This is a genomic window from Cupriavidus sp. 01L45 (assembly GCF_056399885.1).
Window position 1 is genome coordinate 1 of sequence record NZ_JBFTSG010000024.1, and the last position, 56,401, is coordinate 56,401.

Consider the following 56,401-nt stretch of genomic DNA (forward strand, 5'->3'; position numbering starts at 1 on the left):
ACCCATGGCAAGTTGCCTTTATCGCGGACTACACGCTTTCCAAGCGGACTGATGTCTACCTGACCACGGCATATTCAAAGAATGCGGGTCTGGGACTGGATTCCCCGATGATTGGCTTTGCTAACAGCCTTTCCCTTGGCAATAGCTACGCGCTTGCCAGCGGCCAAAGCAACATGCTCGGTGTCGCCGTAGGTATTCGCCACAAGTTCTGACGATAGTTCAACGGTATGTGACAAGGCCATATTTGCGCAGTGGCGCGGGCAGTCCCGCAGGGAAGCTCGCGTGCATCCAGCCCCACCCATGCTCTTTGTGCCGCTTCGGCGGCATTTTTTTTGGGTTCGGAGGTTCCTCGAAGTGCGCGATGGGGACCAGGGAAGAACCGGGCGAATAGCGATAGCCAGTGACAGCTCAGATCAAATCAGACGCCAAAGGCACGCATATCGCGATACCAACGGGAGCCACACCAGGATCATCGAGAGGACGGTTAGGCAGCGCAAGGGATGCGCTCCGATCAAAGACGGATGTCGCGTTACGCGAACACTTTCAGGCCCCTCAGCACGGCAGGCCTACGCGCAACCTCCCGATACCAGCGAGCAAGTTCTGGATGCTCGCTCCATTCGATGGCGTCGTGAAATGCGCGTGCAATGGTGAATGCCGCGATGTCGGCAACCGAAAACGACTCGCCTGCCATAAAAGCGGAAAATGCCAGGAACCGGCCGCCGTCAAGTAGTGCGGATACGGCGAGTTCGTTGATGGATTTCGCCTGGTCGGACGCTCCGATCTGTTGGAGCTTGAATGCCCCATGGCTCACCGCAATGACGTCGGTCAAAAAATAGAAGAACCGCTCGTACACCTTGGCCCGCGCGACTGGATCGGCCGGCAGCAGAGTGGTCGGAGAGGACTCTGCCGCGAACAAGATGATGGCGTTGGACTGCGCGAGGACAAACCCGGCGCCAGAGGCACGTTGGACAAGAACCGGAACCTTGCCGAAGGGGTTCAACGACCGTAGCTCCTGCCCCTGGTGCTCTCCAGTTGCCAAGTTGACGGGTCTTGCGGAATAGGCAATACCAGCCTCTTCCAGCGCGATGGCGGCACGGATGCAATTCCCGGTTTGGGCCCCGTACAACTCCAGTGCATTCTGCATATAGGCCCCTCTCTCCCTGCGATCATCACTAGATTGCCGCTCTGGAGTGTATATGAGATCCGGAACAAGGGCAGGGTCATCCATATGCCACCTCATGCCTGGCTGCGAATGCCATCAGGTTTCGATACGGTTCCGCGGCTTTCCCGTCGGCATCCCCGGCAAGTGGAACCGGCATTCCCATTCGTTTCCATTTTCGATGCCTGGCACGAGACGACAGGACCTTCATTCGCCCCCTCGATATCGATGAAATGTTCGTGGCGATCACGGTCCCGGCGCGCGCCATCGACTCAATCTGGCGTCTTCATGACAAACGCCGCCCCAGCGTTTCGGGCACCATCGCGAGTCCGATCAGCGAGACAACCCCGCAGCCAATGACATAGAGAGCCGGCGCGTTGGGGTTGCCCGTGACCTGCATCAGCATGGTCGAGAACAACTGCGCGAAGCCGCCGAACAGCGCGATCGCCACGTAATAGGTCACCGACATGCCGGTTGCGCGCAGCCGCTGCGGCAGCACCTCGCTGACCAGCACCATCGTGGCAGGAGACGTCATCGCCATCGGTACGGCCAGCAGCCCTACCACGATCAGCAGGCAGGTCAGGGATGGAATGCGGTTAAGGAGCGAGAAGGCCGGATAGATCATGACGAGCAGCGCCACCCGGGACCACCACACGACTTTCCGGCGCCCGACGCGATCGCAGAGCCAGCCGGACAGCGGTGCGAACACCGCCAGCACCAGGGAGGCGACGAAGCCTGCCCAGATGGCATCGCCGCGCGAGATGTGCAGCTGGAAGGTCGCGTAGTTGGCCAGGTAGAAGGCGATGACGTGGATCGAGGCCGCGAGGCCGATCATCAGCAGGACGCTCGCCACCAATTCGCGCCAATGCGCCCTCATCAGCTGGCGGCCGGCGCCCTTCTTCGACGCCTTCTTCGGCTCCGGCACCAGCGTCTCCTCCAGGCGGCGCCGGATGACCTGACCGATCGGAATCACCAGAATGCCAATCAGGAAGGCGACGCGCCACCCCCACGACTCAAGCGCGGAAGGCGGCAGCGCATTACTCAGCACCAGTGCGACCAAGGCAGCGAACACAGCGGCAACGCCCTGGCTGGATGCCTGCCAGCTAGTGTAGAAGCCGCGCGAGCGCTCATCCGCATACTCGAGCAGCATCGCGCTGGCGGAGCCCATCTCGCCGCCAATGGCGAAGCCCTGGATCAGGCGGGCGAGGATCATCAGCACGGGGGCAAGGACGCCGAGTTGGGCATAGGGCGGCGTCAGCACCAGAATCAGCGCGCTGAAGGCCATCAGCCACATCGAGAGCACCACTGCCGGCTTGCGGCCGACGCGGTCGGCATACGCACCGATCACCAGTCCGCCCAGTGGCCGCATCAGGTAACCGGCCCCGAACGTGCCGAAGGACAGCAGCAGCTGGCCGAGCGGATTGCCGACGGGAAAATACAGGGGAACGATCAGCAGGGCGAAGAAGTTGTAGACACCCGAGTCATACAATTCCAGGGCGCCGCCAATGGTAATGGCCGAAACGGCCGAAACCTTGGATAGCGGCTTGGGTGCCGTCGCGTTAGGCGTGGCGCATCGGGATGTGGCTCCCATCGCGGTTGGATCAGAGGGCATTGGTGTCTCCTGCCTTGCGGCGGTGGATCAGCGAGTACATGGCTCGCCGTCGGTAGTCGTTGCTGAGCGGATGGCAATCTCAGAGTCGAAGATTCAGTTGCCTGACCAGGCTTGCCCAACTCACCTGCTCCGCCCCGATCAGCGCGGAGAACTGCTCGGCCGTGCCGCCGGCGGGTTCAAAACCCTTGTTGGCGAGGCGCGCATGCACATCCGGCATATTCAGGGCTTTCACAATCTCGCCATTGAGCCGCGCCACGATGTTCTTCGGTGTCCCGGCTGGCGCGACCACGCCATACCATTCGGTTGAATCGACGCCCGGGAATCCCGCTTCCGCCATGGTCGGCACGTCCGGCAGCAGCGCCAGACGCCGTTTGCCGACCACCGCGAGTGCCTTGAGTTGCCCGGACTTGAGCAGTGGCTGGACCACCGGGAGGCCAGGGAACATCATCTGGATATGGCCGCCGATCATGTCCGTCAGCGCCGGCGGCGCACCCTTGTAAGGCACGTGCACGATATCGATGCCAGCCTGCTGCCTGAATGCTTCGCCGAGCAGGTGCAGCTGGGTTCCGGGCCCGGACGACGCGTAGCTGATCTGCCCCGGGCGGGCCTTGGCTTGCACGACCAGCTCCTTGACCGAGCTGGCCACGGCCGGGTTCACCACCAGCACATAGTTCAGCGTGACCAGCAAGCTCACCGGCGCGAAGCTCTTGACCGTGTCAAAAGGCAGGCCGCCATAGAGGCTCTGGTTGATGAGCATCGGGGTGGTCGCCACCAGCAGCGTATAGCCATCGGGCGCGGCCTTGGCGCCGGCCGCCGCGCCAATATTCCCGCCTGCCCCGGGCCGGTTGTCGACTATGACCTGCTGCCCGAGGCTGAGTGTCAGTTTCTCCGCAACAATCCGCGTGGCGACATCGACACTGCCTCCGGCCGGCCAGGGTACGATCATCCGGATCGGACGGCTGGGAAAGCCGTCCTGCGCCCAGGCCGGGGACAGGCTTGCCGCAAGCGTGATGACGCACAGAGCGCGCTGCGCGAGACGCCGTACGAATCTCATATGGATTCCCTGTATGTTGTTTCCATGAGGTAGCAACCCCGAAGGCAATGGCTCTGCGCTTCCGCACAGGTATCCGCTAATCCAGGCGCACCCCGGATTGCTTGACCACGATGGCCCACTTCTTCTGCTCGGCAGCGATAAACGTGCTGAACTGCTCGGGGGTGTTGCTGGCCGGTTCATAGCCTCTGCCGATCAACTGATCGCGGACACTTGGCATGTTCAGGGCTTTCCCGATCTCCGTGCTGAGACGAACCACGATCTCCTTCGGCGTCCCGGCAGGCGCCACCAGGCCATACCATTCGCTCGCCTCGATACCGGGAAACCCCGCTTCCGCCATGGTCGGCACATCCGGCAGCAAGGCCAGGCGCTGCTTGCTGGCGACCGCGATGGCTCTGAGCTGGCCGGATTTCATGAACGGCAACACCGCGGGAAGGCCGTGAAACATCATCTGGATATGGCCGCCTACCATGTCGGTCAGCGCCTGCGGCCCCCCCTTGTAAGGGGCGTGGATGACGTTGATGTGGGCGGCTTCCTTGAATGACTCTCCGATCAGGTGCTGTTGCGTCCCCGGCCCTGGCGATGCATAGCTCATCCGCCCCGGCTCCGACCTGGCGCGGGCCACCAGTTCCGTCACCGATTTCGCCACCGCCGGATTCACCACCAGCACATAGGGTGAACTGGCCAGCAGGCTGAGCGGTGCAAAATCCTTGCTCGTGTCGAAGGGCAGGTTGCTGTAGAGGCTCGGGTTGATCGTCATCGGCGCGCTTGCCACCAGCAGCGTATAGCCATCCGGCGCCGCCTTTGCGCCCATGCCCGCGCCGATATTGCCGGTGGCGCCGGGCCGGTTGTCCACCAGGACCTGCTGGCCAAGGCTGATGGAGAGCTTTTCCGCAACCGTACGGGTGACGGAGTCGACGCCGCCGCCAGCGGGCCACGGTACGATGATGCGAATCGGCTTGTTTGGGTACCCACCCTGCGCCCACGCGCCGGGGACGGTAGCAGCCAGTGCTATGGCGGACAGAAGCAGGCCTGCACGGCGCAGTACGAAGTTCATCACGGTCTCCAGTCTTTATAGTGTTTTGATGATGCTCTACACACAAATCTGCCTATGGGCACGCTGCCTTTAGCTCAGGCATTGGCCTTGCGCTTCGGCCCGGCTTCGCTCGGGGCGCCCTGCGCGTCATGCCACTGCGCCATCAGGCGCTCCCATCTGGCCCGCACAGCCACGAGATTGCGTGCCTTGACATGGCCATAGCCGCGGATGTCTTCCGGAAGGCGTGCGATTTCCAGTGCCAGATCGAGATTCTGTTGCGACAGCGTCGGCAGAAGCGCTTCGATGCTCTTGCGGTACTCGCCAATCAGTGCTCGCTCCACCTTGCGTTCCCCGGTGTAGCCGAAGGCGTCGAACGGGGTACCCCGCAGGCCTTTCATCTGGGCCATCACGCGGAACGCAGTGCGCATCCACGAACCAAATGGCCGCTTGACGAGTTCGCCCTTCTCGTTCTTCCTGGCCATCATCGGCGGTGCGAGATGGTGGACCAGCTTGAAGTCGCCTTCGAACATCGCGGCAACCTTCCCGATGAAGGCCGGGTCGGTATGCAGCCGCGCCACCTCGTACTCATCCTTGTAGGCCATCAGCTTGAACAGGTAGCGTGCGACCGCTTCGGTGACCTTGCTGCTGCCGAGGCGCGACTCCACCGCCTGCACCCTGGCGACAAAATCTTCATACTGCGCGGCATAGGCGCGGTTCTGGYAGCTGACGAGGAACTCGGCGCGCTTGTCGATGAAATCGCCGAGCGATGGCTTCCTGACGAACTGAACCACCTGGGCATCGGCGGATCGCACCGGCACCTTGGCCAGATCGTGCGCGCAGTGCCGGCCCCACTCAAAGGCCGCCTTGTTGTTGTCGACCTGCACGGCGTTGAGTTCGATCGCGCGCATCAGCGCTTCACGCGACAGCGGCACCCTGCCCTTCTGCCAGGCGTAGCCGAGCAGCATCAGGTTGGAGTAGATCGACTGGCCGAGCAATTGCGTCGCCACTTGCTCGGCATCGAAGATGCCGAAATGGCCTGCCTCGACGCCTTGCGCGATCGCCGCAATGGCCTGGTCGCTGTGAGACTGCCAGTCCGGATCGCGGACAAAGGCCGAAGTCGGCGTCACGTGGCTGTTGAGCACGACAAAGGTGCGGCCCTGCGACAGGGTCGCCAGCGTTGCCTTGCTGGCGCCGACCACCGTATCGGAGGCGATCACCAGGTCAGCCATGGCGACATCGACGCGCGTTGCGTGCAGGGCGTCGGGCCCGTCGGCAATCTGGATGTGGCTCCAGGTCGCGCCACCCATCTGCGCCATGCCGGTGGCATCCTGCGTGATCACGCTCTTGCCTTCCAGGTGGGCCGCCATGCCGAGTACCTGGCCGATGGTGACGATCCCCGTCCCGCCGACGCCCGCCACCACGATGCGCTGGGCCTTGGCGGCATCCGGCAGCTTCGGCTCGGGCAGTACCGGCATATCGGAGAGCTTCGCCTTGCGCGCCGCTTCCGGCTTCTTGAGCTTGCCGCCCTCCACCGTGACGAAACTCGGGCAGAAACCCTTGACGCAGGAAAAGTCCTTGTTGCAGGTGTTCTGGTTGATCTCCCGCTTGCGGCCGAACTCGGTTTCGAGCGGCTGTACCGCTACGCAGTTGCTCTCGACCGAACAATCCCCGCAGCCTTCGCAAACCAGCTCATTGATGATGACCCGCTTGTCCGGATCGACCATCGTGCCGCGCTTGCGTTCCCGCCGCTTCTTGGTGGCGCACGCCTGGTCGTAGATGATCACGGTGGCACCCTCGACCACCCGCAACTCGCGCTGCACGGCATCGAGCTCATCGCGGTGGCGTATGGTGACGCCCGGCGCCAGGTCCTTGACGACGGCATATTTCTGCGGCTCGTCGGTCACCACGACAATGCGCTTCGCTCCCTCCGACGCCAGTTCGCGCGTCATGCCCGGCACGTCCAGTTGCCCGTCGACCGGTTGCCCGCCCGTCATGGCAACGGCGCTGTTGTAGAGGATCTTGTAGGTGATATTGACGCCGGCATTGATCGATTGCCGCACCGCCAGCGATCCGGAGTGGTTGTACGTGCCGTCGCCAAGATTGGCGAACATGTGCGCGCGCTTGCTGAACGGCGCCTGCCCCATCCAGGGCACGCCCTCGCCGCCCATCTGCGTCCACGACGTGGTCGAACGGTCCATCCAGACCACCATGCCGTGGCATCCGATCCCGGCCATGGCGATCGATCCTTCCGGCACGCGCGTGCTGGTGTTATGCGGGCAACCGGGGCAGAACCACGGGAGACGGTCGGTGCCGCGGCTGTCGCCCTGGGGGAACTGGCGATCCTTGGCCTCGATTTGCGCCAGGCGCACGTCCATCCGCGCGGCGATATCCGGGGGCACGCCCAGCTTCTTCAACCGGCCCGCGATGGCCTTGGCGATCAGCGCGGGGGTCAGGTCGGCCTTGGCGCGCAGCAGCCAGTTTTCCGCCGGCTTGCGGTGACTCCATTCACCGCCGGCGCCTTCACCGTCGGCCGGTTCGTACTTGCCGATCACGGCAGGCCGCGCGTCGGCGCGATAGTGGTACAGCTCATCCTTCAACTGCTGCTCGATGATCGGGCGCTTCTCCTCGACCACGAGGATTTCGCGCAGGCCGTGCGCGAACTCGCGCACGCCCGCCGGCTCGAGCGGCCACACCACGCCCACCTTATGGAGCCGCACGCCGATGGCGCGGCACAAGGCATCGTCCAGGCCAAGGTCGGCCAGCGCCTGCCGGGTATCGCTGTAGGCCTTGCCGCTGGCAATGATGCCGAGACGGTCGTTCGGCCCTTCAATCACATTGCGGTTAAGCCGGTTGGCGCGGATATAGGCAAGCGCCGCCGGCCACTTGATCTCCATCATCCGCGCTTCCGCCGCCAGCGGATCGTCGGGCCAGCGGATATGCAAGCCGCCCTCCGGCCTGGCAAAGTCCTCGGGCAGCAGGATGCGCACCCGGTCGGCATCGGTCACCACCGATGCGCCCGCCTCCACCACCTCCTGCACGGTCTTCATGCCGGCCCACAAGCCACTGAAGCGGCTCATGGCGAAGGCATGCACGCCCAGGTCCAGAATGTCCTGCACGCTGGCGGGAAAGAACACCGGCAGCCCGCAAGCGATGAACGTATGGTCGCTCTGGTGCGCGAGCGTGCTGCTCTTGGACACATGGTCGTCCCCGGCCAGTGCGATCACACCACCCAGCGGCGCCGTGCCCGCCAGATTGGCGTGCTTGAGCGCGTCGCCGCTGCGGTCCACCCCCGGGCCCTTGCCGTACCAGATGCCAAAGACGCCGTCGTACTTCTTGCTCTCGGCATCGAACTCGAGTTGCTGCGAGCCCCACACCGCGGTTACGCCGAGTTCCTCGTTGACGCCGGGCTTGAAGACGACATGATTGTCCGCGAGGTGCTTCTTGGCCTGCCACAACGCCTGGTCATATCCGCCAAGCGGAGAGCCCCGGTAGCCGGAAATGAATGCGGCGGTATTGTGGCCGGCCAGGGTATCGCGCTTGCGCTGCAGCAGCGGCAGGCGCACCAGTGCCTGGACGCCGCTCATGAAAGCGCGCCCCGTGTCCAGTGCGTACTTGTCGTCGAGCGTGACGATTTCCATGGCCTTGCGTGAGGCGTCTGAGAGAGGAGCATTCATAGGACTGGTACTCGCCAATTATGTTGTGGGGAGGGCGGCCAGCGCCCGCCGGGCTCGCAAGGACCCGGTAAGTCTGGCGCTTCTGTGCTTATGCTGATGCTGATGTCGGAAACCGCACGCCGAGCCGTTCGCCAAGCGCGCCTAACTCCTGCGCGATCGCGGCGGGCAGCGCAATACCATGCTCGCGTGCCTCGCGCTCCAGGGCATCGCCACGATTGCCAGGCAGCCGCGCGTCGTCGCCGCCCGCGCAAAGGTAGGTGTCGGTCCACTGCTTCATATAGTCGCCAAAGGGCGCCTGCCCGGCGAAGGATTCCGGCTTTACCATCCACAGGAATCCGTCCTGCATGGCGGCGGCACGGCCATGCGGACTATTGCCCGGCGCCGGTGCGTGAGGCGCCGCGGTGGCCGCCAGGGCACCGGCGAGGCACTCCACCATCATGGCAATGCCGATGCCCTTGTGCCCGCCCATGGGCAGCAGTGACCCGCCCAGCGCGCGCTTTGCATCGGTGGTGGGCCGGCCGTCCGCATCCAGCGCCCACCCTTCCGGGATCGGCTTTCCCTCACGCGCCGCGAGCAGGATATGGCCGCGCGCGGCCACGCTGCACGCCACATCGAATACGATCGGCGCTTGCCCCGGCAGCGGGCAACCGAACGCAATCGGGTTGTGCCCGATCGCCGCGCGCGGGAATCCCTCCATCGCGAGCGCCGGCGGCGTGCGTTGCCCGATCATGGAGAAGGCTCCGGCCTCCGCCGCCAGCAGGGCGTGGATGCCGAGCGCCCCCAGATGGCCGCACGATTGCAGCACGATCAGTACGGAAGCGCTGGTCTCCAGGGCTTCCAGTCCCAGGCGCACCGCATAAGGACCGGCGATCTGCCCCATGGCGCCATCGGCCTGCAGCACGATGCCGCCGGGGAAGGATCGGTATGCCATCACCGGCCCGGGATTGAACTCGTTCGCCCGCAGCCGCTCCACATAAGACGCCAGGCGGGTCATGCCGTGCGTCTTGTAGCCCCGCAACTCGCTGCGTACCAGGATCGCGGCGGCTTCGGCCGCTTGCTCCGGCGGCACGCCGCAGCCTTCGAATACCCGGGTCGTCCATTGCTCCAGCGCCTGAACGTTCCAATGCGTGCTCATGAGGCCTTCTCCCGCACCACCATGAGGCGCTCTGAAAACGGGCCGGCATAGACCGTCTGGTAATACAGGGGGCGGTCACGCAGCGTATAGCCACGCAGTTCCATGACGAAGCCCGGCTGCCCGGCTTCGAGGCCAAGCTCGCGGGCCGCTACCGACGGGATTTCGTCGAATCGCACCCACTGGTCCACGCGCAGCGTCGGTAGCGCCAGGCGCTGCCCGAGCAGTTCCCGCAGATTCTTTTCGAGTTCGTCGCGTTCAACGCCGCCCAGTTGCGCGAATTCCTCCTCGCGCAGCCAGAACTCGCTGTACAGGTCGAAGCGCCCGCCCACATTGATGATGCGTTCAATGCGAACGAAGGCTTCGCCATCGAGAAACTCCGACCACGGCCCTTTGCGCTTGAGCCGCTTGACCGAGCGCGCATGGACGTAGGAAGGCAGCTCGTTTCCCTCGGCATCGCGAAAGCGCAGGTAGCGCACATCGGCAGGCGCGACCCTGGCGCCCGAGACGAAGGTGCCGCGGCCCTGCTCGCGGGTGATCAGTCCGGAGTTCGAAAGGCGCGCCAGCGCCTTCTGGATGGTGCCCACGCTGACGCCGTGCGCCGTGGCAAGCTCGCCCTCGGAAGGCAACCTGTCGCCCTCGCGCAGCGCGCCGGATTCAATGGAACGGATAATGGCGTCGGAGACGCTGATCAGCTTTGTCATGTTGACTCAGAGGCTAAGTGCAAATCGACTGATTGCGGTTTCCCTGATGTCGAGTATCTCGCTGCTGAGACGGGTGCCGGACGCCACATCCATGGCGTAGGCATACAGCCGATCGCCCACATCCGAGATCTTCTGTCCCTTCTCGAGGATCCCGCTTGCGTCGAAATCAATGTTATCGGCCATGGTTTCCAGCGTATTGACGTTGCCGCAAACCTTGACCGTCGGCGCGACCATGCTGCCGATCGGATTGCCGACCCCCGTACCAAAGAAGGTGAGCTGGCAACCGCCGGCGGCAAGTGCACTGAGATTTTCCACTGCCGCCGCCGGAGCGTCCATGAAATGCAGGCCTTTTTTTACCGGGGCCTCGCCGTAGCGCAGCACGCCGACCAGTGGGCTCGACCCGGCCTTGGCCATCGCGCCCAGCGCCTTCTCCTCAACCGTGGTCAGCCCGCCGCGCTTGTTGTCGGGCGAGGGCTGGGATTCGCGCATGTCGACGCCGCGCTCGATCGCGAGGTTCTCCATGCCGCGGACCGCCTTGACGAAGGCATCCCTCACCGAATCGTCGACGGCGCGTTCCGCGAAGAGGTGCTCCGCGCCGATGAACTCGGACGTCTCGGAAATAATGATGGTGCCGCCTGCTTCGATCACACGGTCGGCCAGACGGCCGATCGTCGGATTGCAGCTCAGGCCGGAGGTGGTATCCGAACCGCCGCACTCGACGCCCAGTACCAGGGCCGAAACCGGGCAGGGTTCGCGCCTGGCACGCGAGGCCGCAAGCGAGAGCTTCAAGGCCTTGCGGGTGCCGGCGGCAATGCAGTCGATCGTGCCATTCGGTTGCAGATGCACCGTTTCCACGGGTTTCCCCGTAGTCCGGATACGGCGCGCCACCTCCTCCGTCGACGAATCTTCAAGTCCCACCAGCAGGACTGCGGCGACATTGGGATTGCGTCCCAGTCCTGCCAGCGACTCATAAGCGAAATCCAGGTCCGCGCCGAACTGCCCACGCACGAACAAGGTGGTGACGGGAATGCAGCCGCTGACGGTTTGCGCGATGGTGCGCGTGACCGGGTTGCAGTTGTCCATCACGGAAATCACCGCTACCCAGTTGCGTACGCCAACTGCGTCGTTCTCGCGGCGGTAGCCAAGGAATGTCATTGCCATTTTCTTACCTCTTTTCCAGATCGCCGCGGGCGCGGGTCGACTCGATGTTGTGCACGTGCATGTGTTCACCAGCCTTCAGGTTCCGGCTGGCCCGCCCGATGACCTGGCCGTACTTCAGGACATTGGCGCTCTGCGGGGTATCCGCGATACAGACCTTATGGCCGAACGGCACATCCTGGAGCAGGGTCATCTGGCCCGATACCTCTCCTTGCAAGGTGCAGGGCTCGCCGGCACGGCCGGCATCGAGCAGCGTGGCGACGTTGTCCGCCTGGTTGAGTACGATGGCACGTGGCATTTTCTGGATTCCTATATAGGTGTTTGATGTACTGTAGTTAACGGAAAGCCAGCATGTCAAGGCTTACTGGGGGAATCCACTAGTCCAAAAGTCAAAGTCCTATATAGAAGTTCTTGACAGCAAGGCGCGCTGTGCCTATCTTCACAACAAGGGCGGCACAGCAGTGCCCGCCAATTCAGGAGACAAGGCATGAAGGTGGCTTCCCACATGGAGAAGATTGCGAAACTCGAAGCATTGCGCGAACGCCTCGATCCCCTACAGGACTTCGAGCTGTGGTTCTGGACCGGGATGACGGCTGGCACGCACGCCGTCAATGCAGCACTCCATCATGCCGCCGTCACGCTGGACGACGACGTGTTCCCGACGCAGCCAGGCGCCTACCTGGTGCCACAGCCGGACGGCTCGCTGCGTGCGGCATTCGGCCCGCTCGGCGATGTGCTGCACGTGGGCAGGCCGAAGATCGATGCACCGGTCCCGGAGGATGTGGCGGCGATGATGCATGAGATGGAGATCGTCGAACGCCATCGGGATCCCTGCCTGCGCGAGGGGGTGGCGCCCACGGCGGCCATTGCCGGGGAATGCGATGCAGCCCTTGCCCGTTGCCTGCGGCTGCTGGCCTGCCGGATGCAAGGAGAAAAAGATGCACGTTGAAGCCCACATCGCCATCGCGCGCCGGATCGAGCGCTCGCTGCAGAAGTGCGGCCCAGCCGACTACGAGATCAAGATCGAGGCCGCCATGCTGGCGGGCACGCACTGGTTGAACGCCGCGCTGCATCGCCTGCGTGCGAACCAGCCGGATAGCGACGTCTTTCACACTTACCTGCTGACCATCAACGAGTTCCGACGGCTCAGCATCGCGGACGGCGAGTTGATGCAGATGCTGGCCGAAATCGAGGATATCCGGCCGCCCTTTGTCCGCGGCAACCTGGCGGGCGGCGAGCGCGCCGCCGAGCGCGCCCTTGAATTGCTGGCGCTGATCCGCGCGAAGGCCCGCGCCAGCGAGTGATCAATCTACTGCAGCACCATATGAAAAGGAGACCGCAGTGAAAGCAGTACGAGTCATACCGAGCCCTACGGGCGGCAAAGTGGAAATACAGGACATCCCGGCTCCGGTTGCTGGCGCCGGCCAGGTTCTGGTCAGGGTGCGTGCCGCCGGTCTGAACCGGGGCGAAATCAACCAGGCCCGCGAATTGCGCACGGGCAACACGATCACCGCGGGCGTCGAGTTTGCGGGCGAGGTGGAAGCGGTCGGCGAAGGCGTGCACGGGTGGCGCGAGGGGGATCGGGTCATGGGCCACGGCCGTGCGTGCCAGGCCGAGTATGTGATTGCCGATCCACTGGCGCTGATGGCCGTGCCCGATGGTCTTTCCTGGATCGATGCCGCGGCGTTCCCCAATGTCTTCATCACGGCCCACGACGCCGTGGTGACCAATGGCCAGTTGCGCGCCGGCCAGGCAGTACTGATCAATGGCGCGTCCGGCGGCGTGGCCATGGCCGCGATCCAGATCGCTTCGCTGATGGGCGCCAAGCCGGTGATCGCCACATCGCGGTCGGCCGCCAAGCTCGATCGCCTGAGCCAGTTCGGTGTCGATGTGGGCATCAATTCATCGAGCGAATCCCAGGTCGACGCCGTCATGGCGGCCACCGACAATCGCGGGGTGGATCTCATAATCGACACCGTGGGCGGCCCGGTCTTCGAAGACAACATGAAGAGCCTCGCGGTCAAGGGACGGCTGGTCAATATTGCCCGCTTGGGTTCGAACACGGCCCAGATCGACCTGAGCCTGCTCTGGCTCAAGCGCCTCACGCTGGTTGGCGTGACATTCCGTACCCGCTCCGAGCAGGAACGCCTGGAATGCATCCAGGCCTGTGCGCGCGACATGCTGCCCTTCCTGGCGGCTGGGCGGATCCGCCTGCCGATCGACCGTACCTTCCCGATGACTGCCATTGGCGAAGCGCACGCCTATATGCAGCAAGACCAGCACGTCGGCAAGATCGTTCTTGTCGTCGAGTAATCCAGTCTTCAAGAATTCCCATACAGATTCGAGAAACGAACAGGAGACATCCATGAGTATCCAGATCACACCGCTCACCGGCTCGGTTGGCGCGTCGGTGGAAGGCGTCAATCTGAACGAACCGGTGAGCGATGCGGCCTTCGAAGTGCTGCATCGGGGGTTCCTTGAATACGGCGTGCTGGTCTACCGCGGCCAAAACCTTCAGCCCGCGGCGCAGATTGCCTTCGCCCGGCGCTGGGGCAAGCCCGTGCAGGGTAACCCGCTGCTGAAAGGCCTCTCGGACTTCCCGGAGCTCGCCCAGGTCACCAAGATTCCCAAGGAGACGGCATCCACCGAGGCCTGGCACTCCGACTCCATCTATACCGAGGTGCCGCCCAAGATCTCCATTCTTTCCGCGGTGGTGGTCCCGCGCGGCGGAGACACGATGTGGTGCAATCAATATCTGGCCTACGAGCGTCTTTCGCCCGCAATGCAACGCATGCTCGAAGGCCTGCGCGTGCGTTTCACGGGACTGCGGCTCGCCAGGATGACGGGATCGGATGCGGTGCCCTCGGCGGTCCACCCGCTGGTTCGCACCCATCCGGAGACACGCCGCAAGGCGCTCTATGTGGGGCATCCCGATACGGCTCACTCCATCGAGGGCATGACGCCCGCCGAAAGCCGGCCTTTGCTCGACTTTCTCTACGAACACTCGACCAGCCCCGATAACGTCTACCGCCATATGTGGCAGGAAGGCGATGTCGTGATGTGGGACAACCGGTGCACCATGCACTACGCCGTACACGACTACGGCGAGGCCGAGCGCATCCTGAACCGGGTGACGCTCGAAGGCGAAGTCCCCTGTTGACCGTTTGACCTGTTGACCTGTTGACAAGCAGCGGGCCCGGCGGCGGTGCATTCGCCGCCGGTGCCCATGCTGTCGGCGGTTTCTTTCCAGCAAGTCCGGATCGAGACCCTGTCCCCAGATGCTAGCAACGGCTTCACGCGAGCCACGCGGGTTCTCCATGATCCGCCAGGGCTCTGCGTGGGGAAGCGCTTCTTGAACTGAAGGCGCCCGGCAGTCCGGTCACGAGGCCGCGCGACGGCAAGACAAGAGCATAGGAGAATACACAATGCAGATGGGTATCCCGACAGAAGTGCGGGCAGGCGAAGCACGCGTTGCCGCCACCCCGGAGACAGTCAAGAAATATGTAGCACAGGGCCACCAGGTTATCGTGCAAGCCGGTGCGGGATTGCGCGCCAGCCAGCCCGACGCTGCCTACGAGGCGGCCGGTGCCCGCATCGGCAGCGCCGCCGACGCCTTGGGCGCGCAGTTGGTGCTCAAGGTCCGCGCCCCGACCCCGGCCGAACTGGACCGGATGAACGAAGGCGCTGTGCTGGTCGGCATGCTCAACCCTTTCGATGCGGAAAACAAAGCCCGCATGTCTGCCGCCGGCATTATCGGCTTCGCGCTCGAGGCGGCGCCGCGCACCACCCGCGCGCAGAGCATGGACGTGCTCTCCTCCCAGGCCAATATCGCAGGCTACAAGGCCGTGCTGGTCGCCGCCCACCACTACCAGCGCTTCATGCCGATGCTGATGACCGCCGCCGGCACCGTCAAGGCGGCGCGCGTGCTGGTCCTCGGCGCCGGCGTGGCCGGCCTGCAGGCCATCGCCACCGCCAAGCGGCTGGGCGCGGTGATCGAAGCATCCGACGTGCGCCCCGCCGTCAAGGAACAGATCGAATCGCTGGGTGGCAAATTCCTCGATGTGCCCTTCGTCACCGACGAAGAGCGCGAGATCGCGCAGGGCGTGGGCGGCTATGCCCGCCCCATGCCACCCGACTGGATGCGGCGCCAGGCCGAACTGGTGCACGAGCGCGCCAAGGCCGCCGACATCGTCATCACTACCGCGCTGATCCCGGGCCGCCAGGCGCCGGTGCTGCTCAAGGAGGAGACCGTGAAGGCGATGAAGCCGGGCTCGGTGGTGGTCGACCTGGCCGCGGCGCAGGGCGGCAACTGCCCGCTGACGGTGGCCGACGAAGTGGTGGAGCGCCATGGCGTCACGCTGATCGGCCACACCAACCTGGCCGGCATGGTTGCGGCGGACGCCTCCGCGCTCTACGCGCGCAACGTGCTGGACTTCCTCAAGCTGATCACCGACAAGGATGGCAAGCTTGCCATCGATATGAAAGACGACATCGTAGCGGCTTGCCTGATGACCAAGAGCCGTGAACTGGAACTGACAAGCTGAGGAGAAGTCGATGGAAATGGTGAACCACACGGTGATCAACCTGATCATCTTCGTACTGGCGATCTACGTGGGCTACCACGTGGTCTGGACGGTCACACCGGCCCTGCACACCCCGCTGATGGCGGTGACCAACGCAATCTCGGCCATCATCATCGTCGGCGCCATGCTGGCGGCCGGCCTGACCGAGGGGCCCGTGGGCCGCACCATGGGCGCGCTGGCGGTGGCGCTCGCCGCGGTCAACGTGTTCGGCGGCTTTCTGGTGACGCAGCGCATGCTGGAGATGTTCAAGAAGAAGGAACCCAAGGCCAAGCCCGCGGGCGCCCATGGCAAGGAGGCCGCGGCATGAGCAATCTCGTGAGCATGAACCTCGTCACCCTGCTCTACCTGCTGGCCTCGGTGTGTTTCATCCAGGCGCTCAAGGGCCTCTCGCATCCCAGTTCCGCACGGCGCGGCAACGCCTTCGGCATGACCGGCATGGCCATCGCGGCGGTAACCACGCTGGTGTTGATCGCCAAACTGAGGAACGACTTCATGGCGGCAAGCGCCGCCCAGTCGTCGGTCGCCGAAGGCCTGGCATTGATCTTCGGCGCGCTGGTGGTCGGCGGCGGCATCGGTGCCTACGTGGCGAAGAAGGTCGAGATGACCAAGATGCCCGAACTGGTGGCCGCCATGCATTCGCTGATCGGCCTGGCCGCCGTCTTCATCGCGGTGGCCGCGGTGGCTGAGCCAGCCGCCTTCGGCATTGCGCCCGCGGGCTCGCATGACATCCCGCTGGGCAACCGCATCGAGCTGTTCATCGGCTGCTTCGTCGGCGCCATTACCTTCTCGGGTTCGGTGATCGCCTTCGGCAAGCTGGCCGGGCGCTACAAGTTCCGGCTGTTCCAGGGCGCGCCGGTGTCCTTCGCCGGCCAACACATGCTCAACCTGCTGCTGGCGGTGGCGATGATCGGCTTCGGCGTGGCCTTCTTCCTGTCGCAGGCCTGGATGCCCTTCCTGCTGATGCTGGCGATCGCCTTCGTGCTGGGCGTGCTGATCATCATCCCGATCGGGGGCGCCGACATGCCCGTGGTGGTGTCGATGCTGAACTCATACTCGGGCTGGGCGGCCGCCGGCATTGGCTTCTCGCTCAACAACCCGATGCTGATCATCGCCGGCTCGCTGGTTGGCTCCTCCGGCGCCATCCTCTCGTACATCATGTGCCGCGCGATGAACCGCTCGTTCTTCAACGTGCTGCTCGGCGGCTTTGGCAACACCGCGGCGGCCGCCACGGCAGGCGGTGCGGAACAGCGCAATGTCAAGGCCGGCTCGGCCGACGACGCGGCCTTCCTGATGAGCAATGCCGAGACCGTGATCATCGTCCCTGGCTACGGCCTGGCGGTGGCGCGCGCGCAGCACGCGCTCAAGGAACTCACCGAAAAGCTGGTCGAGAAGGGGGTGACGGTGAAGTACGCCATCCACCCGGTGGCGGGCCGCATGCCGGGCCATATGAACGTACTGCTGGCCGAGGCCGAGGTCCCTTACGACCAGGTCTTCGAGATGGAAGACATCAACAGCGAGTTCGGCCAGGCCGACGTGGTGCTGGTGCTGGGCGCCAACGACGTGGTGAACCCGGCCGCCAAGACCGATCCCGGCTCGCCGATTGCCGGCATGCCGATCCTGGAAGCCTACAAGGCCAAGACCATCATCGTGAACAAGCGCTCGATGGCGGCTGGCTACGCGGGCCTGGATAACGAACTGTTCTACATGGACAAGACCATGATGGTGTTCGGCGACGCCAAGAAGGTGGTCGAAGACATGGGCAAGGCAGCCTGAGGCAGCATAGGCTGGCCGCCTTTGCCCGCAGGCGACGGGTGGCCGGGCAACACCGGCATCCATTCTGGCAATCAAAGGAGATTTTGCATGAAAGCGCATCCCGCCCCTAACCTGTTTGCCGACCTGGAGGGCAAGGTCGCGCTGGTGACCGGCGCATTCGGCGGCCTGGGCCGGCACTTCGCCCTGACCCTGGCGCGTGCCGGATGCCGGGTTGCACTGGCCGGACGGCGCGTCGGCGAAGGCGAGGCACTGCTTGCCGCGCTCCGCGAGGAAGGCGCTGAAGGCTGCGTGGTTTCGCTCGACGTCAGGGACCCGGCCTCGGTGGCGTCGGCCTTCGCGGCCGCGGCCAGCGCGTTGGGCACGGTCGACATCGTGGTCAACAGCGCAGGCATTGCTGTCACGCGTCCCGCCATCGAGGTGGCGGAGGACGAATGGCAAAGCGTGATCGACACCAACCTGAGCGGCGCGTGGCGGGTGGCACAGCATGCGGCGCAGATGATGCGCGATGGCGGCAAGGGCGGCAGCATCGTCAACATCGCCTCGATCCTTGGTATGCGCGTTGCCCAGCAAGTGCCCGCCTATGCCGCGGCCAAGGCTGGACTGATTCACCTGACACGGTCGCTCGCGCTGGAATGGGCGCGGTATGGTATCCGCGTCAATGCGCTGGCACCGGGGTATTTCGAAACCGACATCAACCGGAGCTTCTTCGAGACCGACAGCGGCCAGGCACTGGTCAAACGGATCCCGCAACGCCGGCTTGGACAGCCGGAGCAACTCGACGGCGCGCTGCTCCTGCTGGCATCGAACGCTTCGGATTACATCACCGGCGCCGTATTGCCGGTGGATGGCGGGCACATGGTCAGCACGCTTTAGCCCGAAGCGAACGACACAACCAATCGAAGAGACCCCGTAGTGGATCGGGGCACAGGGAGACAGACACGATGACGCATGCCAGCGCGCAACGCGAGACCGCCCCGGCGGATAAACACCCGCCGGATCTGGATTGCACCAGGCTGGCGGCCTTGCTGCACGGCCAGGGCCTGATCGAGCGGCCCTCGCTCATGGCGCAACGGCTGGCCGGCGGCCAGTCCAATCCCACCTATCGGATCTGGTGCGAAGGGCGGCAATATGTACTGCGCACCAAACCGCCCGGCAAGCTGTTGTCGTCCGCCCATGCCATTGACCGCGAATATCGCGTAATGCATGCACTGCGGGACAGCGAAGTGCCCGTCCCGCAACTGTTCCTCTACAGCGAGGATACGTCGATCCTGGGCAGCCCCTTCTACGTCATGGAGTTCCTGCAAGGCAGGGTCATGTTCGACCAGTCGCTGCCCGGCCTGTCGCGTGAGGAACGCACGGCGATCTACCGGGAAATGAACCGGGTGATAGCGGCATTGCATCGGGTGGACTATCAAAAGGCAGGTCTCGCCGACTATGGCAAAAGCGGAAACTACATCGCACGGCAAGTGAGCCGCTGGGCACGCCAGTGCCAGGACACCGGCACGGACGGCAATACCGCGCTGGAGGCCCTGGCCGACTGGCTTCCACGCCATCTTCCGCCGGAACACCAGACCAGCCTTGTCCACGGCGACTTCCGCATGGACAACCTGCTCTTTCATCCAACCGAGCCGCGCGTACTCGGTGTCCTGGATTGGGAATTATCGACGCTGGGCCACCCGGTGGCCGACCTTGCCTATCAGTGCATGGGTTGGCATATCCCGGCATCGCTCTGGCGCGGCATTGGCGGGCTGGACCTGCACGACCTGGGCATTCCGGACGAGGCCACCTACATTCGGTGGTATGGCGATGCCAACGGCATGCAGGAGATGGAACATTGGGATTTCTACCTCGCCTATAACTTCTTCAGGCTGGCCGCCATCATGAACGGCATTGCGCGGCGCGCGGAAGGTGGCAATGCGGCGGCCGCGGATGCGCTGGAAACCGGCCGCAAGGCAAGGCCGCTTGCAGAACTGGGCTGGGAATATGCGACCCGCTACGGGGCAACGCGGTCAGTCGGCGGCAAGTGCGCCTGAAGTGTCGTTTTCCCGGCGCATGAAGCGGCCTGATGGTGCCAGCCCGCTTGCAGGCCAGCGGGTAGCCGGGCGCTTCGCCCGGCCAGCCCCGGCTGGCCTCCCCCTCACGCCACCTTCGGGAAATCCACCACGGTATCGTTGACGCGATTGACCATATTGGTGAACAGGATCGCACTGACCGCCTGGATGGCCTCGATGATCTGGCGGTCGGTATAGCCGGCTTCGCGCACATTGGCGACAGCGCTGGCGGGCAACGTGCCGGCGGTCTTCACCAGGGCCAGCGCAAAGCGGACCAGGGCGTCGATCTTGCTGTCTTCCGGGTAGCTGCCGGCGCGCAGTTCGCGTGTCTGCTCCGCGCTGTAGCCCGCCATCTTGCCGGTCATGGTGTGCGCGGCGACACAGTAATCACAAGCCGAGGCTTCGCTGACAGAGAGATTGATGGCCTCCAGCTCGCGGGCGCTGAGGGTGGCGTTCTTCAGCAACGCCCCGGTTTGCAGCACGTTGGCAAGCACCTCGGGGGCATTGCTGCCGATAACCAGGTAGGCGTTGGGCACCTTGCCGACGGCGCCCTTGATCGCAGCGAACAACTGGGCGGTCTGGCCGGTGGCTTCAGTGGCGTTGATGGTGTGAAGACGGGACATGATGGACTCCGGTTAGTTTGGTCGATGGATCGCGCCGTGTTTGTTGCGCTGCTTCCATGGACTGAAGTCTAGGCGTCCATCTTGTCATTTACAGCATACAATAGTCGCAATCTCTTGCTCCATCGTCTCAACATCCCGTCATGGACGCCTTGACCGAACTGGTGCGCATGCTGGCTCCCGCCGGCACCGTGGACCTGCACTGCCACTTCGCCGGCAACTGGCGCGTGGACAACGCGGCGGCGCCGCCCGGGCACCTTCCCTATCACATCATCCTGGGCGGGCAGGCGCGCGCGCTGGTGGAGCAGGACGCGATCTCGCTTGGCGCGGGTGATGTGCTGCTGTTTCCCCATGGCACCGCGCACACGCTGCGCAGCCTGCCGGACGGCGCAGCGCCCGCCGGCGCGGACATGCCGGCCCACCGGACGCGCTTCAACGGCTTGCTGACGGAAGTGACAGTGCCGGGCGACGAGCGTCCGCTGGATATGTTGTGCGGCACTTTTGTGCTGGGCTTGCCGGGCACCATGCTGTTGCGCAACCTGCCCCCCGTGCTGCGCATCGCCACCGCCGAACGCGCCGATTGCGCCTGGCTGGATGCCTTGATCGACATGATGCGCAACGAGGCCCAGGCGCCCGAGCCCGGCGGCATGGCGGTCATCGCGCAGCTTTCCACCGCCTTGCTGACCTTGCTGCTGCGCGCCCTGATCGCCCAGGGCGGGGTCACGCACAGCCTGCTGGCGCTGATGGCCGATGCGCGCATGTCCAGGGCGATCGATGCCGTGCTGCGCGCACCCGCCGAGCCGTGGTCGGTGGCGTCGCTGGCCGAGGCATGCAATATGTCGCGGGCGACCTTTGCCCGGCGCTTTACGCAACTCAGCGGCGAGACGCCGCTGCAGCTGGTCACCACCTTGCGCATGGAAATGGCCGCCCGCCTGCTGACGCAAGACCGCGATTCCGCGGCCAGCATCGGCGAGCATTGCGGCTATGCCTCCGAGGCGGCATTCGGGCGGGCCTTCAAGGCGTATTTCGGCATGGGGCCAGGCGCGTTCCGGCGCCAGGCGCGGGAACGCCGCGCAGCCGCCGCCGTGACGGCGGACACCAGGGGCTAGGCGGCGGCGCGCTGGGCCTCGTAGACCTGCAGGTGGGCATAGGCGATGCGCGCCAGCGGCGCGTCATGTCCCAGCCGCGCGGCGCGCTGCGCCATGTCGCCGACGATGTCCAACGCCTCCAGGCGGGGCGCGCCTTGTGCGATGTCGCGCATCATCGAGGCGGCCCACGTCGAGGTCTCGTCCAGCAGCCGCGCGGCCATCGCATCGGCCACCGGCTCGGGCAAGGCATGCCCGGACAAGCGCGCCACCGCCGCGCACTCGTCCATGGCCTGGCGCATCAGCGCCCGTCCGTCGGCCGTCCTGACGATCTCGCCGACGGTGCCGCGCATCAGGCACGTCATCAGCGCACCGGCCGAGATCATCACCCACTTGTTCCACAGCGCCTGGTCGATCGCCGGCGACAGTTCGCGCATGCCAGGCGTGCTCGCGGCGAGTGCATGAAATGCGCCGGCCAGGGCTTGCGCCGGTTCGGCACGGGCGCCCACGACGAGTCTGTCGACCGCCCCCTGGTGCACCACCGCGCCGGAAGCGTCCAGCGTGGTCGCGATGTAAGAGACACCGCCGAGCACCCTTTCCCGGCCGTAGCGCGCATCCAGCGTCTCATACGCGCGCAGGCCATTGACCAGCGGCAGGATCGCCGCGCCCTTGCCGTGGGTGCCGTCCAGCGCCGGGTCCAGCGCTTGCATCGCGCTGGCCAGGTCGTAGGTCTTGCAGGCCAGCAGGACGAGGTCGTAGTCCGCCCTGACCGCGCCGGAGAGCACGGTCTTTACGGCAGTATGGATATCGCCAAGCTCGCTGCGCACGACCAGGCCGTCCCTGGCCAGCACCTCGGCGCGCCGTGGCCGCACCAGGAACGTGACATCGGCGCCCGCCTGCATCAGCCGTCCGCCGTAGTAACCGCCCATGGCGCCAGCGCCCAGGACCAGAATCTTCATGACGTTCCCCGCTTCGATGGATGGGATAAATAAAAAAAAAGCCTATGAGGCGCCGCTCCCGGCAAGCTCGTCGCCTGCCTCCGCCGCGTCCTCGCCGCCCGACAAGAAGCCGGCAGCGGATTCGAGCCGCCGGCGCATGCCGTCTCCGGCGGCGGGACCGGGCACCAGCGCGTGCCGCGCGAAACTCAGGCGCTCCCCCGTGCCGGCGTCCACCAGCACCGGTTCGACGACCTTGCCGGTTTCCTTGTCGAGCAACTCCACGCTGGGGCCTTCCGGCGCGAAGTGCTTATTGCCCCAGGCCAGCATGGCCAGCAGCACGGGCAGGAAGTCGCGCCCGCACTGGGTCAGGACATACTCATAGCGCGGCGGCTTCTCGGAGTACTGGCGGCGCTCCAGCAAACCCTCCTCCACCAGCGCGGTCAGGCGGCGCGTGAGCATGTTGGGCGCGATATCCAGGTTCTTCTGGAAGTCGTCGAAACGCCGTGCGCCATAGAACGCCTCGCGCATCAGCAGCATGCTCCACCACTCGCCAACCCGTTCCAGGCCACGGGCGATGGGGCATTGCATGTTCCTGAAGGTCTTTCTTTGCATGGTCGAGGGCTCCAATCCGGCATCTTGATACTTTCAACATGATAGCTGGATTGAAATGTCCCGATGCCGGAAAACCCGCCCTGCCAGTGCTGCTTAATCCAGGATTTCGAGCGCCAGCGCGATGCCCTGCCCACCCCCGATGCACAGCGTCACGATGCCCCGGCGTATGCCGTCCATGCGCATCGAATAGAGCAGGCGCGTGGTCAGCACCGCGCCGGTCGCGCCGATCGGGTGGCCATGCGCGATGGCGCCGCCGTCCACGTTGATGATGTCGAGCGGCAGCCCGAGTTCGCCCGCGACCGCCAGCGGCACCGCCGCGAAGGCCTCATTGATCTCGATCCGCTCGATATCGCCCAGCGTCCATTGCGCGCGCTGCAGCGCCTGACGCACGGCGGGCACGGGGCCAAGGCCGAACAGACCCGGCTCGACCGCGCCGACGCCGTAGGCCACCAGCCGCGCCATCGGTGCCAGGCCCTGGCTCTCGGCCAGGGCGCGTTCGGCGACGAGCATGGCAGCCGCGCCGCTATTGAGCCCCGGCGCATTGCCCGCGGTGATGGTGCCATCCTTGCGGAACGCGGGGCGAAGCTTGCTGAGAATCTCGAATGTGGTGTCCGGCCGGTTTGCCTCGTCCACGCCGAACATCGCCGTCCCGCCCTTCGCCTTCACCGGAACGCCAACGATCTGCTCCACGAAACGGCCTTGTTCCTGCGCGTGGGCAAAGCGGCTCTGCGAGCGCTCCGCCCAGCGGTCCTGTTCATCGCGGCCAATCTTGTTGCGGGTCACCAGATCCTCGGTATGCCAGCCCGAGTGCTCGCCCGAGAAGGCATCCACCAGCCCGTCGCGCAGCATGCTGTCCTGCAGCACCGCGTCGCCCATGCGGCTGCCCCAGCGGCCGGCGGGCATCAGGTAGGGGGCCTGGTCCATGTTCTCCATGCCGCCGGCAACCGCTGCATCGACATGGCCAAGCCAGATTTCATCGGCGGCGCTGGCGATGGCCTGCGCGCCGGACCCGCACACGCGGTTGACGGTCATCGCGGGCAACGACACCGGCAGGCCCGCGCCGATGGCGGCCTGCCGCGCCGGGTTCATCCGGTTGCCCGCCTGGATCACATTGCCGAACACCACGCTGCCGATCCGTTCCGGGTCCAGCCCGGAGCGGCGGACCGTCTCGCGGATGACGGCCGCCCCCAGTTCGGTCGCCGGCGTGGCCTTGAGCGAACCGTTATAGGCGCCTATGGCGGTGCGAACGGGGTGGCATAACACGACTTCCCTGGCTTTCATCACAGACTCCCTGGCTTGGTGGACGAGGATGGCCACGCGGTCGCGGACCATTCCGCTTGGGCTTCGCCGGCGGGAACACCGCGCGGCGCCTTGCAGTAGCGGTTATCGGCACGGGCGCATCCCACGCCGCTGTCGCGCGGGCGCTCCGTAGCCGCATGGACGGGCTGGGCCGCCATGCCGGCAAACAGTGCGGCGCTGGCTAAGGCGCTGGCCAGCGCGTTGGCTAAAATGGCTTTCATCATGCATCTCCCGATTGAAGGTCTCAATGCGCGTCGGCCGACGGCGCTTTCGGCGCCGCCACCTTGCGCATCAGCGGCACCATCGCGGTGGTGATCACAAAGCAGACCATGATGACCAGGAAGGCATCGCCAAAGGTCTGCGTCTGCGCCTCGCGCCACGCCAGCGCCCACAGTTGCCTGAGCGCCGCGCTCTGCGCGTCGACAATGTCGTTGCCCCACGCGGCCATATTGCTGCCGACGGCCTGCAGCAGCGCGCCCATCGCCTCGTTGCGGTAGTTCAGGTGCTCGGCGATGCGCTGGAAATGCAGGTTGGTGCGGTCGTTCAGGATCGTCGCGCAACCAGCGATGCCGATCGCGCCGCCCAGGTTGCGCATCAGGTTGAACAGGCCGGACGCCAGCTTGAGCCGCTCCGGCGACAGCGCCCCGAGCGTGAGCGTGACCGCCGGCGCCACCGCGAACTGCTGCGCCATGCCGCGAAACGCCTGCGGCAGCAGCAATTCCTGCGCGCCCCAGTCATGCGTGATGGGCGCGAACTGCCACATCGAGAACGCAAAGCAGCCCAGCCCGAACATCATCAGCCAGCGCAGGTCCACACGGTTGGCGAAGAAAGCGTACACGGGGATCGACATGACCTGGAACACGCCGGTGGAAAACACCGCCAACCCGATCTGCAACGCGCTGAAGCCGCGCACGCGGCCAAGGAACAGCGGCGTGAGATAGATGGTGGCGAAAATGCCCACGCCGGCCATGAAGGAAAAGAAGCAGCCCAGCGCGAAGTTGCGGTCCTTGAGCGCGCGCAAATCCACCACCGGCTGCGCATAGGTCAGGCTGCGCCAGACAAAGCCCACGCCCGCGATGCCCGAGATCCAAGCCGTGGCGCGAATCACGTCGTCGCCGAACCAGTCCCAGCGCGGGCCTTCCTCCAGCGTGTATTGCAGGCAGCCGAGGAACAGCGCCATCAAGGTCATGCCGAGGTAGTCGGCGCCGCGTATCAGGGACCAGTTGGGCCGGTCCACGCGCACCAGCATGGGCACGGCTACGGTGACGAAGATACCGGGAACCAGGTTGATGAAGAACAGCCAGTGCCAGGAGTAGTGGTCGGTGATCCAGCCCCCCACGGTGGGTCCGAGCGTAGGCGCCAGCGAAGCCAGGGCCCCGATGGTGGCGGCGGCAATGACGCGCTGCTTGCCGCCGAAGAACGCAAAGGCGGTGGTGAACACCAGCGGGATCATCGAGCCGCCCAGGAAGCCCTGCATGGCGCGAAAGGCGATCATGCTCTGGATGTTCCAGGCAATGCCGCACAGCAGGCTGGTCAGCGTGAACCCGGCCGCCGACGCGGCAAACAGCCAGCGCGTGGACATTACCCGAGACAGCCAGCCCGACAACGGGATGACGATGATCTCGGCGATCAGGTAGCTGGTCTGCACCCACACGGTTTCATCGGTGCCCGCCGAGAGCCCGCCGCCGATATCGCGCAGCGAGGCCGAGACAATCTGGATATCCAGCAAGGCGATAAACATGCCCACGCACATGGTGGCAAAGGCGAACACCTTGGCGCCCGTGGTCATGGAGGCCGCGGAAAATGCCGGGGGTGAAGGCTTGGTCTCGGCCGGCTGCGCGCCCTGCCCGGGCGCGGCGAGGACACCGGTGCTCATGGCTGCACCTGCGCATCCGCGCGGGAATCGACTTCGGCGACCACGGACAGGCCGGGCCGGAGCATGGCCAGCGTGGCCTCGTTCTCCTCCAGCATGATGCGCACCGGCACGCGCTGGACAATCTTGGTGAAGTTGCCGGTGGCGTTCTCCGGCGGCAGCACGCTGAACTGCGCGCCGGTGGCCGGCGCCAGGCTGGTCACGCGGCCGTGGAAAACACGCCCCGGCAGCACATCGGCCTCCACGGTGGCGCGCATGCCCGGCCGCAGATGCGCAAGCTGCCCTTCCTTGAAGTTGGCATCGACCCACAGGCCGCGCGCCGGCACGATCGAAAGCAATTGCGTGCCGCCGGCGGCGTAGGCGCCCACGCGGGCGCGGCGGTTGCCGACAGTGCCGTCGATGGGCGCTCGCAACTCCGTGTAGCCAAGGTTCAGTTTGGCGATATCGCGCTCCGCGGTGGCCTGCGCGAGCGCCGCCTGGGCCTGCAGCTTCTGCGTGGCGATCACGTCGACCTGGCGCTGCGCGGCGAGCAGGCTGGCCTGCGCCTTCTGCGTGTTGGCCAGCGACTGCTTGTAATCGGAGTCTGCCTTTTGCGAGCTCTGGATCGATACGGCCGACTTGGCCGCCAGGCTCTGGTAACGCGCCTGGTCATCGCGGGCTCGCGCGGTGTCGGCATCCACCGCCGTCACCGCCGCCCGGGCCTGGCTGATCACGGCCTCCTGCAGGGACCGGGTGGCGTCGAGATTGGCCAGCAGCGCCTGCTGGGCGGCCACCGCGCCTTCCGCCTTGGCCAGCGCGGCGCGGTAGTCGCGATCGTCGATGCGGGCCAGCAAGTCGCCTGCGCGTACCTGCTGGTTGTCGGTCACCGTGACTTCGGCCAGGTAGCCCGGCACCTTCGGCGCGATCACCGTCACCTCCCCGCCCACATAGGCATCGTCGGTGCTTTGCAGGAAACGGCCGTGCGACCACCAGTGCTGGCCGTAAGCCGCGGCGCCCAGGCCGGCGGCGACGAGCGCGCCGGTCATCAGCAGGCGCCTGGGGCTGAGCCGGGGTTTAGAGACGGGAACGGGCTCCGAGCCAGCACGCTCGGCGGCGATGTCGCTTGTCATGACGCTTCCTCTTGCTTTCGTATTGACGCTTTCAGATGTGGCCCGCTGCGTGCGGGACGTTCGGGGTGGCGGCCGCGCGCGCGGCTGCCGATTTGTGAAGCTTGGCGCGCAAGCGCTCGCTGGCGGCCGGTCCGGGCACGACCATGTGATCCGCTTCGGTGATGGGATGCCCGGTCGCCGCATCCACCAGGACCGGCGTGACGGTGGCGCCGGTATGCCGGTCCACCAGTTGCACGCTCTCGCCCTCGGGCGAGAAGTGGCGGTTGCCCCAGGCCAGCAGCACCAGCATCACCGGCCGGAATTCGCGGCCCCGCGCGGTCAGCAGGTATTCGAAGCGCGGCGGCCGCTCGCAATACTGGCGCCGCTCCAGCAGGTCCTCGCGCACCAGCGTCTCCAGGCGGCGGGCCAGCATATTGGGCGCGATGCCCAGTTGCTTCTGGAAGTCGTCGAAGCGGCTCGCGCCATAGAACGCCTCCCGCAGGATCAGGATGCTCCACGGCTCGCCCACCCGCGCCAGGCTGCGGGCGATGGGACAAGGCGCATTGTCGAGCGGCTTTTTCTGCATGTTCGCGACCTCCGGAAATCAGGTTGCTATCAAGATGAAAGTTAGTATAGAGTTGTGGATATCATCATGCAAGTAACTTGTTAAACAAAGTCTTTGCGGCGGCGGACACGCCGCTTCCGGAATAACCGAAGGAGATGGAAATGAGTCGTACCCCGCCCCGCACCGAAACCGCCCCGGCGCATCCGCGCATCCGCACGCTTGCGACCCGGGCCACGGCGCTCGCAGCGGCAACGCTGGCAGCGGTGGGCCTGGCTGCCTGCGCGGCGGTAGGCCCGGATTACCGGGTGCCCGCCACCGACACGGCGGCAAGCTACCCGCATGCCGATACGCTGGCCGCGCGCGAGGCGCAACGGCCCGCCCCCGCGCTGGATAGCTGGTGGACGGGCTTCGACGATCCCGCGCTGACGCGCATCGTCCAGCGCGCGCTGGACCAGAACCTGGACTTGGCCGCCGCGTTGGCCCGCGTGCAGCAGGCGCGCGCCGTTGCCGCCGAAGCAGGCGCGCAGTTGCTGCCGCAGGGCAGCCTGTCGGCGCAGGCAGTCAAGGAACGGCAATCGCTGGAAAGCCCGCTGGGCAAGATCGGCAGCCAGTTCCCGGGCTATAACCGGAATTTCGCGCTCTACGATGTGGGCGCCGGCGCAAGCTGGGAGATCGATTTGTTCGGCGGCCTGCGGCGTGGCGCGGAAGCGGCCGACGCCGAAGCGCAGGCCGCGCAGGCCGACCAGTTCGGGGTGCGCATCTCGGTCGCGGCCGAAGCCGCCGATGCCTATTTCCGGGTACGCGGCGCGCAGCAGCGCATCGCCATTGCGCAGGACCAGGTTGCGACCAACGCCAGGCTGTTGGAGCTGGTGCGCCTGCGCTTGCGCGACGGCCTGTCGTCCAGCCGCGAAGTGGCGCAGGCGGAAGCGCTGGTGGCTCAGGCGCGCGTAACCATCCCGCCGCTGCGCATCGAGCTGCAAACCCAGTTGAACCGGCTCGATGTGCTGATGGGCGCCCAGCCCGGCACCTACGCCGCGGAGCTTGGCCCGCTGCAGGAGGGCGTGGCGGTGCCTGCCATCTCCGTGGCCCAGGGGCCCGCCGACCTCCTGCGCCGCCGCCCGGACGTGATCGCCGCGGAACGCAGGCTGGCGGCCAGCAGCGCCCGCATCGGGGCGGCCACCGCCGAGTACTATCCCAAGCTGTCGTTGTCGGCCCTGCTCGGCTTCGAGAGCCTGAGCGCCGGCAAGCTGTTTTCCGCTGCAGCGTTCCAGCCGCTGGCGGCGGCTGGTTTGCGCTGGCGCCTGTTCGATTTCGGCCGCGTCGATGCCGAGGTGGCGCAGGCCAAGGGCGCCAATGCCGAAGCGCTGGTCAACTACCGCAAGGCCATGTTGCGCGCCACGGAAGACGTGGAGAACGCCATCGTCACCCTCACCGAACTGGAGTCGCAAGGCAAGGAACTGTCCACCGAGATCGACGCCCACGTGCGGGCGCGTGGCGCCTCCGAAGACGCCTACAAGGGTGGTGCCGTCAGCCTGTTCGAGGTGCTGGACGAGGAGCGCCAGTTGCTGGCCGCGCGCGACCAGCAGGCCCGCGTGCATGCCGACAACGCGCGCGCTGCGGTGGCCACGTTCCGCGCCCTTGGCGGCGGCTGGTGACATGCGTGGCTGGTGGTGGCGCCCCTGGCGCCGCGCCACCACAGACATCCACGCACCATTCCCGTGCCGCCGCACTCCCCCGGCACAAAGGCGCGCACAACTGGTGCGTACGCCTGGCCGTTGACCGGCCCATTGCGTACAAAACATGCGCACCACGCTTGTATATCAGGCTGGCATACCTCTTGCCTCATAGCCTGCCATGACCTTCTCCATCCCATCCTTTACCGATGCCTCCGGCCCCATGCGCGGCAGCACATCCGCCGGGATCGCCGAGCGCATCACGCAATCGGTCCTGGCCCAGCGGCTGGCCCCCGGCACCCGGCTGGGCGAGCAGGCGCTGGCGGGACTGTTCGGCGTTAGCCGGACCCTGGTGCGCGAAGCGCTGACGCGGCTGGCGGCACGCGGCATCGTCACGGTGTCGGCCCGGCGCGGCTGGTTCGTGATCGAGCCGTCCCGGCAGGAGGCCAGCCAGGCGTTTGCCGCGCGGCGCGCGATCGAACTGGGCTTGCTGCGCTATGCGGCGCCGGTCTCGGCGGCTGCCATTGACCGGCTGCAAGCGCATGTGACGCAGGAACAGCGCGCGCTGCGCGGCGACGACACCGCCCTGCGCAGCTACCTGCTGGGCGACTTCCATGTGTGCCTGGGCGAGTGCGTGGGCAATGTGCTGCTGGCCGACACGCTGCGCGACCTGACCGCGCGCACCACGCTGATCGCCATGCGCTACCAGTCCAGCCACCAGGCCAGCGAATCCTGCGCCGAGCATGTGCGGATCGTGGCGGCGCTGGCCCGGGGCGACACCGAACGCGCCATTGCACTGATGGATGCGCATCTCGGCCACGTGGAGGCTGGCCTCAGCGCCGCCACGCCGGAAGTCCCGCCCGATCCGCTTCGCCAGGCGCTGCGCCCGCTGGGGCCGCGCGCCTGAAGCATCGACTCTCAATTCGTACCCCGCCAACCTCATCACCTAATCGCCTCAACGGCAAGCTTGCAAGGACCCTTTATGAAACTCTCGAAACTCCTCCTCGGCCTCGGTGCCGCCGCCCTCGCCTTCTCGATGCAGACCGCCGGCGCCGAAGCGCTCGATGACGTGATCAAGGCCGGCGTGCTCAAGGTCGCGGTACCGCAGGACTTCCCGCCCTTCGGCTCGGTCAACGCCGAGATGAAGCCGCAAGGGCTGGACATCGACGTGGCGGCGCTGATCGCCAAAAGGATGGGGGTGAAGCTGGAACTCGTGCCCGTGACCAGCACCAACCGCGTGCCCTACCTGCAGACGAAGAAGGTGGACCTGGTGATCTCCAGCATGGGCAAGAACCCCGAGCGCGAGAAGGCCATCGACTTCAGCGAAGCCTATGCGCCGTTCTATAACGGCGTGTTCGGCCCGGCCGACCAGAAAGTGACCGCCGCCGCCGACCTGGCCGGCAAGACCGTCGGCGTGACGCGCGGGGCGGTCGAGGACCTAGAGTTGAGCAAAATCGCCCCGCCCACCGCCACCATCAAGCGCTACGAAGACAACAACGGCACCATCAGCGCCTTCCTGTCCGGCCAGGTGCAACTGGTGGCGACGGGCAACGTGGTCGCGGCCGCCATCCTCGCCAAGAACCCGCCCAAGAAGCCGGAGCCCAAGTTCCTGATCAAGAACTCGCCTTGCTTCATCGGCCTGAACAAGGGCGAACCCAAGCTGCAGGCCAAGGTCAACGCGATCCTGGCGGACGTGAAGAAGGACGGGGAACTCAATGCGCTGACGGTGAAGTGGCTGGGCATGCCGCTGCCGGCCACGCTTTGATACGGATGCCCTGAAACGGAAAGCCGCGCCGGACGGACGACCGCTCCGGCACGGTGTACTGCGCCAGCCTCGCGCGCATGAGCGCACCCGCGGCGCGCCCCCAACGAACGCATTCGCATGTCCTATCAATTCGATTTCCTTTCAGCCTTCGACTATGCCGGCGTGTTCGCGCACGGCGTCGCCGTCACGGCTGAACTCACCGTCGTGGGCGGCGTGCTGGGGGTAGCCCTTGGCATTGCCTGTGCCTGGGCGCGCACCCAGGGCCCGGCCTGGCTGGCGGCCATCGCCGGAGGCTATGTGGAGCTGATCCGCAATACGCCTTTCCTGGTCCAGCTGTTCTTTATCTTCTTCGGCCTGCCGAGCGCGGGCGTGCAACTGGGCGAAATGCAGGCCGCCATCCTGGCCATGGTGATCAACCTCGGCGCCTACAGCGCGGAGATTGTCCGCGCGGGCATCGCGGCCGTGCCGCGCGGCCAGTTGGAGGCAGGCGCGAGCCTGGCGATGGCGCCCTTCCAGGTGTTCCGCCACGTGGTGCTGCGCCCGGCCCTGAAGAAGATCTGGCCTGCGCTATCCAGCCAGGTGGTGATCGTCATGCTGGGCTCGGCGGTGTGCTCGCAGATCGCCGCCGAGGACCTGACCTTTGCCGCCAACTTTGTCCAGGGGCGGAATTTCCGGGCCTTCGAGGTCTACCTGCTGACCACCGCCATCTACCTGCTGCTCGCCATCGGCCTGCGCCAGATACTGCGCGGCGTCGGCGGCATGCTGTTCCGGAGGGCGTCATGACCGAATTCTCAAGCTGGGACATCCTGCGCAACCTGCTGCTGGYGGCCCGCTGGACCGTGGTGCTGTCGCTGGTGGCCTTCGCCGGCGGCGCCGTGACCGGGCTGCTGGTACTGATGATGCGCATCAGCCGCCGCGCGCCGCTGCGCCGCGCGGCCTGGGGCTTTATCGAGGTCTTCCAGGGCACGCCGCTGCTGATGCAGCTGTTCCTTGCCTTTTTCGGGCTGGCGCTGTTCGGCGTGGAAATCCCGGCCTGGCTGGCCGCCGGGCTGGCGCTGTCGCTCTGGTCGGGCGCTTACCTGGCGGAGATCTGGCGCGGCTGCGTGGAGGCCATCCCCAAGGGCCAGTGGGAAGCCGCCGGCTGCCTCTCGCTGGGGCATCTGCAGCAGATGCGCTACGTGATCCTGCCGCAGGCGCTGCGCATCGCCGTCGCGCCCACGGTGGGCTTCGTGGTGCAGATCATCAAGGGCACGGCGCTGGCATCCATCATCGGTTTTGTCGAACTGTCCAAGGCCGGCACGGTGATCACCAACGCCACCTTCAGCCCCTTTACCGTCTATGCGCTGGTCGCGCTGATCTACTTCGCGCTGTGCTGGCCGCTATCCCGCTACAGCCGTTATCTGGAAAGGAAGCTCAATGTCGCTCATCGCCATTGAAAACGTAAAGAAGCGCTTTGGCGCCAACGAAGTGCTCAAAGGCATCGACCTGAAGGTGGAGCCGGGCGAGGTGATCGCCATCATCGGCAAGAGCGGTTCGGGCAAGAGCACGCTGCTGCGCTGCATCAACGGCCTGGAGAGCATTGACGAAGGCAATATCACCGTGGCCGGCGCCAAGCTGGGCAGCAGCGAGCTTGAGCTGCGCGCGCTGCGGCGCAAGGTGGGCATGATCTTCCAGCAGTTCAACCTGTTCCCGCATCTGAGCGCGGGACGCAACGTGATGCTGGCGCCGACCGTGGCGGGCGGCGTCAGCGAGTCCGAGGCGCTGGCCCGCGCGCGCGAGTGTCTGGCCAAGGTGGCGCTGGGGGAAAAGTTCGATAGCTATCCGGACCAGCTTTCCGGCGGGCAGCAGCAGCGCGTGGCGATCGCGCGGGCACTGGCCATGCAGCCGCGCGCGCTGCTGTGCGATGAGATTACCTCGGCGCTGGACCCGGAACTGGTGATGGAGGTGTTGAACGTGGTACGTCAACTGGCGAGCGAAGGCATGACGCTGTTGATGGTGACGCATGAAATGCGGTTTGCGCGGGAGGTGTGCAACCGCGTGGTGTTCATGCACCAGGGGCGCGTGCATGAAATCGGGCCACCGGAAGAGATCTTCGCCAATCCGGCCACGCCCGAGCTGCAGCAATTCCTGGGCATGGCGGCCTGACATCCGCCAGCCAGGAACCGCGCCGGCAGGCTGCCTGCGCGGTTTCCATCCTGGCGGTGGATCTTCGGCGGGAATTGCCGCGCGCCATCCGGCTCTCAGGCAAACGCGATGCGAGAGGATGGCAGCACCGTGCCGACCGATTGGGCAAAGCGCCCGACGATGCGATCGATATCCGCTTCCGTGCAGATGAACGGCGGCGCAAACAGCACGTGGTCGCCGTGCACGCCATCGACCGTGCCGCCCATCGGATAGATAAGAAGGCCGTTCTGCATCGCGGCCGACTTGAGCTTCGCGTGGACCTTCAGCGCCGGGTCCAGGGTCGCCTTGGATGCGCGGTCCTCCACGAACTCGACGCCAACGAACAAACCGCGCCCCCGGATGTCGCCAACGTTCGGATGATCGCCCAGCACTTCACGCAGCCTGGCGCGCAGTTGCTCGCCGCGTGCCAGCACATTGGCAAGCAGCCCCTCCTCGGCAATCGTGCGTTGCACGGCCAGCGCCGCGGCACAAGCCGTGGCGTGCCCGATGTAGGTGTGGCCATGCTGGAAGAACCCGCTGCCGCCCACGATGGCATCATAGATGCGGCTGGTCGCGAGCATGGCGCCGATCGGCTGGTAGCCCGCGCCCAGGCCCTTGGCAATGGTCACGATGTCCGGCACGACACCGTCTTCCTCGCAGGCAAAAAGATAACCGGTCCGTCCCATGCCGGACATGACCTCGTCGAGGATCAGCAATACGCCGTACTTGTCGCATACGGCACGGATGCGCTTGAGATAGTCGGCAACCGGCGCAACCGCGCCGGCGGTAGCGCCAACCACGGTCTCGGCCACGAACGCCGCCACGCTTTCCGGGCCAAGCTCCAGGACCTTGGTCTCGAGTTCGTCGGCGAGGCGCTGCGCGTACTGCGCGTCGGTCTCGCCGGCCGCCTGATCGCGGTAGGCATAGCAGGGCGACACATGATGCGCCGGCACCAGCAGCGGCAGGAAAGGCTCGCGCCGCCAGGCATTGCCGCCAATGGCCAGCGCCCCGAGCGTATTGCCGTGGTAGCTCTGGCGGCGGGCGATGAAATGCCGGCGTTCGGTCTGCCCGATTTCCACGAAGTATTGGCGAGCCAGCTTCAGCGCGGCCTCGACGGCCTCGGAACCGCCCGACACGAAGTAAACGTGGTCAAGGTCGCCTGGCGCGGCCTGTACCAGGGTATCGGCCAGCGTTTCGGACACCTCGGTGGTGAAGAACGAGGTGTGCGCGTAGGCGATCGTGTCGACCTGCGCCTTGATCGCCTCGATCACGCGGGGATGGCCATGACCAAGGCAAGATACTGCCGCTCCGCCCGAAGCATCGATGTAATGCTTGCCGTTGCTGTCGATGAGTTCGATGCCCTTGCCCCCGACGGCTACGGCGAGGGACTGGCGAGGATTGCGGTGGAATACGTTGGTCATGATGTGTGCTCACTTTACTGCGACTCGATGCCGGCCTGCGCAACGGCGGCCCGCTTCGCGGCGAACTTTACCTTCAAAGCTGCATCATCCCGGTCATACCGCATGCGCATTGACCTGAAGTATAAGAAGGCCACCCCCATATTGCAACACTTGTGTCTTTTATGATTTTTATGATTTATATGATTCCAATTTGAGGGCGACCCACCTGCGGACGGTAGCCGTGCATCCGGCGCTTGCCTGTGCAACAATCGTTACAGACACCCTGACCGCGACTGACCATGACAATCGAATCCTCCGCGCCGCCGCAGCACCTGGACGAATTGCTCGCCCTGCTCCGGGAAAACTTCGCGGCGCTTAGCCCGCAATTCCAGGGGGGCGCCCGCTACCTGCTCGACCATCCCCAGGAGATACCCATCCTGTCCATGCGCAAGATTGCCGTGGACGCCGGAGTCCAGCCCGCAACGCTGGTACGCCTGGCGCAGTTTCTCGGGTTCGAGGGTTGGCAAGGACTGCGCGAGCTCTTCGTGGAGGCATTCCGCGGCGGCCCCCAGCCCTATGCAAAACGGGCCAAAAAGCTGGTCCGGGAAAGCGGTTCTAGCCGGATGCTCGCGGAGATGCTCGATACGCAGCACCGGAACCTCGACCTCACAGGCGCCAACAACGCGGAATCGATGCCACGTGCCGCAGAACTGCTCAGCGCCGCACCCAATGTCTACATTGCGGGTTTCCGCTCCTGCTATCCGATCGCCTTTACGTTTCACTACATCTATCGGCTGTTCCGCTCGTCGGCGCACCTGATCCACGGAGATGCCGGCACGCTGGAAATGGAACTGCGGGCCCTGGAGCCCAAGGATGCCGTCGTGGTTGCGAGTTTCGCTCCGTATTCGCAGGAGATCATTCGCGTCGCCGGCGCCGCGAAGCAAGCCGGCTGCCGCGTCATCGCCCTGACCGACAGCACGGTAGCGCCGATTGCACTGGAGGCGGACTGCACGTTGCTGTTCTCGGTCGACAGCCCTTCGTTCTTCCCCTCGATTACCGCCGGCGTGGCGGTCGTCGAAGCACTGGTCGAACAGCTTCTGGCCAAGAAGGGCAAGGGTGCAATCAAGGCGCTCGAACTTGCCGAAGGGCAATTGCACAAGACTGGCGCGTATGTGCGGGCGAAGCACGGCTAGCCAACGCGCCATGGTGCCAGGCGCGGGCAACCTGAACGGCAGAGGACTTACTCGAATGCCTCATCGCCCGGCTGCTCGTAAGCCTTCCTGACCTCTGCGCTCATCGGGAATTCGAAGTTGATGTTCTTTGGCGGGACGGGCTTGTTGAACCACTTGGCGTAGATGGCCTTGATCTCGCCGCTCTTCATCAGGCCAACGATCACGCCGTCGACCAGTTTCTTGAACTCGGGATCGTCCTTGCGCATCATGAAGCCGTAGGCTTCGAAGGACTGCGGCATGCCGACCACCGTCCATTCGGTGGGGTTCGGCGACATGGTCCGCACGCCGGAAAGCAGGACGYCATCCATCATGAAGGCGGCCACCCGGCCAGACTGCAGGATCAGGAACGATTCGCCATAGTCCTTGGCGCTCTGAATCGTGATGTTCGCCTTCTTCTCGTCATTGAGTTTGCGCAGGATCCGTTCGGAGGTGGTGCCCGCGTTCGTCACCACCGCCTTTCCGGAAAGATCATGGAAGTCCTGGACCGGACTCCCCTTCTTGACCAGCAGGCGCGTGCCCGCAACAAAAAAGGTGGTAGAGAAGGCTACCTGCTGTTGCCGCGACTTCAGGTTCGTGGTGACGCCGCACTCCAGGTCGACCGTCCCGTTCTGCACCAGCGAGATCCGGTTTTGCGAGGTCACCGGGATCATGCGCACCTGCAGGTTTGCTACCGCCGTCTGCTTGCCGACCTCCGCAATGACCTTTTCGCAGAGGTCCTGCGAATACCCAATCACCTTCTGGTTGCTGTCGTAGTAGGAAAACGGGATCGACGAGGTCCGGTGTCCGATCGCGATGGTCCCCGACGCTTTGATCCTCCCCAGGGTCGGACTGGCGGCTGCGTCAATAGCCTGGGCGGCGCCCGCGCCAAGAATGGATCCAACCAGCGCCACTCCCAGGCAGGTGACTTTAACGGCTTTCATCTATCGCTCCTTGTTTAGCAAACACGCGATGGGCCATCGCGCTTGAATGCTAGTCACCGAGCAACATCTGTTCCATACTTGTTAACCATGAAACATTCGTATTTTCAAAGCCGGATGTGACGCAACAAGCTCTCCAACGGGAAAAACAACGCAACATTTGGTGCAATCTCGCGTCAAGTTGAGGCACGCGGCCGGCTCCGCACCGCATGCGAGCGCCCGAGCAAGTCACGGGTGGATAGCACCGTCATACGTGTACGCCGGCGGCTGCCGGAGAGCAGATCCGCCCGGCGGCGGACGCAAGCCAATGCCACGCTTCGTCCGGCGCCTGGATGTGCCGACGATAGCGATGGGGCGAATGCAGGGGGGAGGTGACTACGGCAAGCGGCGCCCCAACCGGCACGGTGGGGCCCGACTTCAGTGATGAATACAACGGGGACCGGCGGACGTCTGCGTACAGCGTCTCACCGGCCATACACGCCGGGCGATTGCCGCAATGGCCTGTGGTGGAGGATTGCCGGCGGCCGTCCTCCGGCCCATCTCAACGCGCCAGCACGCCCCGGATCGTATCCGCGAGGTCCTTGGCCAGGAACTTCGACACATAGGCGTCGGCCCCGACCTTGCGCACATGGTCTTCGCTGGCGGTCCCCGACAGCGAGGAATGAATCACCACCGGGATCGACTTGAACCGCGCATCAGCCTTGATCTTGCGCGTCAGCGTGAAGCCGTCCATCTCGGGCATTTCCAGGTCGGTCAGCACCAGCGCGATCTCGTCCTGCACGGTCCGGCCGTTGGCGGCGGCGTGGTCGGCGATCTCGCCCAGTTGCTGCCAGGCTTCCTGGCCGGTCTTGGTCATCAGCACCGGCACGCCCATGGCCTTGAGGCCTTGCTCGATCAGGCTGCGGGCAAAGGCGGAGTCGTCGGCGGCCAGGATCTTGGTGCCGGGGCGCAGCGTGACCTGCGGTCCGACGGTCTTGGGATCGACTTCCGGCTGGCGCGTCGGCAGCACGTCGCGCAGGATCTGCTCGACGTCGAGCACTTGCACCAGGCGCGGGTTCTCGGTATCGGTATCGAGCTTGGCGATGCTGGTCACCATGTCGCCCTTGACGCTGGTCTCGGCCGAGACCACCTGGTTCCACTCCAGGCGCACGATCTCTTCCACCGCTTCCACGGCGAAGCCCTGGGTGGAACGCGCGTACTCCGTCACCAGCAGGATGTTGAGGCCGCTACGCGGCGTGCACCCGACCATCTTGGGCAGGTCGATCACCGGGATCACCTGGCCACGGATATCCGCCATGCCCAGCATGGCCGGGCCGCCTCCCACCACGGTGGTGACCTGGGGCATCACCAGGATTTCCCGGACCTTGAAGACGTTGATGCCGAACAGTTCGCTGTTCGCGGACTGGTCCGACTCGCCCAGGCGGAACAACAGCAACTCGAACTGGTTGTTGTTGGTCAGGTTGGTCCGTTCGTCGATGTCTCTCATCGAGCTGCTCATACGCTTCCTTTGTCCCCGCAAGGCGCGTGCTCGCCGCGCGGTGTTGATCGTTTCGCCGGGCCCGCCTGCCCTGCGAGGCGCCCGGGGCACTTGCCCCCAGGCGGCGGCGCTGCAATGACGGGCCACTGCTCCGGCTAACGGCCAATCTTTGGGGAAATTTAGCGGCAAAGCGGCGACAGGCATGCGATTTGGCGCCGCACACCGCTAAAGTGCGGAATGAGACAGGCCGGGGACAAGCTGACGGGTGTGCGACGACATGGCTGACACTTCCGGGCAATGAGCAACATGCCGCAGGAAGCACCTGAAAGAGAACGCCAGCCCAGCCGCTGGCGCTCATGCAACAGTAAATTCCGTGACCGATTTACACGAACTAAACAGCCGCTTAAAATCGCACGGCCAGCGCCGGCGACTATCGCATACGACCGCGCAGCCTTGATTTCACCGGCAGCTTCTGGGGACACACGCCGGCCAACCGCCTCCCTCGCCATGTCCCTGCCCATGCTGCCAGTCCATCGCCCACGCGCCACGGTTCCGGTCCGGCGCCTCGAGTAGCGCCCGCGTCATGCCGGGTTCCCCGGCTTCCCGCCTTGTATTCGCCCCAGGACGACAATTACCGCTGCGCGCCCGCGACGCGCCATGGTCCGTTGCCTGAGGCTGCCGCTTTGACCGCCAAGATATTCCGCCCCGCCCCACCATGTCCTCGAACAGCACGACGCTCGCCGCCCCGGATTCCGGGGAGCATCGGCAAGGCAGCATCAGCCGGCGCATCGTCGCCATCGTCTTCTTTAACTTCATTGCCTATCTCGCCGTCGGCCTGCCGCTGGCGGTGGTGCCCGGCTTCGTGCATGGCGACCTCGGCTATGGCACGGTCGTGGCCGGGCTGGCGGTCAGCATCCAGTACCTGGCGACGCTGCTCAGCCGGGCTTACGCGGGAACCCTGTGCGACCTGCAAGGCCCCAAGAAATCCGTCACCCTCGGGCTCATGCTATGCGCCGGCAGCGGCCTGCTGGCGGTGTTGTCCGCCCTGTTCGTGCAAACCGGCTGGCTCAGCCTGGCCTGGCTGTTCGCCGGCCGGCTGGTGCTCGGCGCGGGCGAGAGCCTCGTCACCACCGGCACCATCGCCTGGGGCATCGGCGACGTGGGATCCCGCCACACCGGCAAGGTGATCTCGTGGAACGGCATGACAACCTACGGCGCGCTGGCGCTGGGCGCACCGGTTGGCGTGCTGCTCGACGCCCGCTGGGGCCTTGCCTCGCTGGGCATCGTCACCACCATCATGGCCGCCGGCGCGTTCGCGCTGGCACGCCGCAAGGCAGCCGTGCCTACGGTGAAAGGCGCGCGCATGCCGTTTCGCACCGTGTTCCGCCATATGACGCCCTTCGGCCTGTGCCTGGCACTGGGCTCGGTGGGCTTCGGCGCCATCACGGCCTTTGTCACGCTGTACTACGCCAGTCACGGCTGGGACCACGCCGCGCTGGCGTTGACCAGCCTGGGTGTGAGCTTCATCCTGGCGCGCCTGCTGCTGGCCGACAGCATCGTGCGCTTTGGCGGCTATCCGGTGGCGCTGTGCTCCTTTGCGGTGGAAGCCGCCGGGCTGGCGCTGATCTGGCTGGCGCAGGGGCCAGCCCAGGCGCTGGCGGGCGCGGCGGTCACCGGTTTTGGCTTTGCCCTGGTGTTCCCTTCGCTGGGCATGGAGGCGGTCAAGCTGGTGCCCCCGAGCAACCGCGGCTCGGCGCTCGGCGCCTATGCGCTCTTTCTCGATCTTTCACTGGGGCTGACCGGCCCGGTGGCGGGGGTGATTGCCAGCCATGCGGGCTATGGCTCGGTGTTCCTGTTCTCGGCCATGGCGGCGCTGGCCGGGCTGGGCTTGAGCCAGGTGCTGGCGGCGCGGGCACGGGCACGGCTGACGGATTGAGGCGCGGGCGCGGATATGCCGGCCGAGTACTCCCACGGCAAACGACCACACGATCAACGCGCGACAACGCCGCCTCGACCACACGGTCACGGCGTGCTCACGCCTCATTGACCTGGGTACTCCATCTGCAGGCTTACCCAGTCCGCGGTCCGTTGGCCAAAGCTGGCGGCGATACGACCGAGCGCCTCGTCGAGCGCGCGCAGCGGCCGCTCGGTCCGGGGTGCGGCCAGCATGCGGCGCGGCGCATCGACGTTCGCCACGCGGTCCGGCACGATCGTGAGTCCGCGTTTGGTGACGATGGGCTCCCGGTTCTTCGACACCGTATAGATGGTCGACCGGAACGTGGTCGCGAAGGCGTCCGCTTCAAGCACCAGCGCGATCTCGTCCACGCCGGGCGCAACTGGAATGCCGATGTCCTCGTGCGACCAGAACGAAACATAGTTGCGGGCAATCGTCAGCATGGCCGGCAGCCCCAGGTGGAATCGTTCGCTCGGGTGCCCGGACGACCAGCGCTCAATGCCGAGCGACCTCGCCAGCGCCACCGCCCGCTCGCGCCCCCCGATCGCCTCGACCAGCGCAAACGAGACCGGGATCGTGGCCGTGACACCGGTCGTGGTCACCACCTTGCGATCCGCGACATAGCGCTTGCGGCGCACCCATTTGGTCCCGGGATACGCCTTACGCAGGTCGTCGAACGAGTACCAGTGGCCCGTGGCATTGCGCCCCTCGAGCAACCCCGCGCGCGCCAGCACCCAGACGCCGTCGCAGACGCCCACCACCGTGGCACCCTTGCGCGCCTGCGCGGCCACCCACGCCAGCAGCTTCGGATCCTCGTCGCGATGGACCGCCGGCACGATCACATAGTCGGCGCCTTCCGGGAAGCGACGGTCGAAGTCGTCGGTCGTCGCCTGCGGCGTGATTGTTAGGCTCGCGGGGAACATGCGGACTGAGCCCGGCTGGGTTGCGAGCGCATGCACGTCGGCTGCGTTCGATGCGGACAGAATGCCATAGGGCACCACGTAGTCAGACAGTTCCGTGTAGTAGTTCTCCGCCACCACGGCTACGAGGGGCTTGGCGCGGCCGAAGCGCGGCTCGTACGCCGGCAGCCGGTCCGGTTGCGGCTCGACCGCCTGCGGCACACCAGCGGTCGGGCCAGCGACGGCAGGCATTCCGGACGCCGCCCCCCAAGCAGCCTGTTCGACGATCAGGACAGATATCAGCAACACGATGAATCTACGCATGCATTCCTCTAATCTTCGGAGTCAATGCCACGACCATGTCGCTCCATGCCATGGCAAGACAAAGCGGCTTCCTGCATGACGTGGGTTGGTGCTGGCGCAATATCCCGCACCAGTCCGGCCAGGCTATGCAGCCCAAGGGGCCTGATGGGCGTCGCCGGATCACGGCGTCTCCCCCGCTGCTTCTGGTTTTCCCTTGAAATGGCGGCCAGGCTTCGACCGCGCACTTCGCGCCTGTCCCTGCGGCCTTCGTGACGCCTGCCGTCGCGCGCGTACAGCTTGCTCCGCCGTCACCTTGCCCGCAAACTCTCCGTTCAGGTCCAGGCGCGGTGCATGCTCGACCAGGCACGCCCAATAGCGGCTTCCCCGGCACCAGGTGGCAATGGCCTGCGTCAACTGCTCGTGCGTGATACCCAAACGCTCCAGATGTTGGGCTGCGTCCCCGAGGATGCCTAGTTTGAGGGGCACCTTGGGCGCAGGGTTGACAGGAAAGACAAGCGGAAAATATTTCTGCAAACGCCGGATCGCCTCCACTACCGGTTCGACCGACTCGCGCGCCTTCCTGCGGGTGGTGGCGGCCTTCGGCTTGGCTGGCTTGGCTTGTTCGGCTTGCGCCCGCAGGCGATTGCGCAATTCGGCTAATTGCTCAAAACCCATTTTGCACTTCACTGAAGGTGGTTCATCTTGCCGCGAGGTTACCCGATCAACGCCAGAGCCGCATTCAGAATGGTCTGAACGCGTTTGAAAACACGGAGATAGAACATGCCGGATTGCCCGTGGCAGCTTGCTCCGTACTGGCCTATATCTGGAGCCTCGATAAATGGCAAGAAGCCTGCCCATGCCAATGAATACCATCTGGTCGCGCCACCGCCAAAACCGCAGCCTCCCACTACGTGAGCAATGATGACCTTGGTTAGGCGTACCTGCATGGGAAGTCGGTCAATGGCTTGGCGCGCATCCGCCCGCCTGGAATACAAGTGAGCCTGCTCCTGAAGCGGGAACACCGAAAGAGCACCCGCCGCGAATTGAGGTTCTAACATGGCCAGCATGGCCCGACGACCGCCGTCCAAGATAAATGGGGTCAACGGGTAGTCCAGCGCCGCAGAGCCATCCGAACGAATCTTGACTTTTCCCGCGCTCGCTTGCTCACGGAGACCATCGCACACGAGCGCGGCCACGACGTGCATATTTACAAGTACATGGCGGGGCCATTTTGGCCAAGTGCGAACGGTAGCGGCCCTTGATGTAAAGGAATTTTATTTCAGAATTAAAATTATTGTGACGAAAAGTAGGATTAATTAGATGGATTTTACCGAGAAGGTAGAGTAATTTCGCCCGGCATTCGTCCTTGTTCTAATAAGGACTAGCGAGAGAAATCTTGGATTTCTTGGCGCGCAAGGAAGTCTTTCTCAAAGGGCTCGGCGTGGGGTTGTCTGGCCTGAATTCCTCTAGATCGATAGAGCACTAGACCAATGTCCGGAATTCGGGAACGTCCTTGTGGACAGTGACCTCCCTCTCCTTGCATGTGGCTTGTTCGCTTGCCTGGGCGACAGAAAGCATCAGATGGCGAATCAAAGTTTTCATTCACAGGTCATGCACTACATTTAATCGGAGCATTTTGAATGCAACTCAGACTATTTCGCCTCTTATTTAGACTGCTTGATGCTATTTCATCCAGCCTGGCGGCGCGGCTCGCTGTCGCGGTGTTCTACGCGCCGCGCAAGTTTCCGGCGGCTAGATGGTGAATACCACGGTCTTCACCCCCGCAGGCGGCCTCTACCTGCTCCTGGGCGTCCTGTTGTTTTGCGCGGGGACGATGCTGGGCATCCCCCACGGGCTAACGAAGCGCAGCGGAGATGCCAAAAGAACTGAGCTTTGGCGCATTGCCCACCTCTCGACCTGCGTTGGGGGCGTATCGATCATTGCGCTCACGGTGGCGTTGGAAAGACTGTTTGCGGCCGCTGCGGTCTATACCCTGGCGCCCTTCTCTGCGGCCGCGTACAGCTTTTTCCTGGCCTGCACGCTCAGTGGATTGTTGAATAAGGCGTGGGATGACGATCGAACACAGGCCAGTGCTGCGCTCATCTACGGCCTGCAGATCTTTGCCTCTGCACTGTCGGTCGTTGCGGTAGGCGGCTTTTTTGCCACCTTATTTTTGAAAGTCGCGTCATGACAGCAACCAATTCCTCGGGTTTTCTGACGTACCCCGAGAACGTTGGCCATGAGTATCAGGATCTTCGTTGCTCCATCGAAGCTGATGCACTGACCTCCTTGCTGCTGCCAGCATTCGAGCTAGAGCCGTGTGTCGAGATCATCGTGCAACGGCAACTTTCGAGACCGTATCTACCTGGTGACAGAGCACGCGAGGAGCGACGGATACGAGAGCGATTTCCAAAGTTCATGGCGTTGTCATGCGCCCGGTTTCGAAGCGATGCTGCGCCCGACAAAACCGCGTCGCAGATTGAGCGGTTTGTGCGCGGACGTAGCGTTCCCCTTGAGTAGGTACCCTTGGCCGCCCCAGCGGATACCATCGCCGACCTGCTCACGATGCTCGACTCTGCCGTGGACACTTCCGGCCCACCGGTCGCGGAGAAAAATAGTCCCGCGTCGGCCGCGCCGGAGTTGGAGTTGGAGCCTGCCACGGCTACGCAAGCACCAGCATCGCCATTTTTTTCAATTTTCCAGTGCATTTTCGTACATGTCCGATTGATATTTGGACAAGTAACGTTCTTTCACCCATCAACCTCCGTCAATCGCGTGTAATCGTCGACTTTCGCTTGACCCATTCAATTCGCGCCGCTACAGTACGCGGGTTATTAATTCCAGGGCTTGCCCAGTGAGCACTTGTTCCGACGACAGTAGTCGATCCAGGATCGGCACCTCCGCCTGACCGGAGCACGGTACCCTCAGCGACCGTGCCCCGCTTGCGGCATGGTGCTATCGAGGCCGGACGTCCTGTCCCGCCTCTCTTCTTGAATACGGCTTCACTCTTCTGACCCCGCATGCGTTGCAGCTTGCCGCTGCCCGCGTTTGCCCGTGTCATTGACAAGACTCACCGGATCTTCCTGATTGTTACGGGAGTTCTTATGGTGTGGCACGAATTCGCCCTGCGCTTGCTTGAAGCGCTCGCGCTGGGCGCGTGTATCGGTACCGAACGGCAGTTGCGCCAGCGTATGGCGGGGCTGCGCACCAACGCGCTGGTAGCCGCCGGCGCGGCCTTGTTCGTATCGGTTTCCGCCTTTACCTTCGATCCTCAAGGCCATGCGCGCATTGCCGCGCAGGTCGTTTCCGGCATCGGCTTTCTCGGTGCCGGCGTGATCATGCGCGACGGCCTGAACGTGCGCGGCCTGAATACCGCCGCCACGCTGTGGTGCTCCGCCGCCGTGGGCGTGCTCGCCGGCCTTGGCCACGCCGCGGAGGCCGCGATCGGCACCGCCTGCATCCTTTGCGCCAATTTCGGCCTGCGCATGCTGGGCCAGCGCATCAACCGCGGCGGCACGTCCATCACCCCCGAAGTGGAGATGGTCTACCGCATCACCACGGTCTGCACCGCGCAGGAAGAAATCCGTGTGCGCGGCTTGCTGTTGCATGCGCTGACGGAAATGCCGGCCTTGCTGTTGCAGTCCCTGCACAGCGAGGACACCGCCGCTGGCGGGCACATCGAAGTCCGCGCCGATGTGCTGGCCGCGCCCGGCAATGAAGGCAAGCTGGAGCAGATCGTCAGCCGCATCAGCATGGAGAAGAGTGTTTCCCTCGTGCGCTGGGCCATTCCGGCCGGCGCGCTCGAATAACCCCAAGGAGATAGAAAGGAGCTGGATATGCGTTTGTTCAACTGGATGCTCCCCCAGACCACCAACCGCCGTACCCCCCAGGCAAGCCGCGGCGCAACCGCCCAGCTGTTCCAGGTGGTACTGCTTTGCAAGGACGACTATGGCGCGGGCCTGGAGCAGCAGATTCGCCGTGAACTGGCGTCGCGCGAGCTCTCGCTGCAACGCCTGCGCATGCGGCAATGCGAGCGGCGCGAACTGATCGAGATGCGCGTGCTGGTGCACTGCCAGCCCGGCGGCAGGCCCGGCATGGTCAGCCTGGTGCAACGACTGGGCCTGGAACCGCTGGTCCGCGCGGTGCGCTGGGAAACCGTTCCGCAGCCCGAGCGCGCGCTCGCCGCGGCCTGAGCCCCCGATCCACCGATCCAAACCGATTGCCGGAGGAAGAACATGGACCCCGACCCTTCTAGCAGGCGGCGCCGAAGGCATGGCGCGATCCCGTTGGCCTGATTCCGCTTCCTGCTCCCTGCCGGAACCGCGAAACCCACCACCCGGATCCGCCAGGCTCCCTTTGCGTGACGCGGCATCCTGACTGCCCGCGCGCGGGATCCACCCCTTCCTTCCGCGCTGCCACCCACCCGTAAGCAACACGGGCGATTTCGCCCATCACCGGCTACCTGCGCGGACTTGCCCTCCCGTAGCGCCGGGGATGCGTCACGCCTGTCGATTCCTGTCGTCCGCGGATCCCGCCTTGATGCGATCCCGGCGACGAAGCACCGGCAACAAGCGGCGCGCTTGCCCTGGCGGCGGCGCCCACCCGAGGAGAAAACCAATGCAAACGCCCACCACTCGCCAACGCTTGCTCCTGCGCCGGCCGCCAGGCCTTGCGCTCGCCGCCGCCTGCGCGGCCTGCATCGTACTGGCCGGCTGCGATGCCAACAGCCTGTTCGGCGCGCATGCCAACACGCCCAGGCAGAGTACCGAACCGGTGCGCGAGGGCAACTTCATCACGGTGCCCGAGGCATCACCGCTGCGCACCCAGCTGCAGGTGCAGACCATTGTCGAGCAGGTGCTGGAGCGTCCCATCGAGGTGCCCGGCTCGATCGAGGCCGACGCCGCCAAGCTGGTCAAGATCGTACCGCCGCTGGCCGGGCGCATCGTCCGGCTGCACGCCGCGCTGGGCGATGTCGTGCGCAAGGGCGATCCTCTCTTTACGCTGGATTCCGCCGAACTGAGCGCGGCCCAGGGTGAGGCCGGCAAGGCGCGCGCCGCCTTGCTCGAAGCGAAGCTGAACCTGGATCGCCAGCGCACGCTGTTCGAGGCGGAGATCGTGGCGCGCAAGGACTACGAGCAAGCCCAGCTTGCCTACTCGCAGGCAAGCAGCGACGCCGAGACCACGGCGGCCCATCTCGCGCAACTTGGCGCCGCCGGCACCGCGCCGTCGCATCGCCAATACACCATGACGGCGCCGCTGGCGGGCCGCGTCATCGAACTCGAGGGCGCGCAGGGCGGCTTCTGGAACGACACCGGCGCACCGGTCATGACCGTGGCCGACCTGTCCACCGTCTATCTCGCGGCCAGCGTGTCCGAGAAAGATATCGCTTCGATTTTCGTCGGCCAGCCCGCCGAAATCCTGCTCAATGCCTACCCCGGCAGGCCCGTGACCGGCCAGGTCCGCTACATCGGCGAGATCCTCGACCCCGACACCCGCACCGTCAAGGTCCGCGTGGCGGTCGACAACAAGGACGGACGCTATCGCCCCGGCCTGTTCGCCAAGGTGATCTTCGCGGGCGAAAAGCATCCGGCGCTGCTGGTGCCGCCGGCGGCACTGCTGCAAAGCGGGCTCTACACCCGCGTGCTGGTGGAAAAGGCGCCCTTCCGCTTCGAGCCGCGCGTGGTCACCACGGGCGCGCATGCCGACGGGCAAGTCGAGATCCTCGCCGGGCTCAAGGCGGGCGAGCGCATCGTCGTGAAGAACGGAGTCCTCCTCCATGATTGACCGCCTCGTTACCCTATGTTTCGACCGGCGTGCCATCGTCTGGCTGGTCTTCGCGCTGGTGGCGCTGTATGGCGCCTATAGCTGGAAACAACTGCCCGTCGAGGCCTATCCGGACATCGCCGACGTCACGTCGCAGATCGTTACCCAGGTGCCAGGCCTGGGCGCGGAGGAAATCGAGCAACAGATCACCATCCCGCTGGAGCGCGCGCTGCTGGCCACGCCCGGCATGCATGTGCTGCGCACCCGCAGCCTGTTTGCGCTGTCGCTGATCACCGTGGTGTTCGAGGACGGCACGGACGGCTACTGGGCGCGCCAGCGTTTGCAGGAACGCCTGAACGAGGTGGACCTGCCTTATGACGCCAAACCCGGGCTAGACCCCTACACCTCGCCAACGGGCGAGTTCTACCGCTACACGCTGGAGTCCGACACGCGCGACCTGCGCGAACTGTCGGAGCTGCAGGCCTGGACCGTGATACCGCGCCTGAAGAAAGTCCGCGGCGTGGTCGACGTGACCAACTTCGGCGGGCTCACCACGCAGTTCATGCTGGAACTCGACCCCGCGCGGCTGACCCAGTACAACCTGACGCTGGCGCAGGTGACCGATGCGCTCAACGCCAACAACGTCAACGCCGGCGGCAGCGTCATCGACCGCGGCGAGCAATCCTACGTGGTGCGCGGCGTGGGCCTGCTGCGCTCGCTCGACGACATGGGCAACGTGGTGGTCACGAGCAAGGGCGGCACGCCCGTGCTGGTCAAGGACCTCGGCACGCTGCGCTATGGCAATGTGGAGCGGCGCGGCATCCTGGGCAAGGACGACAACCCCGACACGATCTCCGGCATCACCCTGCTGCTCAAGGATTTCAACGCCTCGCAAGCGCTTGAAGGCGTGCACGAAGCCGTGCGCGACCTCAACGACAACCTGCTGCCCAAGGACGTGAAGGTCGTAGCCTATCTCGACCGCACCTCGCTGATCGACGCCACCATGCGCACCGTGGGCTTCACGCTCACGGAAGGCATGCTGCTGGTCGGCGTGGTGCTGCTGCTGTTCCTCGGCAGCCCCCGCGCCGCGCTGATCGTGGCGCTGACGATCCCGCTGTCGCTGCTGATCGCCTTTGTCTTCATGTATCACCTGCGCATTCCGGCCAACCTGCTGAGCCTGGGCGCGATCGACTTCGGCATCCTGGTGGACGGGGCCGTGGTGCTGGTGGAGAACATCCTGCGCCGGCGCGAACAGGAAAAAGACCGCGTGCTGACGCCGCGCGACGCCATCGATGCCACCTTGCAGGTGGCGCGGCCCATGTTCTTCGGCATGCTGGTGATCGTGGCGGCCTACCTGCCCTTGTTCTCCTTCGAGCGCATCGAGTACAAGCTGTTCTCGCCCATGGCCTTCGCGGTTGGCGCGGCGCTGATCGGCGCGTTGATCGTGGCCCTTGCGCTGGTGCCCGGGCTGGCGTGGATCGCCATGCGCAAGCCGCGCCGCATCTTCCACAATCCCGTGCTGGAATGGCTGGCGATGCGCTACCGCGCCGCGCTGGAACGCGGCATCGGCCGGGTGCGCTGGGTGGCCGCGAGCTGCGCCGTGGCCCTGGCCTGCGTGCTGGCGCTTGGCGCCAGCATCGGCCGCGATTTCCTGCCCTACCTGGACGAAGGCTCCCTGTGGCTGCAGGTGCAGATGCCGCCTGGCATCACCCTGGAGCGCGCCTCCGCGATGGCCAGCGAACTGCGCCGGGTCACGCGAGAGTTCCCGGAAGTGTCCTACATGGTGACGCAGACGGGCCGCAACGACGACGGCACCGACTACTGGACGCCCTCGCATATCGAAGCCAGCGTCGGCCTGCATCCGTACAAGACCTGGGCCTCCGGCATGACCAAGCAGCAACTGATCGACAAGCTGGCGGCGCGCTACGCGCAGATGCCGGGCTACACGGTCGGCTTCATGCAGCCGATGATCGATGGTGTGCAGGACAAGCTCTCCGGCGCCCATAGCGACCTGGTGGTCAAGGTGTTCGGCGACGACCTTCGCGACGTGCGCCGCATTGCCGGTGAAGTCGCCACCTCGCTGCGCGGCGTGCCCGGCGCGGCCGACGTGGCGATCGACGTGGAACCGCCGCTGCCCAACCTGAAGATCGACCTGGACCGCGCCGCCGCCGCGCGCCACGGCATCAACGCGGCCGACGTGGCCGAGCTGATCTCCACCGGCATTGGCGGCTCGCCGGTCGGCCAGCTCTATGTGGGCGAAAAGAGCTACGACATGACGGTGCGTTTCCCGGCGGTGGTGCGCTCCAGCGCGGATAACATCGGCGGCCTGATGCTGACGGCGGCCAACGGCGCCAAGGTGCCGCTGGCGGAAGTCGCGCGCATCACCACCGTCTCCGGCGAAAGCGTGATCGTGCGCGAAATGGCGCGCCGCCACATCATCGTGCGCCTGAATGTGCGCGACCGCGACCTGTCCAGCTTCCTGAAGGAGGCGCAGCCCGCCATCGAACGCGCCGTGTCCTATGACCACAAGCGCAACCAGATCGAATGGGGCGGCCAGTTCGAGAACCTGGAACGTGCGCAGGCGCGGCTGGCCATCATCCTGCCAATGACGCTGGCGCTGATGTTCGTGCTGCTGTTCGCCGAGTTCCGCAACCTGCGCCAGCCGGCGCTGGTACTGCTGGCGGTGCCGCTGGCCACCATCGGCGGACTCGCGGCGCTGCATCTGCGCGGCATGACGCTGAATGTGTCCAGCGCGGTCGGGTTTATCGCCCTCTTTGGCGTGGCGGTGCTCAACGGCGTGCTGATGATCGCGCAGATCAACCGGCTGCGCGCGCAGGACGGCATGGGTCTGCGGCAAGCGGTGATCGAAGGCGCGGCGAGCCGCATGCGGCCGGTGCTGATGACCGCCACCGTCGCCGCCATCGGGCTGACGCCCGCGATGCTGGCGGTCGGGCTCGGCAGCGACGTGCAGCGCCCGCTGGCAACCGTGGTCGTGGGTGGTCTCTTTACGGCCACCTTGCTGACCCTGCTGTTGCTGCCTGCCCTTTACTACCTGGTGGAAGCACGCGCCGAGCGCGCGGCCCAACGTTCCGGGGATTTGGAAACCGATGCCGAAGGCAACGCACCGGCGGCCAGCGCCGCGGGCCAGGCCTGAGGAGAACCCAATGCAAATCAAGAACAAGATCCACAAGAACCTGCAAGCTGCCCCCGCCCTGCGCAACACCCTGCTCGCCACACTGGTGCTGGCGGCATCCGCATCCTGGGCGCAGGACACCACCGCCACCGCTGCGGCGGCGGCCAGTGCGCCGGTACGCTTCGCCACCTATCTCGACGCGGTGGAGCGCCAGAACATCGGCCTGTCGGCGCAGCAGGAAACCATCCGCAGCGCCGAGGCCGGGATCTCGATCGCCGGCGTGCGCCCGGATCCGGTGCTCAAGTACGGCCGTGGCGACATCGAGACAAGCAGTGCGGTGTCGGCCAAGCCGCCGCGCACCCATGAATTCGAAGTTGAGATCCCGATCGAACTGGGCGGCAAGCGCAGCGCGCGCATCCGTGCCGCCAGGAGCAACCTGCGCCTGACCGAGGCCAACCTGCAGGGCTTCAAGCACGCGCTCTACGCGGATTCCGCCACGGCCTTCGTCGAGGCCTGCCGCAGCCGCGAAGCCCTGGTCCGGCAGGAATCGACGCTGGCCGCGCTGGCCAATGTGGTGCGCGCCAATGAGATCCGCCGCAAGGCCGGCGACATCGGCGGACTGGAGCTATCGCAGTCGCGCGTGGAACGCGACCGCTTCGGCGTCGAAGTGAAATCCGCCCGCGCCGCGGCGCAGGCCGCCTTGCAGAAGCTGTCGATCCAACTCGGCGTGCGCGTGGCCGAGGCCTTCGGCAACGCGCCGCTGGCATGTGAATTCCAGGCGTACGACCCCGGCACCGACACCGGGGCGCTGATTGCCCGGGCGATGGAAGCGCGTGACGAGGTCCGCATCGCCCGCGCCACGCTGGATCATGCCCGCGACAACGCGGGGGTGGCGCGCGCCAATCGCTGGGTGGATCCCAGCATTGGCTTCAGCCTGACCCTGACCCCCGGCGTGCGCGCCGGCATGAACGAGGAAGGCGAGCCCACCGGCGACGGCACGCCACGCTCGCGCATGGTCGGCGTATCGGTGTCGATTCCCCTGCCCTTGTCGCGGCTGCAGCGCGGCGAGCTGATCCAGGCCGAGTCGGAGGTCACACAGGCCATGCTGGGCTTGCGCGAGGCGGAACTGAAAACCGAGGTCGACGTGCGCAACGCCTTCACCACGTTCCAGGCAGCGCGGGAAAACCTGCAACGCTATCGCGAGTCGGTGATTTCCGATGCCGACCGGGTGCTCGAAGGCATGCGCCAGTCCTATCGCCACGGCTCGGCGTCGCTGCTGGAGCTGCTCGATGCGCAGCGCGCCGCGGACGAAACCTACCTCGACTACCTCCAGGCCCAGGCGGACCTGGCGGCGGCCACCGTGGAACTGCAACTCTCCACCGGCCTGAGGCCGGCCCTTTGATGACACCGGCAGCACGAACGCCACGCATGGCACCGGCATTGCCCAATGCCATGCGTAACAGGAGAAAAACATGAAAGCAGCCAACCATGCCCCATTCCAGCGGTGGCGCCTGTATCGCCTGAGCGTGATCGCGCGGCTGGACGATGTGCCCGATGCACGCCAGGCGATGCGCTGTGCCGTCAGCGACTGCGGCCAGTACCCGCTCAACGAGCGGCAATTTCCGCTCGGCCTGCCACCGTGCAAGTCCATGCTGAGCTTCGAGGTACGCATGCCGCAGCAGCGGGCCGCGCAACTCCTGGTTGCGCTGGAACGCGCGTTGGCACCGGTTCCCATCGTGCTGCTGCGCCTGGAGGTGATGGGCGGCCATGCCGAGGCGCCCCACACGGGACGCTTCCGGCGCGGGGCCGGGCTGGTTAACGGAGCGGCGGCTTTGCCAGCCGCGGCCACGCCGGCGGCGGAACGCCAGAAAGCGGAGCCCGTGGCGGGGTGAAACCGGGCCCGCCCCGCGCGTGGCTGCGCGCGATGGGCCATTTCCATAAGCGCCTTTTTAATCACAAAACGAACTTGACACGTATATACCCGACTCCTACCATGTACATACCATGTGCATGTACATTGGAGTCCGGAATGGCCACTGCAACTGAACGGATTGTCGTACAGGTTACGGCGAGCCAGAAGCGCGCAATCGCAAATACCGCCAAGCGGCTTGGCCTCAACGTGAGTGAGCTGATGCGGCAAGCCGCGCAAGGCTTTACGCCCGCGAACGATGAGGAAGACATCAACGCCCTGCTTGAGCGCGTCAACATTTCCACCAAGGAGGCGAATGAAGCGCTGGACGATGCATTGTCATTCGTCGCTGAGTCCAACAAGCGTATCGCCGCGATGTCGAAAGGGAAGGCGTAATGGGTGTGACAGACAAAGTGTGGGACGCGCTCACGACCGTCATCAAGATGAACGAAAAGGTTGTCTCGCTGGCCGGCACGGTGAAGGAACAGCAGACAAGGATCGAGGGCCTGACAGAGCGCGTCATCCGGCTCGAAGCGACGCTTGACCTTCTGCTGCGCGCCAATGATGTGAAGAAGATCAAGGGCTAGGAATATCCCTTGACCAGTCACTTTAACCACTGAGCCCTCGAAAAGTGGCAACCCTCATGCCGGCCAAGGATGCCCCGCATCGGGCGGAACCGGATCGCAGCCACATCGACGAGGCGAGCGCCGGCACGGATTGTCCCGCGCGCCTGCCCGGCAAGATGCGGTTCTCGCTGTGGCGCGCAGCATGGATAGCGTTGCTGCTGATATTGCCAGCCCTGCCGTGGCCCATCCGCGCCGCGCCACTCCCCAGTTCCCAGCTACAAATCATCGACCGGGCCACCATTGGCGCCGGAGACGGTACACCGGCCACAGTCCCCCTGCCCTATTACTGGGACCGCTCCCGTCCCGGCGAGAGCGGCGGCGCCCGTTTCAGCCTGCGCTTCCCCGACCTGCCCGGCCGGCAGGGCATGGCAGCGCTCTATCTGGAACGTGCCGCCAACAGCTACGAGGTACGGCTCAACGGCAGCCTGCTCGCCCATGCGGGCAGCCTGTCGGCCCCGGTTCCCTATGCCGGGCAGCATCCGTTGCTGATCCCGGTGCCGGCAGACCTGCTGCGCCCGGAGAACGAACTGCTTGTCACCATCGCCGCCAGCGCCAGTTCGCGCGGGGGCCTGTCGCGGGTGGAGTTCGGCCCGCCAGCGCTATTGGAGGCGCACTACGAGCGAGCGCTCTGGTTCAAGGTCATGGGACCCGTGGTCATCGCCGCGGTCAGCGTGCTGCTGGCTTGCCTGTCGGCGCTGGTGTGGTGGCGGCAGCGCGACCCCCTGTTCGGCCTATATGCCATTTCCGAGCTCGGGTGGTCTTTCGGGCTGGTGGAGTATTTCATTGCCGACGATGCCGGCGCGCGCGACGCCTGGCTCGCCGCGGTGCTGGCCGGGCGCGCGGTCTTCATGTACGCGACCGCCAGGTTCGCCATCCTGGTGACAGGCCTGGAGACGGGCTGGCTGCGGCGGATGCTGCAACTCTACCTGGCCATCAAGATCCCGCTGATCGCGCTGATGGTGGCAGCGCACAGCACCCGCGCCATGGTGCTGGCCAATGTCATCGTCAATGTCGTGATGGCGCTGTCGATCGTTGCCATGCTGCTCCGCGCCGCCGTGACGCGCCCGGAGCGCGAACGCGTGGCGATTGCCGCCGCCCTTGGCCTGACCCTGCTTGTCTCGATGCTGGACCTGCTTCATGTCTGGTGGATCGGCGACTACTACTGGGATTCCTCGGTCACCCGCTACGTGTCGCTGATATTCAGCCTGACGATGGGTTGGCTGCTGGTCGACCGCTATACGCGCGCCACGCGCGGGCTGGCCGCGCTGAACCGCAGACTGGACAGTGCGGTCTCCCGCAAGGAACAGGAGCTGTATGACCTGTACCGCCATTCACGCGAGATGGAGCGGGAGCAGGCCGCCCTGGAAGAACGCGGCAGGATCATGCGCGACATCCATGACGGGCTCGGCAGCCAGCTGGTTGGCATCCTGTCGATGCTGCGCTCGGGCCGCGCCAGCGCGCAAATGCTGGAACAACAGCTGCAACATGCGCTCGACGCACTGAAACTGTCCGTCGACGCGCTGCAGGACACCGGTGGCGATCTCGCGACCGTACTCGGCAACCTGCGCTACCGGCTTGGTCCGCGCCTGGAAGCAGCGGGACTGCGGGTGGACTGGCAGGTGGAGCGCCTGCCAACGCTGGACGGCCTGACGCCGCAGCGGGTACGGGAACTCCACTACCTGCTGCTGGAGGTCTTCTCCAATGCCATGCGGCATTCCGGCGGCAGCGTCGTACGCGTTTGCGCGTACAAGGATGCCCGCCAGCACGTGCTGGTCATCGAGATCCACGACAATGGGCGCGGCTTCGCGCCGGAGGCGGCCACGCCTGGGAAGGGACTGGGTAATATGCGCCGGCGTGCCGAGACCATCGGGGCAATGCTGGATCTACGCTCAGCGCCGGATGGCACGACCGTACGCCTGGTGTTCGCGCTGGCGCCGCAAGCCGACAGCGGCAACGGCGAACCCTCCGCCGGACAGGGCCACGCCGCCGATCGCGCCGGGAACGGAGCGATCGGCGCGACGGACCGCGCCTGATCAGTGCCGACCGGGGCGCGGCCCCCTCATATCACACCTTGATGTCGATATTCTGGCCAAGATGAGGAGGATTGCTGGCGGGGACGCCGACTTGCGGCACCGATTGCAGCAGGGCTGCCGCGCTCTGCCCTTGCATGTCGAGCGACTTGCGCAGCATCAGCAAGGCCACCGGATCGGTACCCGCGCTGCTCGCAGAGCTAATGATTGAAGTGTCCATGAATGGGTCTTCCTGATTGTGGTTAAGGTTTGGTTGAAGCTGAAAATGGCATTGAAACCAGCAGGAAGGCAGACCTTCCTGCATCTTGTGTTGTCGGCCTCCAGCCTGAAACCTTTAGCGCGGCGGCCGCCTGGCATCCGGAGCGTTTATGATGAGCGGCCCGGCCGCAGTGGACGGGAACAACCGGAGAGCCCGCGCAGCGGCCGAATCCGGCGAAACCAGCTACCAGAATTAAACATCATGGGTCGGGCGGCAAGGATTGCGGGAAACCTCGCTATTTCGTGTTTGGCTTTTGGCGCGCTTGGCATCTCCCTGGATTGCCTGGCGCTGGATTCAGCCGAACTTTATGAACGGGAATCGCCAAGCATCTGGGTGGTTTCCGTCTACGACGCGCAAGGCGTGCGCTTCGGCATGGGCAGCTCGGTCGTGATCGGGCCCGAGGAACTGGTCACCAACTGCCATGTGCTCAAGGGTGGCAGGTCCGTCAGCATACGGCGCGAGAAGATCACGCATGCTGCCAGCCTGCTGCATGCCGATGCCGAGCGGGATCTCTGTATCCTGCGTGCCAAGGGCCTGACCGCCCCGGCCGTGAAGATCGCGCCGTTGTCCGCGCTCAAGGTCGGGCAGAAGGTCTATGCCATCGGCGCGCCGCGCGGCTATGAACTGACGCTCAGCGATGGCCTGCTCTCCTCCCTGAACAAGGATGAACGAGACCGCATCGTCCGCCTCCAGACCACCGCGCCGATCTCGCCCGGCTCCAGCGGCGGCGGGCTGTTCAATGCGCAAGGCCAACTCGTCGGCATCACCTACCTGATGCGGACCGACGCGCAAAATCTCAACTTCGCCATTCCCGCGCAGTGGATCGCCGAGGTGCCGGCGCGTTCCGCCCAGGCGCAGCAGTCCTCCCGGAACGAGATGGTTGCG

The 56,401-nt window shown here is 65.3% G+C and carries 53 protein-coding genes and 1 pseudogene (1 of these 54 cut by a window edge); 30 read left to right on the forward strand and 24 right to left on the reverse strand.

The window, feature by feature from the left end; genetic code table 11:
* Positions 1-212: pseudogene (locus tag AC1DT6_RS17695) on the forward strand (porin); the annotation flags it as partial.
* Between the two features lie 317 nt (positions 213-529).
* Here AC1DT6_RS17695 and AC1DT6_RS17700 read toward each other — a convergent pair.
* From AC1DT6_RS17700 to AC1DT6_RS17740, 9 genes are all read right to left on the reverse strand, one after another.
* Positions 530-1,144, reverse strand: a complete 615-nt coding sequence (locus AC1DT6_RS17700; RefSeq protein WP_441626581.1) for a glutathione S-transferase family protein — start codon at positions 1,142-1,144, stop codon at positions 530-532.
* 301 nt (positions 1,145-1,445) lie between these two features.
* Positions 1,446-2,771: an MFS transporter gene (locus AC1DT6_RS17705; protein ID WP_441626583.1), complete on the reverse strand. Its 1,326-nt coding sequence runs from the start codon at positions 2,769-2,771 to the stop codon at positions 1,446-1,448.
* Positions 2,772-2,850: 79 nt separating this feature from the next.
* Positions 2,851-3,825, reverse strand: coding sequence for a Bug family tripartite tricarboxylate transporter substrate binding protein (locus AC1DT6_RS17710; protein WP_441626585.1), 975 nt, complete (start codon positions 3,823-3,825; stop codon positions 2,851-2,853).
* A 76-nt stretch (positions 3,826-3,901) separates the two neighbouring features.
* Positions 3,902-4,879: a tripartite tricarboxylate transporter substrate binding protein gene (locus AC1DT6_RS17715; RefSeq protein WP_045243085.1), complete on the reverse strand. Its 978-nt coding sequence runs from the start codon at positions 4,877-4,879 to the stop codon at positions 3,902-3,904.
* A gap of 74 nt (positions 4,880-4,953) precedes the next feature.
* The gene (locus AC1DT6_RS17720; protein WP_477114793.1) at positions 4,954-8,532 is read right to left on the reverse strand and encodes an indolepyruvate ferredoxin oxidoreductase family protein; all 3,579 of its coding nucleotides are present in this window, start codon (positions 8,530-8,532) and stop codon (positions 4,954-4,956) included.
* Positions 8,533-8,620: 88 nt separating this feature from the next.
* Positions 8,621-9,667, reverse strand: coding sequence for an Ldh family oxidoreductase (locus AC1DT6_RS17725; protein WP_441626589.1), 1,047 nt, complete (start codon positions 9,665-9,667; stop codon positions 8,621-8,623).
* Positions 9,664-10,368 carry a GntR family transcriptional regulator gene (locus AC1DT6_RS17730; RefSeq protein ID WP_441626591.1) on the reverse strand — a complete coding sequence of 235 codons (705 nt, stop codon included), beginning with the start codon at positions 10,366-10,368 and terminating at the stop codon, positions 9,664-9,666. The genes AC1DT6_RS17725 and AC1DT6_RS17730 overlap by 4 nt, the downstream gene beginning before the upstream one ends.
* A 6-nt stretch (positions 10,369-10,374) precedes the next feature.
* Positions 10,375-11,529 (reverse strand): UxaA family hydrolase, encoded by a 1,155-nt coding sequence (locus AC1DT6_RS17735; RefSeq protein WP_441626593.1) that lies wholly within the window; start codon positions 11,527-11,529, stop codon positions 10,375-10,377.
* 4 nt (positions 11,530-11,533) lie between these two features.
* On the reverse strand, positions 11,534-11,824 hold the full coding sequence (locus tag AC1DT6_RS17740) for a UxaA family hydrolase (protein WP_441626595.1): 291 nt from the start codon (positions 11,822-11,824) through the stop codon (positions 11,534-11,536).
* Positions 11,825-12,013: 189 nt separating this feature from the next.
* Here AC1DT6_RS17740 and AC1DT6_RS17745 point away from each other — a divergent pair, with 189 nt between their 5' ends.
* The 9 genes from AC1DT6_RS17745 (at position 12,014) to AC1DT6_RS17785 (ending at position 19,915) form a co-directional block, all read left to right on the forward strand.
* Entirely contained in the window at positions 12,014-12,475 is a 462-nt protein-coding gene (locus AC1DT6_RS17745) for a hypothetical protein (RefSeq protein ID WP_035867129.1), read from the forward strand.
* The gene (locus tag AC1DT6_RS17750; RefSeq protein WP_441626597.1) at positions 12,465-12,830 is read left to right on the forward strand and encodes a hypothetical protein; all 366 of its coding nucleotides are present in this window, start codon (positions 12,465-12,467) and stop codon (positions 12,828-12,830) included. Before AC1DT6_RS17745 ends, AC1DT6_RS17750 begins: the two co-directional genes overlap by 11 nt.
* Before the next feature lie 37 nt (positions 12,831-12,867).
* Positions 12,868-13,839 carry a zinc-binding dehydrogenase gene (locus AC1DT6_RS17755; protein WP_441626599.1) on the forward strand — a complete coding sequence of 324 codons (972 nt, stop codon included), beginning with the start codon at positions 12,868-12,870 and terminating at the stop codon, positions 13,837-13,839.
* Between the two features lie 52 nt (positions 13,840-13,891).
* Positions 13,892-14,686: a TauD/TfdA dioxygenase family protein gene (locus AC1DT6_RS17760; protein ID WP_441626601.1), complete on the forward strand. Its 795-nt coding sequence runs from the start codon at positions 13,892-13,894 to the stop codon at positions 14,684-14,686.
* Between the two features lie 265 nt (positions 14,687-14,951).
* Entirely contained in the window at positions 14,952-16,070 is a 1,119-nt protein-coding gene (locus AC1DT6_RS17765) for a Re/Si-specific NAD(P)(+) transhydrogenase subunit alpha (protein WP_441626603.1), read from the forward strand.
* A 10-nt stretch (positions 16,071-16,080) separates the two neighbouring features.
* Positions 16,081-16,416 (forward strand): NAD(P) transhydrogenase subunit alpha part 2, encoded by a 336-nt coding sequence (locus tag AC1DT6_RS17770; protein WP_045237502.1) that lies wholly within the window; start codon positions 16,081-16,083, stop codon positions 16,414-16,416.
* Positions 16,413-17,882, forward strand: a complete 1,470-nt coding sequence (locus AC1DT6_RS17775) for an NAD(P)(+) transhydrogenase (Re/Si-specific) subunit beta (RefSeq protein WP_441626605.1) — start codon at positions 16,413-16,415, stop codon at positions 17,880-17,882. Before AC1DT6_RS17770 ends, AC1DT6_RS17775 begins: the two co-directional genes overlap by 4 nt.
* Positions 17,883-17,969: 87 nt before the next feature.
* The gene (locus AC1DT6_RS17780; RefSeq protein WP_441626607.1) at positions 17,970-18,755 is read left to right on the forward strand and encodes an SDR family NAD(P)-dependent oxidoreductase; all 786 of its coding nucleotides are present in this window, start codon (positions 17,970-17,972) and stop codon (positions 18,753-18,755) included.
* A gap of 68 nt (positions 18,756-18,823) precedes the next feature.
* Positions 18,824-19,915 (forward strand): phosphotransferase family protein, encoded by a 1,092-nt coding sequence (locus tag AC1DT6_RS17785; protein WP_441626609.1) that lies wholly within the window; start codon positions 18,824-18,826, stop codon positions 19,913-19,915.
* A gap of 104 nt (positions 19,916-20,019) precedes the next feature.
* Here AC1DT6_RS17785 and AC1DT6_RS17790 read toward each other — a convergent pair whose 3' ends face one another.
* Positions 20,020-20,556, reverse strand: a complete 537-nt coding sequence (locus AC1DT6_RS17790) for a carboxymuconolactone decarboxylase family protein (protein WP_441626611.1) — start codon at positions 20,554-20,556, stop codon at positions 20,020-20,022.
* Between the two features lie 140 nt (positions 20,557-20,696).
* Here AC1DT6_RS17790 and AC1DT6_RS17795 point away from each other — a divergent pair, with 140 nt between their 5' ends.
* Positions 20,697-21,662, forward strand: coding sequence for an AraC family transcriptional regulator (locus AC1DT6_RS17795; RefSeq protein ID WP_441626613.1), 966 nt, complete (start codon positions 20,697-20,699; stop codon positions 21,660-21,662).
* Here AC1DT6_RS17795 and AC1DT6_RS17800 read toward each other — a convergent pair.
* From AC1DT6_RS17800 to AC1DT6_RS17830, 7 genes are all read right to left on the reverse strand, one after another.
* Positions 21,659-22,597, reverse strand: coding sequence for a 2-dehydropantoate 2-reductase (locus AC1DT6_RS17800; RefSeq protein WP_441626615.1), 939 nt, complete (start codon positions 22,595-22,597; stop codon positions 21,659-21,661). The two genes, AC1DT6_RS17795 and AC1DT6_RS17800, sit on opposite strands and share 4 nt — an antisense overlap.
* Before the next feature lie 42 nt (positions 22,598-22,639).
* The gene (locus AC1DT6_RS17805; RefSeq protein WP_441626617.1) at positions 22,640-23,188 is read right to left on the reverse strand and encodes a winged helix-turn-helix transcriptional regulator; all 549 of its coding nucleotides are present in this window, start codon (positions 23,186-23,188) and stop codon (positions 22,640-22,642) included.
* A 93-nt stretch (positions 23,189-23,281) separates the two neighbouring features.
* On the reverse strand, positions 23,282-24,469 hold the full coding sequence (locus AC1DT6_RS17810) for a thiolase family protein (RefSeq protein WP_441626619.1): 1,188 nt from the start codon (positions 24,467-24,469) through the stop codon (positions 23,282-23,284).
* Complete coding sequence (locus AC1DT6_RS17815; protein WP_441626621.1) at positions 24,469-24,711, reverse strand: hypothetical protein; 243 nt, start codon at positions 24,709-24,711, stop codon at positions 24,469-24,471. The genes AC1DT6_RS17810 and AC1DT6_RS17815 overlap by 1 nt, the downstream gene beginning before the upstream one ends.
* 20 nt (positions 24,712-24,731) lie before the next feature.
* On the reverse strand, positions 24,732-26,363 hold the full coding sequence (locus AC1DT6_RS17820; protein ID WP_441626623.1) for a DHA2 family efflux MFS transporter permease subunit: 1,632 nt from the start codon (positions 26,361-26,363) through the stop codon (positions 24,732-24,734).
* Positions 26,360-27,469, reverse strand: coding sequence for an HlyD family secretion protein (locus tag AC1DT6_RS17825; protein WP_441626625.1), 1,110 nt, complete (start codon positions 27,467-27,469; stop codon positions 26,360-26,362). The genes AC1DT6_RS17820 and AC1DT6_RS17825 overlap by 4 nt, the downstream gene beginning before the upstream one ends.
* A gap of 31 nt (positions 27,470-27,500) precedes the next feature.
* On the reverse strand, positions 27,501-28,034 hold the full coding sequence (locus tag AC1DT6_RS17830; protein ID WP_441626627.1) for a winged helix-turn-helix transcriptional regulator: 534 nt from the start codon (positions 28,032-28,034) through the stop codon (positions 27,501-27,503).
* Between the two features lie 140 nt (positions 28,035-28,174).
* Between AC1DT6_RS17830 and AC1DT6_RS17835 the strand changes: the two genes are divergently transcribed.
* The 6 genes from AC1DT6_RS17835 (at position 28,175) to AC1DT6_RS17860 (ending at position 33,596) form a co-directional block, all read left to right on the forward strand.
* Positions 28,175-29,668 carry an efflux transporter outer membrane subunit gene (locus AC1DT6_RS17835; RefSeq protein WP_441626629.1) on the forward strand — a complete coding sequence of 498 codons (1,494 nt, stop codon included), beginning with the start codon at positions 28,175-28,177 and terminating at the stop codon, positions 29,666-29,668.
* 199 nt (positions 29,669-29,867) lie between these two features.
* Positions 29,868-30,593, forward strand: a complete 726-nt coding sequence (locus AC1DT6_RS17840; protein ID WP_441626631.1) for a GntR family transcriptional regulator — start codon at positions 29,868-29,870, stop codon at positions 30,591-30,593.
* Positions 30,594-30,668: 75 nt separating this feature from the next.
* Positions 30,669-31,451 (forward strand): transporter substrate-binding domain-containing protein, encoded by a 783-nt coding sequence (locus AC1DT6_RS17845; protein WP_441626633.1) that lies wholly within the window; start codon positions 30,669-30,671, stop codon positions 31,449-31,451.
* A gap of 117 nt (positions 31,452-31,568) precedes the next feature.
* Positions 31,569-32,234 (forward strand): amino acid ABC transporter permease, encoded by a 666-nt coding sequence (locus AC1DT6_RS17850; protein ID WP_441626635.1) that lies wholly within the window; start codon positions 31,569-31,571, stop codon positions 32,232-32,234.
* Entirely contained in the window at positions 32,231-32,887 is a 657-nt protein-coding gene (locus tag AC1DT6_RS17855) for an amino acid ABC transporter permease (protein WP_477114794.1), read from the forward strand. Before AC1DT6_RS17850 ends, AC1DT6_RS17855 begins: the two co-directional genes overlap by 4 nt.
* Complete coding sequence (locus AC1DT6_RS17860; protein WP_045237526.1) at positions 32,868-33,596, forward strand: amino acid ABC transporter ATP-binding protein; 729 nt, start codon at positions 32,868-32,870, stop codon at positions 33,594-33,596. The genes AC1DT6_RS17855 and AC1DT6_RS17860 overlap by 20 nt, the downstream gene beginning before the upstream one ends.
* A 95-nt stretch (positions 33,597-33,691) precedes the next feature.
* On the opposite strand, the gene AC1DT6_RS17865 is transcribed toward AC1DT6_RS17860, so the two are convergent.
* On the reverse strand, positions 33,692-35,035 hold the full coding sequence (locus AC1DT6_RS17865) for an aspartate aminotransferase family protein (RefSeq protein WP_441626639.1): 1,344 nt from the start codon (positions 35,033-35,035) through the stop codon (positions 33,692-33,694).
* Between the two features lie 278 nt (positions 35,036-35,313).
* Here AC1DT6_RS17865 and AC1DT6_RS17870 point away from each other — a divergent pair, with 278 nt between their 5' ends.
* The gene (locus AC1DT6_RS17870; RefSeq protein WP_441626641.1) at positions 35,314-36,207 is read left to right on the forward strand and encodes a MurR/RpiR family transcriptional regulator; all 894 of its coding nucleotides are present in this window, start codon (positions 35,314-35,316) and stop codon (positions 36,205-36,207) included.
* 47 nt (positions 36,208-36,254) lie between these two features.
* Here AC1DT6_RS17870 and AC1DT6_RS17875 read toward each other — a convergent pair whose 3' ends face one another.
* Positions 36,255-37,166, reverse strand: a complete 912-nt coding sequence (locus AC1DT6_RS17875; RefSeq protein ID WP_477114795.1) for a glutamate/aspartate ABC transporter substrate-binding protein — start codon at positions 37,164-37,166, stop codon at positions 36,255-36,257.
* 538 nt (positions 37,167-37,704) lie between these two features.
* Positions 37,705-38,661, reverse strand: coding sequence for a chemotaxis protein (locus tag AC1DT6_RS17880; RefSeq protein ID WP_035865986.1), 957 nt, complete (start codon positions 38,659-38,661; stop codon positions 37,705-37,707).
* Between the two features lie 694 nt (positions 38,662-39,355).
* Here AC1DT6_RS17880 and AC1DT6_RS17885 point away from each other — a divergent pair.
* Positions 39,356-40,576, forward strand: a complete 1,221-nt coding sequence (locus AC1DT6_RS17885) for an MFS transporter (RefSeq protein WP_441626645.1) — start codon at positions 39,356-39,358, stop codon at positions 40,574-40,576.
* 104 nt (positions 40,577-40,680) lie between these two features.
* Here the strand turns inward: AC1DT6_RS17885 and AC1DT6_RS17890 are convergent, their stop codons facing one another.
* The 3 genes from AC1DT6_RS17890 to AC1DT6_RS17900 form a co-directional block, all read right to left on the reverse strand.
* Positions 40,681-41,745 carry a DJ-1/PfpI family protein gene (locus tag AC1DT6_RS17890; protein ID WP_441626647.1) on the reverse strand — a complete coding sequence of 355 codons (1,065 nt, stop codon included), beginning with the start codon at positions 41,743-41,745 and terminating at the stop codon, positions 40,681-40,683.
* Between the two features lie 231 nt (positions 41,746-41,976).
* Complete coding sequence (locus AC1DT6_RS17895) at positions 41,977-42,471, reverse strand: ProQ/FINO family protein (RefSeq protein ID WP_441626649.1); 495 nt, start codon at positions 42,469-42,471, stop codon at positions 41,977-41,979.
* A 38-nt stretch (positions 42,472-42,509) separates the two neighbouring features.
* Positions 42,510-43,001: a hypothetical protein gene (locus tag AC1DT6_RS17900; protein ID WP_441626651.1), complete on the reverse strand. Its 492-nt coding sequence runs from the start codon at positions 42,999-43,001 to the stop codon at positions 42,510-42,512.
* A gap of 551 nt (positions 43,002-43,552) precedes the next feature.
* Between AC1DT6_RS17900 and AC1DT6_RS17905 the strand changes: the two genes are divergently transcribed.
* From AC1DT6_RS17905 to AC1DT6_RS17950, 10 genes are all read left to right on the forward strand, one after another.
* On the forward strand, positions 43,553-43,987 hold the full coding sequence (locus AC1DT6_RS17905; protein WP_441626653.1) for a hypothetical protein: 435 nt from the start codon (positions 43,553-43,555) through the stop codon (positions 43,985-43,987).
* A gap of 916 nt (positions 43,988-44,903) precedes the next feature.
* Positions 44,904-45,605: an MgtC/SapB family protein gene (locus tag AC1DT6_RS17910; protein WP_441626776.1), complete on the forward strand. Its 702-nt coding sequence runs from the start codon at positions 44,904-44,906 to the stop codon at positions 45,603-45,605.
* A gap of 27 nt (positions 45,606-45,632) precedes the next feature.
* Entirely contained in the window at positions 45,633-45,989 is a 357-nt protein-coding gene (locus AC1DT6_RS17915; protein WP_441626655.1) for a hypothetical protein, read from the forward strand.
* A 424-nt stretch (positions 45,990-46,413) separates the two neighbouring features.
* The gene (locus AC1DT6_RS17920) at positions 46,414-47,580 is read left to right on the forward strand and encodes an efflux RND transporter periplasmic adaptor subunit (RefSeq protein ID WP_441626657.1); all 1,167 of its coding nucleotides are present in this window, start codon (positions 46,414-46,416) and stop codon (positions 47,578-47,580) included.
* Positions 47,573-50,713 carry an efflux RND transporter permease subunit gene (locus tag AC1DT6_RS17925; protein ID WP_441626659.1) on the forward strand — a complete coding sequence of 1,047 codons (3,141 nt, stop codon included), beginning with the start codon at positions 47,573-47,575 and terminating at the stop codon, positions 50,711-50,713. The genes AC1DT6_RS17920 and AC1DT6_RS17925 overlap by 8 nt, the downstream gene beginning before the upstream one ends.
* 10 nt (positions 50,714-50,723) lie before the next feature.
* Complete coding sequence (locus AC1DT6_RS17930) at positions 50,724-52,094, forward strand: TolC family protein (RefSeq protein ID WP_441626663.1); 1,371 nt, start codon at positions 50,724-50,726, stop codon at positions 52,092-52,094.
* Between the two features lie 70 nt (positions 52,095-52,164).
* On the forward strand, positions 52,165-52,584 hold the full coding sequence (locus AC1DT6_RS17935) for a hypothetical protein (protein WP_441626665.1): 420 nt from the start codon (positions 52,165-52,167) through the stop codon (positions 52,582-52,584).
* 137 nt (positions 52,585-52,721) lie between these two features.
* On the forward strand, positions 52,722-52,997 hold the full coding sequence (locus AC1DT6_RS17940; RefSeq protein ID WP_045237533.1) for a plasmid mobilization protein: 276 nt from the start codon (positions 52,722-52,724) through the stop codon (positions 52,995-52,997).
* Positions 52,997-53,188: a hypothetical protein gene (locus AC1DT6_RS17945; protein ID WP_477102949.1), complete on the forward strand. Its 192-nt coding sequence runs from the start codon at positions 52,997-52,999 to the stop codon at positions 53,186-53,188. The genes AC1DT6_RS17940 and AC1DT6_RS17945 overlap by 1 nt, the downstream gene beginning before the upstream one ends.
* 56 nt (positions 53,189-53,244) lie before the next feature.
* A complete protein-coding gene (locus AC1DT6_RS17950) occupies positions 53,245-55,260 on the forward strand; it encodes a sensor histidine kinase (protein ID WP_441626670.1) in 2,016 nt (671 codons plus the stop codon).
* A gap of 31 nt (positions 55,261-55,291) precedes the next feature.
* Here the strand turns inward: AC1DT6_RS17950 and AC1DT6_RS17955 are convergent, their stop codons facing one another.
* Positions 55,292-55,477 (reverse strand): YjfB family protein, encoded by a 186-nt coding sequence (locus AC1DT6_RS17955; RefSeq protein ID WP_441626672.1) that lies wholly within the window; start codon positions 55,475-55,477, stop codon positions 55,292-55,294.
* Between the two features lie 33 nt (positions 55,478-55,510).
* Here AC1DT6_RS17955 and AC1DT6_RS17960 point away from each other — a divergent pair, with 33 nt between their 5' ends.
* On the forward strand, positions 55,511-56,401 hold the 5' portion of the coding sequence (locus AC1DT6_RS17960) for a S1C family serine protease (protein ID WP_441626674.1). Its footprint extends 369 nt past the window's final position; only the first 891 of its 1,260 coding nucleotides appear in the window; it begins with the start codon at positions 55,511-55,513; its stop codon lies beyond the right edge, outside the window.

Bases quoted from the DNA above. Each gene is read 5' to 3' on its own strand.
- AC1DT6_RS17730 (WP_441626591.1), bottom strand. From the start codon at position 10,368: ATGACAAAGCTGATCAGCGTCTCCGACGCCATTATCCGTTCCATTGAA.
- AC1DT6_RS17905 (WP_441626653.1), top strand. From the start codon at position 43,553: ATGGTGAATACCACGGTCTTCACCCCCGCAGGCGGCCTCTACCTGCTC.
- AC1DT6_RS17870 (WP_441626641.1), top strand. From the start codon at position 35,314: ATGACAATCGAATCCTCCGCGCCGCCGCAGCACCTGGACGAATTGCTC.
- AC1DT6_RS17845 (WP_441626633.1), top strand. From the start codon at position 30,669: ATGAAACTCTCGAAACTCCTCCTCGGCCTCGGTGCCGCCGCCCTCGCC.
- AC1DT6_RS17835 (WP_441626629.1), top strand. From the start codon at position 28,175: ATGAGTCGTACCCCGCCCCGCACCGAAACCGCCCCGGCGCATCCGCGC.
- AC1DT6_RS17735 (WP_441626593.1), bottom strand. From the start codon at position 11,529: ATGGCAATGACATTCCTTGGCTACCGCCGCGAGAACGACGCAGTTGGC.
- AC1DT6_RS17825 (WP_441626625.1), bottom strand. From the start codon at position 27,469: ATGACAAGCGACATCGCCGCCGAGCGTGCTGGCTCGGAGCCCGTTCCC.
- AC1DT6_RS17820 (WP_441626623.1), bottom strand. From the start codon at position 26,363: ATGAGCACCGGTGTCCTCGCCGCGCCCGGGCAGGGCGCGCAGCCGGCC.
- AC1DT6_RS17795 (WP_441626613.1), top strand. From the start codon at position 20,697: ATGGACGCCTTGACCGAACTGGTGCGCATGCTGGCTCCCGCCGGCACC.
- AC1DT6_RS17880 (WP_035865986.1), bottom strand. From the start codon at position 38,661: ATGAGCAGCTCGATGAGAGACATCGACGAACGGACCAACCTGACCAAC.
- AC1DT6_RS17895 (WP_441626649.1), bottom strand. From the start codon at position 42,471: ATGGGTTTTGAGCAATTAGCCGAATTGCGCAATCGCCTGCGGGCGCAA.
- AC1DT6_RS17950 (WP_441626670.1), top strand. From the start codon at position 53,245: ATGCCGGCCAAGGATGCCCCGCATCGGGCGGAACCGGATCGCAGCCAC.
- AC1DT6_RS17745 (WP_035867129.1), top strand. From the start codon at position 12,014: ATGAAGGTGGCTTCCCACATGGAGAAGATTGCGAAACTCGAAGCATTG.
- AC1DT6_RS17700 (WP_441626581.1), bottom strand. From the start codon at position 1,144: ATGCAGAATGCACTGGAGTTGTACGGGGCCCAAACCGGGAATTGCATC.
- AC1DT6_RS17705 (WP_441626583.1), bottom strand. From the start codon at position 2,771: ATGCCCTCTGATCCAACCGCGATGGGAGCCACATCCCGATGCGCCACG.
- AC1DT6_RS17715 (WP_045243085.1), bottom strand. From the start codon at position 4,879: ATGAACTTCGTACTGCGCCGTGCAGGCCTGCTTCTGTCCGCCATAGCA.
- AC1DT6_RS17740 (WP_441626595.1), bottom strand. From the start codon at position 11,824: ATGCCACGTGCCATCGTACTCAACCAGGCGGACAACGTCGCCACGCTG.
- AC1DT6_RS17900 (WP_441626651.1), bottom strand. From the start codon at position 43,001: ATGCACGTCGTGGCCGCGCTCGTGTGCGATGGTCTCCGTGAGCAAGCG.
- AC1DT6_RS17920 (WP_441626657.1), top strand. From the start codon at position 46,414: ATGCAAACGCCCACCACTCGCCAACGCTTGCTCCTGCGCCGGCCGCCA.
- AC1DT6_RS17790 (WP_441626611.1), bottom strand. From the start codon at position 20,556: ATGTCCCGTCTTCACACCATCAACGCCACTGAAGCCACCGGCCAGACC.
- AC1DT6_RS17850 (WP_441626635.1), top strand. From the start codon at position 31,569: ATGTCCTATCAATTCGATTTCCTTTCAGCCTTCGACTATGCCGGCGTG.
- AC1DT6_RS17935 (WP_441626665.1), top strand. From the start codon at position 52,165: ATGAAAGCAGCCAACCATGCCCCATTCCAGCGGTGGCGCCTGTATCGC.
- AC1DT6_RS17940 (WP_045237533.1), top strand. From the start codon at position 52,722: ATGGCCACTGCAACTGAACGGATTGTCGTACAGGTTACGGCGAGCCAG.
- AC1DT6_RS17725 (WP_441626589.1), bottom strand. From the start codon at position 9,667: ATGAGCACGCATTGGAACGTTCAGGCGCTGGAGCAATGGACGACCCGG.
- AC1DT6_RS17775 (WP_441626605.1), top strand. From the start codon at position 16,413: ATGAGCAATCTCGTGAGCATGAACCTCGTCACCCTGCTCTACCTGCTG.
- AC1DT6_RS17750 (WP_441626597.1), top strand. From the start codon at position 12,465: ATGCACGTTGAAGCCCACATCGCCATCGCGCGCCGGATCGAGCGCTCG.
- AC1DT6_RS17860 (WP_045237526.1), top strand. From the start codon at position 32,868: ATGTCGCTCATCGCCATTGAAAACGTAAAGAAGCGCTTTGGCGCCAAC.
- AC1DT6_RS17930 (WP_441626663.1), top strand. From the start codon at position 50,724: ATGCAAATCAAGAACAAGATCCACAAGAACCTGCAAGCTGCCCCCGCC.
- AC1DT6_RS17810 (WP_441626619.1), bottom strand. From the start codon at position 24,469: ATGAAAGCCAGGGAAGTCGTGTTATGCCACCCCGTTCGCACCGCCATA.
- AC1DT6_RS17890 (WP_441626647.1), bottom strand. From the start codon at position 41,745: ATGCCTGCCGTCGCTGGCCCGACCGCTGGTGTGCCGCAGGCGGTCGAG.
- AC1DT6_RS17915 (WP_441626655.1), top strand. From the start codon at position 45,633: ATGCGTTTGTTCAACTGGATGCTCCCCCAGACCACCAACCGCCGTACC.
- AC1DT6_RS17800 (WP_441626615.1), bottom strand. From the start codon at position 22,597: ATGAAGATTCTGGTCCTGGGCGCTGGCGCCATGGGCGGTTACTACGGC.
- AC1DT6_RS17830 (WP_441626627.1), bottom strand. From the start codon at position 28,034: ATGCAGAAAAAGCCGCTCGACAATGCGCCTTGTCCCATCGCCCGCAGC.
- AC1DT6_RS17945 (WP_477102949.1), top strand. From the start codon at position 52,997: ATGGGTGTGACAGACAAAGTGTGGGACGCGCTCACGACCGTCATCAAG.
- AC1DT6_RS17710 (WP_441626585.1), bottom strand. From the start codon at position 3,825: ATGAGATTCGTACGGCGTCTCGCGCAGCGCGCTCTGTGCGTCATCACG.
- AC1DT6_RS17815 (WP_441626621.1), bottom strand. From the start codon at position 24,711: ATGATGAAAGCCATTTTAGCCAACGCGCTGGCCAGCGCCTTAGCCAGC.
- AC1DT6_RS17925 (WP_441626659.1), top strand. From the start codon at position 47,573: ATGATTGACCGCCTCGTTACCCTATGTTTCGACCGGCGTGCCATCGTC.
- AC1DT6_RS17780 (WP_441626607.1), top strand. From the start codon at position 17,970: ATGAAAGCGCATCCCGCCCCTAACCTGTTTGCCGACCTGGAGGGCAAG.
- AC1DT6_RS17765 (WP_441626603.1), top strand. From the start codon at position 14,952: ATGCAGATGGGTATCCCGACAGAAGTGCGGGCAGGCGAAGCACGCGTT.
- AC1DT6_RS17770 (WP_045237502.1), top strand. From the start codon at position 16,081: ATGGAAATGGTGAACCACACGGTGATCAACCTGATCATCTTCGTACTG.
- AC1DT6_RS17760 (WP_441626601.1), top strand. From the start codon at position 13,892: ATGAGTATCCAGATCACACCGCTCACCGGCTCGGTTGGCGCGTCGGTG.
- AC1DT6_RS17805 (WP_441626617.1), bottom strand. From the start codon at position 23,188: ATGCAAAGAAAGACCTTCAGGAACATGCAATGCCCCATCGCCCGTGGC.
- AC1DT6_RS17955 (WP_441626672.1), bottom strand. From the start codon at position 55,477: ATGGACACTTCAATCATTAGCTCTGCGAGCAGCGCGGGTACCGATCCG.
- AC1DT6_RS17865 (WP_441626639.1), bottom strand. From the start codon at position 35,035: ATGACCAACGTATTCCACCGCAATCCTCGCCAGTCCCTCGCCGTAGCC.
- AC1DT6_RS17840 (WP_441626631.1), top strand. From the start codon at position 29,868: ATGACCTTCTCCATCCCATCCTTTACCGATGCCTCCGGCCCCATGCGC.
- AC1DT6_RS17885 (WP_441626645.1), top strand. From the start codon at position 39,356: ATGTCCTCGAACAGCACGACGCTCGCCGCCCCGGATTCCGGGGAGCAT.
- AC1DT6_RS17785 (WP_441626609.1), top strand. From the start codon at position 18,824: ATGACGCATGCCAGCGCGCAACGCGAGACCGCCCCGGCGGATAAACAC.